This is a genomic window from Erythrobacter tepidarius (genome assembly GCF_002155695.1).
GTDB lineage: Bacteria > Pseudomonadota > Alphaproteobacteria > Sphingomonadales > Sphingomonadaceae > Erythrobacter > Erythrobacter tepidarius.
In genome coordinates, this window is record NZ_MUYJ01000013.1 from 1 (window position 1) to 57671 (window position 57671).

Here is a 57671-nt window from a genome sequence, read left to right on the forward strand (position 1 = left end):
CGCATCGTGAGCGGCATTATCTTCGTGATCAGGAATGGCCTGCGCTGGCGCGATGCGCCTCCCGCCTATGGCCCGCACAAGACGATCTACAACCGGTTCATCCGCTGGAGCCGCCTGGGCGTGTTCAACCGTATCTTCGCCGAGCTCGCCGCCAAGGGCGGCAAGCCCGACCAACTGATGATCGATGCTACCCATCTCAAGGCGCACCGGACGGCGGGGAGCCTGCTAAAAAAGGGGCTCTACCCCGACGTATCGGGCGCACCAAAGGTGGCTTGAACTCCAAGCTTCACGCTGTCTGCGATGGCAGGGGCCGCCCGTTGATCATGCTGCTCAGCGAAGGGCAGATGAGCGACTACAAAGGGGTGGCCCTGATGATCGATGCCTTCCCAGGAGCCAAGGCGTTGCTCGCTGACCGGGGCTATGATGCCGCCTGGTTCCGCCATGCCTTGGCCGAGCGCGGCATCACCGCCTGCAACCCATCAAAGGCAAACCGCAAGGCGCCCATCCCACACGACGCCGCCCTCTACCGCCAGCGCCACAGGATCGAGAACATGTTCGGCAAGCCCAAGGACTGGCGACCGATCCACACCCGTTATGACCGCTGCGCACACACCTTCATGTCCGCCATCTGTATCGCTGCAACCGTCATCTTCTGGCTACCGCAATGAGTCCTGAGCCTGGATTTGCTAATGCCCAAACGCAAAAAAGCCCCGGTTTCCCGGGGCTTTGTCGTTAATCTGACTGACAGAAAATTACCGACCACCGAACAGGTGCGAGAACCACGCCCACATACTTGCCTCCTGCTAGTTATGATGCACCGGCAGGGTTCTTAACACAAAATTAACCTTAATCAACCGTTAATTACGTTTCTTCCGCCGCCCATCATGGCAAGCAGTTGGGGCATGGAGATGGCCTGCGCGAACAGATAGCCCTGCGCCTGATCGCAGCCCATCGCGCGCAGGGCGTCAGCAACGGCCTGCGTTTCGACCCCTTCCGCGACAACAACCTTGCCGAGCGAATGCGCAATCTCGATCGTCGCGCGAACCACCGCCCTGCTCTCTTCCGAGCTGTCCATATGCTGGACGAACTTCTTGTCGATCTTGAGTTCGGAACTCGGAAGCTTCTCGATATATTCGAGATTCGATTGTCCCGTCCCGAAGTCGTCGATCGACAGGCCGATGCCCCGCGCCTTAAGCGCGGCAATCTGCGGCGCGATCAGTTTGTCCTCGAGCTTGGCGGTCTCGGTCAGTTCGAGCGTCAGGTTTTCCGCCGGGAAGCCGATGCGCCCCAGCATCGTCATCATGTCGAACAGGAGATTGGTGTCGCTCAGGCTCTTGGCCGACATGTTGACTGCCAGCTTGAAGCCCGGATCGAGCGCAATCGCCTTACGCCCATCGCGCAGCGCGGCCTCCATCACGATCAGGGTCAATTCGTTGATCCGGTCGATCGCTTCGGCGGCGAGCACCAGTTCCTGCGGATTGATCGCAACACGCCCGTCCGGCTTCCAGCGGATCAGCGTCTCGGCCCCGACAATGCGGCCTGTCGCCAGTTCGATCTTGGGCTGGTAGGCGACCCCGACATTGCGCTCGCGCAGGCCCTGCTCGAGCGCGCGGATGAGCTCTAGCCGGTGGTTGCGCGCCTCGACATAGGCGGCATCGTTGATGATGAAACGCACCCCGCGGCTCGCCGCCTCGTCGGCGGCCTGCATCGCCTTCTTGATCCGCTGGCCAAGCGGCAGGGCGTAGTTGGTATCAATTCCGATCGCTGGCGCGCTGCTGGCTGATTGCCAGTCATGGCTGATCGCGGTCTTGAGCATGAGCGCCAGGCCATCGGCGTGGCGTTCCAGGCTGACTGCGTCCATCCGCGGGGCGAGCCAGATCAGCGAATCACGCTCGAAGGCGACATCGCCGGCATCGCCCGGCCCCTTGATGTAGCTGATCAGCGTGTTCACGAAATCGCCCAGCTCGCGCGTGCTCCAGTCCTCCGACATCTCGGCGAGATTGGCGATCTTGAGCGCATAGACGTCGAGGTCGCCGCCGACCTTGTCAAGACCAAGCGCGGAGGTGGTCATCGCGTCGACATCGGCGCTGTAATACTTCCGGGCGATACGCTGGAACCCGATGGCCGCGGCCATGACCGCCAGCAGCGCTGACATGATGTCCAAGTTGATGCCGAATTCGTCTCCCAGCAAGGAAATCGCCGGAAGGCCGAGGGTCGCAGCCCAGAGCGGCTTAGCCGAACGCGCACTGCTGATAGCATGCCAGCCGATCGCTACGGCGGCCACAAAAAGCGCGGGAAACCACATCAGATCGATAGGCGTGCCGCGCTTCAGCGTATGAGCGCCGAGAATATGGAAATAGGAGCCCGGAATCCTGCCATAGAACGGCAAAAGAAACACGTCCGGCGATTCCAGGAATGTCTTGCCGATGATAACACTCTTGCCAGAAAGCTCTTTGGAACCGAACCGCCCCTTCAGAATGTCGACATAGCGATAGGTCGGGATCGAGCGCGGATCGAAGGCGTAGTCCGGCCGGTAGCGCAGATGTTCGCCGTGATAGTTGGCGAGCAGTGCCGAGATCGACGGATAGGTTTTCCCGTCAAGCGCCACATCGGTCGGAAATACGACCGAAAGGCCGAAGGGGCCGGAGAAACCCACCATCGAGGCCATTCCGACGCGTTCCCGGAACTCGGGAAGAGGAACAATCTTGGCAACCTTCTGGAACCCGACTTCGTGTTCCGGTGAAACGCCAAGCCATACCTTGCCGCGATATTGATCGAGCGTGCGTGCGAAGGTGGCATCGTCCAGCGGGGTTTCGGGATCGGCGTGAGCGCGGTCAAACACGATCTTGTCAACCCCTGCGTCTGCCAGACGCCGGATCAGTTCGCTGTCGTCGGTGCGCGTGGGCATCTGCTTGCCGAGTTCGTTGAGCGTCGCATCGTCAATCGCGATCATGACGATGTCCTGCGGCGCGGGACGGGAGCGCAGCTGGGCGCGGACGGCACGGAAGCCGTCCTCAAGCGGCAAGGGCAGATCGATCGCGGCCGAAACCAGACCGAACAGGATCGCAAAAATCGCCACCTTCACACGCTTGCGGCGCAACAGGTTCTGGCCTGATTTGAGCGACCTTTCATCACCCTCTGGCTCATTGATACCCCACCGGCCACGATTGCGGTGCAGCAGTGCAGACAGAGAAAGCAGTCCAGCAATCATCGCGCGGGGCAGGTCCGTTCATGAGACACCGGACTTGCCCTAGGACGGAATGGTTAATTCATCGCCAACAATGGGCCGCGCACCGCTCTGCGCGAGGTGATGCCGACATCACAGCATCGCAATCGCCGGATCGAGCGGCGGATCGACCACCTGTCGCGACAGCAGCCCGAGCGCGATTGTGAGGCTGCCCAGACCGAGCGAAAGGTGCCAGCGCAGACGCAGGAAATCGGGGCTGGCAAAACCGAGCGCACGGTCGACCATCGGCGACAAGGCGATCAACGCGCCGAGATAGAGCAGCGCCGGCCCCGGCCATTCCCAGCCGAAGGTCCACGGCAGGAAGAGCGCGAGAGCGATCAGGCTCGGCAAGACGGCAAGCAGATAGGCCCCCGCGCCCGTCCGGCCCGACTGCACCGCCTGACCCCACCACACCCCGCCAAGGAAGCTGAAAATCGCCGCGGCATAGGCAAAGCTTCCGCCAAGCGCCGCATAGCGCCATTCGTGGCCGGCCAACACCATGACAAGGCAGAGGAGCTGCGGGGCGAGACCGGCATAGCCCAGAAGGCGGGCGGTCGTGTCAAGCGGGGCGGCGGCGGGGGGAGGTTTCGCGTCCATGGCGCCACAAAGCCTGCGCGCCCGCGCGGTTCCCGACCGCTTGCAGTGGCGCAGGCTTTGCGCCACTTGAGGGCCATGGAACTGTTCGATCTCACTGGCACCACGGCGATTATCACCGGCGGCAATGGCGGGTTGGGCCTCGCCATGGCGCGCGGGCTGGCCAAGGCCGGAGCCAACGTTGCCATTCTCGCGCGCAATCCCGACAAGAACGCCGCCGCCGTCGAAGAGCTGCGCGCCCTTGGCAAGGGCGACGCGCTCGCGCTCACCTGCGACGTGGCTGACGAGGCGGACATCGCCACAGCCCTGGAGCAGACCCTTGGGGCCTTCGGTCGCGTCGATGTCTGTTTTGCCAATGCTGGAATTGCCGGGGCCGGCACGGCGATCCCGGACATCACCGCGGACGGCTGGGACCGCACAATGGCAGTCAACACCCGCGGCGCGGCGCTGCTTTACAAGCATGTCTCCCGCCACATGATCGCGCGCGCCAAGGAGGGGGATCCCGGCGGCAAGCTGATCGCGACTTCGTCGGGCCAGTCGATCATGGGGGTGAATCGCTCGTCCGACTACGCCGCCTCCAAGGCCGCATTGAACGGCCTCACCCGCGCCGCCGCCTTCGAGCTGGCGCGCTACGGCATCACCGCCAACGCCTTGCTTTTCGGCTATTACGAAACCGACATCACCGCCAGGGCCGATCCCAAGTTCGCCGAATGGATGAGCCGCCGCATCCCGCTGCGCCGTCCGGGCGATCATGCGGGGCTGGAAGGTCTGGCGGTGTTCTTCGCCTCACCCCATTCGGACTACATCACCGGGCAATGCCTGCCGGTGGATGGAGGCCTGTGCATCAGCTGATTGCCGCTGGCGCGCGCCATCTCGACCGGAACGCCCGGCAGCGCAAGCCGTTGCCCAGTGAAAGATCTCTCATAGCTGGAAACCCCCTCCCCGTGGCCGACGACGACATTCCCGACTTTGCCGACCTGCCCGAAGACCGCGCCCGCCAGCGCCCCGTACCGGCTGGGCGGATGGCGCGCTTCGGCACCTTCGGCAAGCTGGTTGGCGGGGTTGCCGGCGGGATGGTGGCCGAGGGCGCGCGGCGGCTGGCGAGCGGCGAGAACATCTCGGCGCGCGATCTGATCCTCACCCCGGGCAATGTCCAGCGCCTGACCAACCGCCTCAGCCACTTGCGCGGCGCAGCGATGAAGATGGGGCAGATGATCAGCCTCGATGCGGGCGACTTCCTCCCGCCCGAGCTGTCGAAGATCCTCGCCACCCTGCGCGATCAGGCCCATTTCATGCCGACCCGCCAGCTCGATCAGGTGCTGCGAAGCGAATGGGGCCCCGACTGGCGCAGGCATTTCCGCTGGTTCAACCCTCGGCCCATCGCCGCCGCCAGCATCGGTCAGGTGCACAAGGCGCTGACCCGCGACGGCGAGGAACTGGCGATCAAGGTGCAGTATCCGGGCGTCGCCAAGTCGATCGACAGCGATGTCGACAATGTGATGACCCTGCTCAAGCTCGCCGGCTTCGCTCCGCCAGAGCTGGAGATGGACAAGCTGATGGCCGCGGCCAAGCAGCAGCTTCACGAGGAGGCCGATTACCAGCGCGAGGGAGCGCAGATGGCGCTCTATCGCGAGCAGCTGGCGGATACCCCCGGCTTTGTCGTCCCGCGCCTGCACGAAGGCCTGACCCGCGGCTCGATCCTCGCGATGAGCTTCGAGGACGGCGTTTCGATCGAGGAGCTCGGCGGCGAACCGCCCGAGCGGCGTGACCAGGTCTTCGCCCGGCTCGTCCGCCTAGTAGCGCGCGAGCTGTTCGATTTCGGGGTGATGCAGACCGATCCCAACTTCGCCAATTTCCGCTACCGGCGCGAGACAGGCGAGATCGTGCTGCTCGATTTCGGCGCCTGCCGTCCGGTTGATCCGATGGTGGCCAATGGCTATCGCAAGATGCTCGAGGCAGGCCTGCGCGGCAATGCCGAGCAGGTGCTGGCCGCCACCATCGAGGCGGGGTTCATGATGCCGATCGTCGCCGAAAAGTACCCCGAGCGGGTGAACCGGATGATCGATATCGTCATCAACGAGATGCGCAGGGATGCGCCCTTCGACTTCGGTAACCGCGCCTTCATCCCGCTGCTGCGCGACGAGGGCTTTGCCATTGCGCAGGACAAGGACACCTGGGCCTTCCCGCCGATCGAGACGCTGTTCGTGCAGCGCAAGGTGTCCGGCACCGCCCTGCTCGGCGCGCGATTGAAGGCCAAGGTCAATGTCCGCCGGATCACCGAGGAGGTGCTGGCGAGCACGCAGCCGATGCCGATCGGCTAGACATTGGCCCGGCGCTCTTTGCGCCGGCCACGCCGCGACATGGCTCGCCAGCAGCAAGAGCGTCATCGCGTGCCTTTCGCGCGCCAATTCGTGAAGTTGGCGCGGGTGGACGTGCCTTGCTGTCCGCCTGCAAACCGCACCACTGACCCGGTTTTGCCCCGCTGCCGGACAGGAATGTTCGAAAAAGCGCAATCTTTTTAGCCTGTCGATTTGTGCTATAGCGCGCCACGATGCATGGGGTGGGTCATCATGAATTGCGGGTGCTGTTCGTGTGTCTCGGCAATATCTGCCGGTCACCGATGGCCGAAGGCGCGTTTCGTGCGGCAGCGATCCGCGCCGGGCTGGAATGCGACATGGATTCGGCCGGAACGGCGAGCTATCACATCGGCCAGCCGCCCGATCCACGGGCCATTGCCACGGCCCGCGCCAATGGCGTTGAGATCGGCAATCTGATTGCGCGCCAAATCACGCGCGAGGATTTCTACCGCTTCACGCACATCATCGCGATGGACGAGGCCAATTTGGCCGGCATCCGCGCCCAGTCGCCGCGTGATGCCACGGCCTGCGTCGCGCTGCTGATGGATGCGCTCGAAGACAGCCGCGGCAAGCCGGTGATCGACCCCTATTACGGGGATGAAGCGCTGTTCGCCCGCGTATGGAGCGAGATCGCCGCGGCGACCGAAGCTCTGGCCAAGCGCTTCGCGCTCGAAGGTGTGGGCCTTCGCCTCTAGCCTCCGCGGAGCAGCTGGACACCCCAGTCGCGTTCAAACAGATAGAGCAGCAGCCGCGCCGCCTCACCTCTCGGGCTTGTCAGGCCCCCGTCGCGCTCCATCAGTAGCCGCGCATCGGCATGGGCGGCAGGCAGCAGGCGCTGCACCTGATCGAGGCTGGCGATTCGGAACGCCGTCTCGCCCGATTGCCGCGTGCCAAGCAGCTCGCCCCCACCGCGCAGGGCGAGATCCTCCTCGGCGATGCGGAAGCCGTCCTGCGTCTCGCGCATCAGCGCGAGCCGCTTGCGGCCCGTCTCCGACAGCTCCTTGCCGCGCAGCAGCAGGCAGACCGATTTCTCCGCGCCCCGCCCCACCCGGCCGCGCAACTGGTGCAATTGGGCCAGACCGAAGCGCTCGGCCTGCTCGATCACCATCAGCGTCGCGGCGGGGACATCGACGCCGACCTCGATCACCGTGGTCGCCACCAGCAGCTTCGCCTGCCCGCTGGCGAAGCGCTCCATGTTGGCGTCCTTGATCTCGGGGCGCAGCTGGCCATGAACCAGCACCACCGCCTGACCGAAGCGATCCTTCAGCGCGGCATAGCGCGCTTCGGCGGCGGCGATGTCAGCCGCCTCGCTGTCGTGCACCATCGGGCAGACCCAATAGGCCTGTTGCCCGCGCGCAAGATGCCGCGCGAGGCCTTCGACGACCTCCTCAATCCGCTCCTCCGCGATCACGCGGGTGACGATTGGCTGGCGCCCGGGCGGCAGCTCGTCGAGTTGGCTCACATCCATCTCGCCATATTGCGCCAGCGTGAGCGAACGCGGGATCGGGGTCGCGGTCATTGCCAGCGTATGCGGCGCGCGGCGGCCCTTGCCTGCCAGTGCCAGCCGCTGCGCCACCCCGAAGCGGTGCTGCTCGTCGATCACCACAAGGCCGAGATCGCGATAGGCCACCGCCTCCTGAAACAGCGAATGGGTCCCCACGACAATGTCGATCGAGCCATCGATCAGCCCCATCAGGATCGATTCGCGCTCACGTCCCTTGGCCCGCCCGGTCAGCAGCGCGACTTCGGCCCCTGTCGGCGCGGCCAGCTTGCGCAGGTTTTCGAAATGCTGGCGCGAGAGGATCTCGGTGGGGGCCAGCAGCGCCGCCTGCTTGCCCGCCTCGACCGCGATCAGCATCGCGTGCAGCGCCACGACGGTCTTGCCCGCGCCGACATCGCCTTGCAGCAGCCGCAGCATCGGCGCTTCCTGGGCCATGTCGCCCTCGATCTCGGCGATGGCGCGCTTTTGGGCAGCGGTAAGCGCGAAGGGCAGTTGCAACCTGGCCCGCAGGCTCCCATCGCCGACTAGCGACTGACCGCGCCGCCGCCGGCCCTCGGCCTTGACCAGCAGCAGCGCCAGGCTATTCGCCAACAGCTCATCATAAGCCAGGCGGTCGCGCGCCTGCTGGTCGCTGCGCTCGTGCGCCAGCCGCAGGGCATCCCGCCACGCCGGCCAGCCGGATCGCGCCAGCTGCCCCGGCTCGATCCATTCCGGCAGCTCGGGCAGGCGGGCGAGCGCCTGCCGGACGAATTCTGCGATCCGCGGCTGGGTGAGCCCTTCCGACAGGCCATAGACCGGCTCCGACAAGCGGCCCATGTGGGCCGCACTTTCAATCTCGATATGGTCGGGATGGACGATCTGGAGCATATCGCCATAGCGATCGAGCCGCCCGGCGATCCAGCGCCTTTCGCCCACGGGAAGCAGCTTTCTGGCGGTATAAGCCGCCTTGCCGAACCACGTCAGCGCACAGATATTGCCCGCCTGGTCCTGGGCCAGCACGCGGTACGGGCCACGGCTGCCCGCGCGCGGGCTGCGGTGCTCGATCGGGGTGAGCGCGACGATCACCTGCTCGCCTTCATTGCCATCGCCGAGATCGGCAATCGCGCGGCGGCTGACGAAGCGTTCAGGCAGGTGATAGGCCAGATCCTTGACCCGCGCGAGGCCGAGCCGTTCAAGCGGCTTCAGCAGCTTCGGCCCGACGCCTTCGAGCGTCTGGACTTCGGCGAACAGCGGGTTGAGAGCCTCGGGGCGCATGGTTGCATTCGCTATCATTCGCTTTGCCTGATTGCGAGTTGAAGCGATTGGAAGCTGTGGCTAGGTGGGCGACATGACCGAAGCCTCCTTGACCGGCCGCTCTTTTCAGCACCGTCTTGCCCGCGCGAGGTTCCGCGCGTGGCACCGCGGGACGCGCGAGGCCGATTACATGATCGGCGGCTTTTTCGATCGTTACCATGTCGGCTGGGGCGATGCCGAGCTGGACTGGTTCGAAGCCCTGCTCGATGAGGATGACGTCGACGTGATGGCTTGGGCGCTGGGCACGCAACCGCCGCCCGCGCATCTGGCCGGTGATCTGCTGATGCTGATGCAGAAGCTCGATTACGTCGACATTCCGCGCTAGGGGCACAGCCAGGCGGGAACGCTTGGCGCCCGCGCTGCTTGTTGAGAACCCATGCCCGATCTTTTCCGCATCCTCTCGGCGCGTGAGCCGCTGAACTTGTCCTCCCTTCCGCGCGGCAGCCTGGCCCTGGTGCTGGCCGATCTCGCGCGGGCAGCGCAGCAGGTGAAGGACGGGCAGCGCGCGGTGTTCATCGCTCCGGACGAAGCGGCGATGCGCGCCGCAGCCGACGCCGCGCGCTTCTTCGCGCCCGAAGTCGAGGTGCTCACCTTTCCCGCTTGGGACTGCCTGCCCTATGACCGGGCCAGCCCCGCACTTGCGATCAGCGCAGAAAGGCTGGCGACCCTCCACCGTCTTCAACGTCAGACGGCATCGGCGCAGCTGCTCATCACCACCGTCGGAGCCGCGCTCCAGCGCGTGCTCACCCCCTTTCGCGTGCGCGCCTGCGTGCGCGAGCTGCGCGTGGGCAGTACCATCAGCCACGACAGCCTCGCCGCGCTCCTGACCCGCCAGGGCTACAGCCGCACCGATACCGTGATCGACCACGGCGAATTCGCCGTACGCGGTTCGATCGTCGATATCTTCCCCTCCAGCCTCGATACCGGGCTCAGGCTCGACTTCTTCGGAGACGAACTGGAGAGCCTGCGCCTGTTTGATCCCGCCACCCAGCTGACCATCGAGCGGGTGGATTCCCACCTCCTCCTGCCTGCCTCCGAAGCGCTGGTGGACGAAGACAGCATCAAGCGCTTCCGCTCGCGCTACCGCGAGCTGTTCGGCGCCCATGCCACGCAGGACCCGCTTTACGAAGCGGTGTCGGACGGGCGGCGGCTCGCAGGGATGGAGCACTGGCTGCCGCTGTTCGAGGACCGCCTCGCCACGCTGTTCGACCATTTCGGCAAGGGCGATGTGGTGGTGATCGACCAGAGCGCGATCGGCGCAGCCGATGAGCGGCTGAAGGATATCGCCGATTACCACGAGCAGCGCGGGAAGATCGCGGACGAAAGGAAGGGCTCCTACCGCCCGCTTGCGCCGGACGCGCTTTATCTCTCCCGCGCCGAGTTCGAAGCCGCGCTCGCTGCCCTGCCCGCCCACCGCGCCTCCGGTTTTGCGGCCGAGGCGGGCAATCTTACAGTCGATTTCGGCTTCCGCTCGGCGCGCGATTTTGCCCCCGAACGCGCGCGCGCAGAGAATGTCTACGAGGCCGCCGCGGCGCATCTCAAGGCGGTTGCCAAGTCGGGGCGAAAGCCGCTGCTGGCCGCCTACTCGGTCGGCAGCGCCCGGCGCATCGCCGCGATCCTCGACGAGGCCGGCGCACCCACGGCGCTCGCCGAAAGCTGGCAACAGGGCCTCGGGCTTGCCGCCAAGGGCAAGACCGCGGTGCTCGTCCTGCCGCTCGAAACCGGCTTTGCCAGCAACAGTCTGGAACTGCTCACCGAGGCCGACGTGCTCGGCGATCGGCTCGTCCGACGCAAGAAGAAACGGCGGGATTCCGATGCTTTCCTTGCCGAACTTCAGGCTCTGTCGAGCGGCGATCTGGTGGTCCATATCGAACACGGGATCGGTCGCTACCTCGGCCTCGAACCCATTCCGGTCGGCAAGAGCCAGCATGATTGCGTCGCGCTCGAATATGCCGGCGGCGACAAGTTGTTCATTCCGGTCGAGAACATCGACGTCCTGACCCGCTACGGCTCCTCGGAGCACGCGGTTCCGCTCGACAAGCTCGGGGGCGAGGCATGGCAACGCCGCCGTGCGAGGCTCAAGGAGCGCATCACCGCCATCGCCGGCGAGCTGATGCAGGTCGCCGCAGCCCGCGCGCTGCGGCAGGCCCCGGTGCTTGCGGCCGATCCCGCCACGCTCGGCCAGTTCACCGACCGTTTCCCCTGGGCCGAGACCGAGGATCAGGAACGCGCCATCGCCGACGTGCTTGCCGACCTCGAAAGCGGCCGGCCGATGGACCGCCTCGTGTGCGGCGATGTCGGCTTCGGCAAGACCGAGGTCGCCCTGCGCGCTGCTTTCGTCGCCGCGATGAACGGTCAGCAGGTCGCGGTGGTTGCCCCCACCACCCTGCTCGCGCGCCAGCACTACCAGAACTTTGCCGAACGCTTCGCCGGCTTCCCCCTGAAGGTCGGCCGCCTTTCCCGCCTCGTTTCGGCAAAGGAGGCCGCCGAAACCCGCCAGGGGCTGGAAAACGGCCAGATCGACCTAGTTGTCGGCACCCATGCGATCCTGTCCAAGAGCACGAAGTTCAGGAACCTCGGCCTCGTGATCATCGACGAGGAACAGCGCTTCGGCGTCACCCACAAGGAAAAGCTCAAGCAGTTGCGGGCCGACGTTCACGTCCTCACCCTCACCGCGACGCCGATCCCGCGCACGCTCCAGATGGCAATGAGCGGCCTGCGCGAGCTCTCCACCATCCAGACCCCGCCGGTCGATCGCCTTGCCGTGCGCACTTACGTGATGGAGTGGGACGACATGGTGATCCGCGAGGCCCTGCTGCGCGAGCATCACCGCGGCGGGCAGAGCTTCATCGTCGTCCCGCGCATTTCCGACATGACCGAAATCGAGGAATGGTTGCGCGAGCACGTCCCCGAAGTGAAGTCCGTCTCGGCGCATGGGCAGATGAGCGCTGGCGAGGTCGAGGAGCGGATGGGCGCCTTCTACGACCGCAAGTATGACGTCCTGCTCTCGACCACGATCGTCGAAAGCGGTTTGGACATCCCGAGCGCCAACACCATCATCATTCACCGTGCCGACCGCTTCGGTCTCGCCCAGCTCTACCAGCTGCGCGGACGGGTCGGACGGGCCAAGCTGCGCGCCTATGCCTATCTCACCCACGAGGCGGGCGTGGCGCTCTCGGAAGTGGCGCAAAAGCGGCTCAAGGTGCTCGGCGACCTTGACAGTCTCGGAGCGGGCTTCCAGCTGGCAAGCCACGATCTCGACATTCGCGGCGCGGGCAATCTGCTCGGCGATGAGCAGTCGGGCCATATCCGCGAGGTCGGCTTCGAACTCTATCAGGCGATGCTGGAGGAGGCGATCCTCGCCGCCAAGGCGGGCGAGATGGGCCTCGAACGTCCGCGCGACAAGCTTACCCCGCAGATCACCGTCGATGCCCCGATCATGATTCCCGAGGACTACGTCCCCGATCTGGCGGTGCGCATGGGCCTCTACCGTCGCCTCAACCAGGCCGAGGGGCAGCACGAGATCGAAAGCCTCGCCGCGGAGATGATCGACCGCTTCGGCGAGCTGCCGCAGCCGACCAAGAACCTCATCCGCCTGATCGAGATCAAGCATCAGGCGATTGCCGCCAACATCGCCAAGATCGATGTCGGCGCGCGCGGGACGCTGGTGACCTTCCATCAGGACGATTTCCCCGATCCGGCGGGCCTGATCGCCTATGTTGCGCGGCTCAATGAAGGCGGCAAGGACACCGCCCGCTTGCGCCCCGATATGAAGCTGGTGATCAACCGCGCCTGGGGCGATCCGCTGAGCCGCCTCAACGGGCTATTCCAGCTGACCAAGGGGCTTTCGGGCATCGTGAAGAAGGCCGCCAAGGCCAAACGGGCCGCGTAATTTCATGTCAAAGTTGACAAAGGTGACATGGTGTCACCTTTGCGATCTTCGGCTTTGGCCCGTAATTCCAATACCCTGTATCGACGATCCGGGCCGGACGGACAGATTTTCCGGTGCGCGAACAAGCCTGCGGCTGATGGCGGGCGCGTATGACAATGCGAAAGAGCCGGCGGGGCTGGGTTCTAGCGGGCTCGCCGCGGGTAGGAAATCCCTGCTCCGCACCGGTGTCTTTGCCCGCCTCTCGATCAGGATCGCCTGCCCGCCTTGGAATGTAACCCAAATGCCACATTTGCAGCGAGAATCGCTGCTTTGCGGCAATAATATTCTGCATGGCGGGACCCGGCGGCAATTTTCAGGCGTTTCCAAGTCTCTCCACCAAGGAGGAAACACCCCATGTCCATTCGCTCGATGATCACCGCCTCCAGCGGGCTTGCGGCTCTCGCGCTCGCTTGCGCCGCGCACAGCGCCCTTGCCCAATGAAGAAGCATGGCCGGCGCTTCCGAGGGCACCGCGCCCGATCAGGTGCTGGTGCTGGTCAATGGCAAGCGGCGACATTCCGCGGCGCTGCTCAACCTCAAAGGCTCGGTCGGGCGCGGCTCGACCGGGGTGGACATGAACACCATCCCGCCGCTGGCGATCGAGCGCATCGAAGTGCTGCGCGACGGCGCGGCTTCGCAATACGGCTCCGACGCGATTGCGGGCGTGATCAACATCCAGCTCAAGAAGCGCGAAGGGGGCCGCGCGCAGGTGACCTACGGCAAGTGCATCATCACGATGGAAGACGTCGCCCAGGTCGACACCGTCTTGCCCACCACCGGCGCGAACGATGATCCGGTGATCACCTTCACCGGGCGCGATCGCCGCCGCCGCGACGGCGACACCATCACCCTCGCCGCCAATTTCGGCATTCCGGTAGGGGGGAAGGCCTATGTCAACATCACTTCCGAGTACAAGGACCGCGATCCCACCAACCGTTCCGGCCCCGATATCCGGCGCCAGTATGCCGGCGTTGGCGACCCGCGCGAGACCACTGTCAACCGCTACAGCCACCGTTTCGGCGACGGCAAGTCGGAAGATGTCAACCTTTTCGTCAACACCGGGGTTGAGGTCGGCGCGTCGCTGCGGGCCAACCGCTTCGGCTCGGTGTTCCTGCCGATCGGTTCGAACAATGACATCACCATTCCCAAGGGTGCGGCCCCGGGCGACGTGACGCTGTCGCCCAAGTGGGTGGTCGATCTCGAAGCGCGTTTCAACCCGGCCGAGATGGTGCAGGTGGCCGTGGGGGCGAACAACCTGTTCGACGAATGTCCCGATCGCCTGCCTTTTGGTGTGGTCAACGGGTTCAACTTCGGCCTGAACCAGAGCTTCCTGCCCTATTCCTCGCAGTCGCCCTTCGGCTTCAGCGGGCGGTTCCTCTACGGGCGCGTCAGCGTGGAGTTCTAGAGGCCTGCATCAGGCTGCGGGAGGGGCGTCTTGAGGGGCGCTCCTCCCCGGCTCTCGCTCTCGGTTACCCGTGCCCCATGCCGCGCGCGGTGCGCGCCAGGGCCACCACTGCGGCGCCGGGCATCGGGCGGGCGCGCAGGAAGCCCTGCCAGTAATCGCAGCCTTCCGCAGTAATCGCGGCGCGCTGGATTTCGGATTCGATCCCCTCGGCATAGATCGCCAGGCCCAGCGCCTTGCCCAGCGCGACGATCGCCCGCAGCACTGCCAGCGCGGTGGCATCGGCAGGCACGCCCTCGACCATCATCTTGTCCAGCTTGAGCGCATCGAGCGGCAATTCGCGCAGGTAGCGGAAATTGCAGAACCCCGCGCCGAAATCGTCCAAGGCAGTGCGGAACCCGAGGCCGCGCAGCGCCTTCAAGGCGCGCCCCGCCTGCGACAGGTTGCGCAGCAAGAGATCCTCGGTGATCTCCAGCATCAGCCGGTGCGGGGCAATGCCCGAATCCAGAATCAGCTTCGCAAAGTCCGCGGCAAAGCGCGGATCGCCCAGCTCCTCGGGGGTGATGTTCAGCGACAGGGTGAGATTGTGCGGCCAGGTGCCCGCATCCTCCAGCGCACGGGCGACCACGTGGCGTGAGAGCGGCGCGACCAGCGCGGCACGCTCGGCAATCGCGAAAAGATCGCGCGCGCCGATCTCGCCAAGGGTCGGATGCCGCCAGCGCGCCAGCGCCTCGGCCCCCGTCACCGCGCCCGAGACGCAGGCGAATTGCGGCTGGAACAGCACCTCGATCTCGCGCCGGTCGAGCGCGCGCAGCAGATCGGCTTCGAGCATGCCGGGAGGCACGCCGGGCAGGCTGCCGCGTGCAGCCCCTCGCAGCGATGTCCGGCCCTGTTCCATCCGCGCCCTTTCCTGCTTCACCCTTAGCTGCCGAATCTGCGGCTGCCTTCCATCAATTGCAATCTGCGCCGATCTGGCACATCAGGGCGATCCGCCAGTACTGCGCCGGGGATAAGGGGTTCAACCTGTGGCGAGCGACACGCTTGGGGGAATGATGACGAGCAACGGAACGCCATTCCAGCGCCTCGCGCTGCTCGCCTCGGAAACGCCGCGCGCGCAGGAGGCACACGCGGCGCTGCTGGCCCAGGGCGAATGGGTGCCCGTGGCCGAAGCCGATGCGGTGGTGGTGCTGGGCGGTGACGGCTTCATGCTCCAGACGCTCCACGCCATGATCGATACCGGTCGGGTGATACCGGCCTACGGCATGAACCTGGGCACCGTCGGCTTTCTGATGAACCGCTACGACAGGCGTGCCGCCATCGCGGCGCGGGTGGCCAAGGCGCGGCGCTGGACAATTGCGCCGCTGCGGGTCGAGGCGGTGACACAGAATGGCGAAACCCACGAATTCTGCGCGATCAACGAGATCTCGCTGCTGCGCGAAACCCGCCAGACCGCCAAGATCGAAGTCACCGTGGGCGACCGCGTGCGGATCAGCGAGCTGGTGTGCGATGGGGTTCTGGTGGCGACGCCTGCCGGTTCGACCGCCTACAACCTTTCAGCCAACGGCCCGATCCTGCCGCTGGATTCGAAGATGCTCGCGCTCACCCCGATCAGCCCCTTCCGCCCGCGGCGCTGGCGCGGGGCAATCCTGCCCGACCGCATGAGGATCGTGCTGCGCGTGCTCGATCCGGCCAAGCGCCCTGTCGCCGCCGTGGCCGACCAGAAGGAGCTGCGCGACATCGCCGAAGTGCGGCTGGAGATCGCGCAGGACATGCAGCTCACCTTGCTGTTCGACAAGGGCCAGAGCCTCGAAGAGCGGATCGTGGCCGAGCAGTTCGTGACAGGGTGATTTTCGCCCCTGCGATGGCCGCGCCACACTTGCTTCGCGAGACATCGAATGTTGCGCAAACCCCCTTGCAATCCCCCGCCCTGCCCCATATAGGCGCGCCTCTGCCAGCGGACTTGTCTGCCGGTTGCTCCCCGATAGCTCAGCGGTAGAGCATTCGACTGTTAATCGAATGGCCGTAGGTTCGAATCCTACTCGGGGAGCCATTTTCCTTCCAGCGACGGCGTAACGAAGGGGCCTAGGCCCCCATCAGCAGACGCACGCCCACCACCAGCACCAGCAGCGCGGTCAGCGAGCGGATCCAGTGGGGCGGCAGCAGGCGTACGGACAGCAGGCTGCCGATCTGGCCGCCGATCGCCACGGCGACCAGCAGCGGCAGGCCCGCCTCGATCGCCGCGCCCAGCAGGGCGGGATCGTTCTTGCGCAGCTGTCCAGCAAGGCCGAACAGCGAGTTGACGAGAATGAACAGGCTCGCGCTCGCGGCGATCCCGCGCGGCTCGTGCCAACGCGCCAGATGCAACAGCGGCGCGAGGAAAATCCCCCCGCCGATCCCCACGAGGCCCGCGAAGTAACCCAGCGGCGCGGCAGCGAGCGGCATCCAGCGGGCAAAGCGCGTGGGCGTGTCGGCGGCCTGCTCGCGCACCGGGATCAGCATGGTCAGGCTGGTCAGCACCAGACTGGCCCCTAGCAGCATCAGGAAGGTCGCCTCCTTGATCGGTGTCAGCCCACCGGCAAAGCTCGCCGGAGCGCCAAGCATCACGATCACCAGCGCCTTGCGCCATGGGGTCAAGCCCGCGCGGGCAAAGCGGATGGTCCCGCCGGTCACCACCACGATATTGCAGGCAAGGCTCACCAGCGGCAGGAGGCGATAATCGAGCTTGGAGAGCGCCAGCAGCGCCGAATAGGTCGAACCTCCGCCGAAACCGACGCTGGCATAGAGCAATGCGGTGACGAAAAATCCCGCGGCAAGGACACCGATCAGCGACATCCTTGCGCCCTATCGCCGATTTTCCGCCGGTGCTAGGCAGGGTGCGAGGGGGTGCGCGTGGAACTCAGCATCGAATTGCCCGAAGCTATCCGCCGGGCCGGCCCTGCCGAGGCGCGGCGGATCGGGGAGATCACCGCCGAAGCATTTCGCGAAGATCCGTTCAGTCTTTGGCTGTTCCGCAATTTCGCCGGCATTCGGGCGCTGTTTCTGTTGCAGGCCAAGCATATCTATGTCCCGCGCGGGTTTTGCTACACCGCAGGCGATGACGGCGCATGCATGTGGATGATGCCCGGCGGTGACAATGCCTTGCGGAGCGGTGATTACCTGCGCTTTGCCGCCCACACCCTGCTGGCATCGGGGCCGGGTGCGATCGTCAGGGCGATGAAAACCGGGCAGGCGATGGAGGCCCGCCATCCGGCTTTCCCCCATGCCTACCTGTTCAGCATCGGCGTACGCCCCCGCGCCCGCCACACCGGCCTCGGACGAAGGCTGATCGCTCCGGTGCTCGATGCCTGCGACCGCACGGGCACCCCTGCCTATCTCGAAAACTCGAACCGCGCCAATGCCGGGTTTTACGCCAGTTGCGGGTTCGAGATGCTGGGCGAGCCGATCCATCCGATGCCGGATAGCCCGCCCTTGCAACCGATGATCCGCGAGCCGCGCTGAGAATCAGACAATCGCGCGGGCCGACAATGCCCCATGGCAGTGCTTGTATTTCTTGCCGCTCCCACAAGGGCATAGCGCGTTGCGGCTAAGCCCGAGATGGGCATAGGGATCGCCCTGCGCATCCGCTCCGCCAGGCCCGACTTCCGCCGCCGGCGAGCCGGCAAGCGCGCCGAAAAGTTCGGGCCTTAGCTCCGATCCGTCGCCATCGGCCGAATCGTCCAGCCCGGTCAGCGGGTCGATATGGCCGGTGAGGAAATCGGGCAGTTCGGGGAGCGCCTGCGGCTGCGGCGGCTCGATCCTCAGCTCCGCGCGGAAGAGGATCTTGGTGACTTCCTCGCGCAGGTTGTCGAGCATCGTCTCGAACAGGCCGAAGGCTTCCTGCTTGTATTCGTTGATCGGCTGCTTTTGCGCAATCGAACGCATCCAGATCACCTGGCGTAGCGCATCGAGCGTGGCGAGGTGTTCCTTCCAGTGGTGATCGAGTTGGCGCAGCAGCACGTCCTTCTCGACAATCCGCCAGATCGCCGGATCGGAGCGGGCGATCTTTTCTTCCATCATCTTGTCGGTCAGGGTGCGCAGGCGTTCCTCGAGAAGTTCGGGCTCGACCGCGTCTTCCGCCAGCCATTCGTCGAAGGGCGCTTCGATGCCGAAGATTGCCTCGACCTTGGCCTTGAGGCCGGCAATGTCCCACTGTTCGGGGTAGGAGCCAGGTGGACAGGCGGTTCCGACCATGGTGTTGATGGTGTCGTGGCGCATGTCGATAACGACATCGTCGACCGCCTCGCTGTCCATGATCTCGGCGCGCTGCTCATAGACCACCTTGCGCTGGTCGTTCATCACGTCGTCGTATTGCACCACCTGCTTGCGCATCTCGTAGTTGCGCGCCTCGACCTTCTTCTGCGCGGTCTCAATCGCTTTGGAGAGCCACTTGGATGCGATCGCCTCGCCATCGGCGAGGTTGGAATTCATCATCTTGGCGAACAGCGTGTCGGGGCCGAAGATGCGGAGCAGATCGTCTTCGAGGCACAGGTAAAAGCGTGACAGGCCAGGGTCGCCCTGACGACCCGAGCGGCCGCGCAGCTGGTTGTCGATGCGGCGGCTTTCATGGCGTTCGGTGCCGAGAACGAACAGGCCGCCGGCGGCTTTCACGCGCTCTTTCTCCTCGGCGACTTCGGCGCGGATGCGGGCGATGGCGGCATCGCGCTCGGGCCCTTCGGGCATATCGCGCAGCTCGTCGTTGATGCGGAACTCGGCATTGCCGCCGAGCTGGATATCCGTCCCGCGCCCGGCCATGTTGGTGGCGATGGTGACCGCGCCGAAACGGCCAGCCTGGGCCACGATATGGGCTTCCTGCTCGTGGAAGCGGGCGTTGAGCACCGAATGCTTGACCCCTTCCTTTTCGAGATACCGGCTGAGCAGTTCGGACTTCTCGATCGACACCGTGCCGACCAGCACCGGCTGGCCGATTTCCTGCTTTTCCTTGATCGCCTTGGCAATGGCCTGGAACTTGTCGGCGGTGTTCTTGTAGAACACGTCTTCCTCGTCGATCCGCGCCACCGGCAGGTTGGTGGGGATTTCGACCACGCCGACCTTGTAGATGTCCCAGAATTCCGCCGCTTCGGTGGCGGCGGTGCCGGTCATGCCGGAAAGCTTGGGATACATCCGGAAATAGTTCTGGAAGGTGATCGAGGCCATGGTCTGGTTTTCCGGCTCGATCTTGACCCCTTCCTTGGCCTCGACCGCCTGGTGAAGGCCGTTCGACCAGCGCCGCCCCTCCATCATGCGGCCGGTGAACTCGTCGATGATGACGATCTTGCCGTCCTTGACGATGTAGTCGGTGTCGCGCTTGCGCGCGAAATTGGCGATCAGCGCCTGATCGAGGTGGTGGACGACCTGGGTGTTCTCGACGTCGTAGAGATTGCTGGTGGCAAGCAGGCCCCTTTCGAGCAGGATTTTCTCGACTTCCTCCAGCCCCTCTTCGGTCAGCTGGACGCGGCGCACCTTCTCGTCGATGTCGAGCCATTCCTTCGGGATCTCGCGCGCAACGGCGTCGAGCGCGATGTAAAGATCGGATTTGTCCTCGGTGGGACCAGAGATGATCAGCGGGGTACGGGCCTCGTCGATCAGAATCGAGTCGACTTCATCGACGATCGCGAAATTGAACGGGCGCTGCACCATCTGGCTGCGCTCGTGCTTCATGTTGTCGCGCAGATAGTCAAAACCGAACTCATTGTTGGTGCCGTAGGTGATATCGGCGTGATAGGCGTCGCGCTTGGCCTCCTCTGGCATGCCGGGCACGACCACCCCGACGGTGAGGCCAAGCCAGTTGTAGAGCCGTCCCATCTCGGTCGCGTCGCGGCGGGCAAGGTAATCGTTGACCGTCACGACGTGGACGCCCTTGCCTTCGATCGCGTTGAGATAGACCGCCAGCGTCGCCATCAGGGTCTTGCCCTCGCCGGTGCGCATCTCGGCGATCTCGCCGCGGTGGAGAACGATGCCGCCGATCAACTGGACATCGAAGTGTCGCATCCCGAACACGCGCACCGAAGCCTCGCGCACGGTGGCGAAGGCTTCGGGCAGGATGTCGTCGAGCGTCGCGCCGTTATCCACCAGCGCGCGCAACTTGGCAGTCTGGGCCTTGAGTTCATCGTCGGAAAGCCCCTGCATCTGGGGTTCCAGGGCATTGATCTGGGCGACGATCTTGCGCAGCGACTTGATGTAGCGGTCGTTCGAGGAACCGAACAACGACTTGATGAGCGAATTGAACATTGGTGCAAATTGCCTTTGAAAAGGTGTGGCCCTTGAGCGGGCGGGCACGAATCCGTGCGGGAGAAGCGCAAGCGGCAGGAAGCGGCGCGGCGGCAGCGGGATATGAGCAAACGCGCGCCTATTCGTAGGCGCGTTCGATCCCCATCAACACCGGCAGGCGCAGCCATGCAGGCGGTGCCGGGCGGCTTTCGGGCGCAGCAAGGGCGCGGGTCGCCTGCAGGGTGCATGGTGCCGGTTGCCCGCTGACGCTCTCACTGCCCGATGCCTCATCGTCGGTGGCGGCGGCAATGCTGGCATTGCAGGCCAGCGCCTCGGCCAGCGACGAACCCAGAGACGCTTGCGCCGGGCTGGCAACCGCGACAAGGCCGGTAAGCAGAGCCAGAAGGGCGAAGAAATGCCGGGTCATGGTGCACGCTAGATAGGCAAATAAGCGAGGCTCGTCCACCAGCTTTGCCGATTTACTGTGACCGGGCGCGTGCCTAGAGGGCTTTGCCATGCAGATCGACCGCTCGCCCCTTGCCCGCCCCTTCCCCCAACTGCCCGCGATTGCCGGGGTCAGCCTGCGTGTCGCGCGGGCAGGTTACAAGGATTGGGATCGCGCCGACTTGACCTATGTGCAGCTGGCCGAAGGCACCAGCGTGGCGGGTGTCTTCACCAAGAGCGCCTGCGCCTCGTCCGAGGTGGAACTGGGCCGCGCCAACATCGCGCAGGGCGCTGCGCGTGCATTGATTGTCAATGCCGGCAATTCCAACGCCTTTACCGGCTGGCGCGGGCGCGAGGCGGTCGAGGCGATCATGCATCAGGTTGCTGCGGCACTGGATTGCCCGCCGGAACAGGTGTTCGTCTCCTCGACCGGCGTGATCGGCGTGCCGCTGCCCAAGGACAAGGCGCGCGCCGGGATCGCCGCGGCGCTGGTGGCCGAGCCGTGTGGCTGGGAAGATGCGGCACAGGCGATCGGCACGACCGACACCTTCGCCAAGGGCGCAGGCGCAAGCGCGATGGTGGGCGAAGCGCGCATCGAAATCGCGGGGATCATCAAGGGCTCCGGCATGATCGCACCCGACATGGCAACCATGCTCGGATACATCTTCACCGATGCCGATGTCGCACCCGCCTTCCTTCAGGAAACGCTCGATCGCGCCAATGCCGCGACCTTCAGCTGCATCACGGTCGATGGAGACACTTCGACGAGCGACACGGTGATGGTCTTCGCCACGGGCAAGGCCGGCAATCGGCGGATCACCGGCTGGGACAGCCCCGGAGCGGATGCCTTTGCCGCCGCGCTCGCGGACGTGTGCCGCCAGCTCGCGCAGCTCGTCGTGCGCGATGGCGAAGGCGCGCGCAAGTTCGTCACCATCCGCGTCTCCGGCGCGGTCAGCGATGACAGCGCGCGCCGCGTGGGCCTGGCCATCGCCAACTCGCCGCTGGTCAAGACCGCGATCGCGGGCGAGGATGCCAATTGGGGCCGCGTCGTCATGGCGGTGGGCAAAGCGGGCGAACCGGCCGACCGCGACCGGCTTTCGATCGCTTTCGGCGGCATCTGGGCTGCCCGTCAGGGCTTGCCGGTCGAAGACTATGACGAGGCGCCCGTGGCCGCGCACCTCAAGGGTGAGGAGATCGACATCGCGGTCGATCTCGGCCTCGGTGAGGGCCGGGCGACCGTTTGGACCTGCGATCTCACCCACGGCTACATCGCGATCAACGCGGATTACCGCTCGTGAGCGCGCTCGATGACGAGATCCGCGATCTGATGCGCTTCGCCGCGCAGCGCGCCATGCTGCCGCGTTTCCGCGCCTTGGCCGCGCATGAAGTCGCACTGAAGGGAAAGGATGATCCGGTCACCATCGTCGACCGCGAGGTCGAAAGCTTCCTTACCGAGGCCCTGACCAGACTGGCGCCGGGCGTTGCCGTGGTGGGCGAGGAAGCCGCGCATGCCGACCCGGCGGTGCTCGAGCACCTCTCGCGCCAGTGCTGGATCATCGATCCGCTCGACGGCACGGCGAATTTCGCCGAAGGCAGGGAGCCGTTCGGCATCATCGTTGCGCTCGCCGATGCGGGCGAGACGGTCGCAGGCTGGATATACGATCCGGTAAAAGACCGCTTCTGCCATGCTCGGCGCGGCGCAGGGGCCTTCGTCAACGGCGAGAAGATCGCGTCGCGCACCACCGGCCAGCAGCCGCCCGTCACCGCCGTGAGCCGCATCTTCCTCACCCCCGAACAGTGCCGACAAGTCGATGCAAGGCTCGCCCCGCACTATAGGCTGGTCGACATCCCGCGCTGCGCTGCCGAGCAATATCCCCGCCTTGCGCTGGGCGAAAACGACATCTCCAGCTTTCAGCGCACGCTCGCCTGGGATCATGCGGCCGGGGTGCTGTGGCTCAACGAAGCCGGCGGCAAGGCTGCGCGGCTCGATGGCAGCCCCTACCGGGTGGACGAGCAGGACAAGCCCGGCCTCGTGGGGGCCTCCAGCCCGAGGATCTGGGACGAATTTGTCCGCCGCGTGCTCGCCTAGGCGATCACAATTCGCTTTCAAGCCATGCCTTGAGCTGGCCCTTGGGCGCCGCACCAAGCCTCTGCGCAACCGGCTTGCCATTCTTGTAGAGCACCATGAGCGGAATCGACTGGACGCCGATCTGCGCGGGCGTGTCGGTGTTTTCCATGATGTCCATCTTGGCGATCACCACCTTGCCGGCCAGCTCGTCGCTGATTTCCTCAAGCGCGGGCGCGATCATCTTGCATGGGCCGCACCAGTCGGCCCAAAAATCGACCAGCACGGGCGTTTCGCTATCGAGCACGTCGCGCTGGAAGCTCGCATCGGTGACTTTGACGGTGGCCATTTCGCTATCTCCTTATGCGTGCCAGCATAGGAGCGGGCCGCGGTGCATTGCAATCTAGTGAGGGCGGGTTTTCACGCAATATCCGGCAGGGGCAAGGTTTGCTGCGGGATATGCAAGGCCTGCTTGTGGCCGGCCAGCGCCTGCGGATCGCATTCGAACAGCACCGGCACATGGGTGTAGAGCACGCCTGCGCGAACCTCGCGGCCCGGATAGATGGCTTCGAGCGCCGCGACATAGGCTGCCATCTGCCGGAGCGTGGCGCGCGGAATATCGGCGGGGCTGGCGGGTGGACGGCGGGTGGTCTTGAAATCGACCACGGTGATCGCGTGCTCCTCGATCAGCAGCCGGTCGGCGGTGCCGGAGACGACCACGCCATCGACAATCGCGGCGAGCGGCACTTCGGCCAGCGCTGCGCCGGAAAAGATCGCGGCAAAGACGGGATGATCGAGCACACCGAGCGCAGCGCCGAGTATTTCGGCCCGCGCGGCCGCGGGCAGATCGCCGGCCTGCCGTTCGAGCCAGCGGTGCGCGGCCTTCTCGCGTTCCTGCGCAGGCACATCGGGCAGACGCTCGAGCAGTTTGTGGATCAGGCTGCCGCGTCGCGCGGCATCGCGGGCGGCCTCGACCGGCAGCGGCGGCTCGGCACCCCCCTCCTCGCCCGCAGCCGAGGGGACGAGCGGACGGGGCGGGCGCGGTTCGAGGCCAACCGGGGTCGTCATCCAGTTCGGCAGATCGGGTAGGGTCTCGCCTGCATCGGCGCTGTCATCGGCCTCCAGCGGCGCGGCCCTCTGGCCCCATTCCTTGCGCCAGCCCCACACGGGATCAGCTAGCGCCTCACCCTCGAACAGCGGGGCGAGCCGGGCATACCAACTGTCATCGTGCGGCGCGCCGGCCTTGGCCTCGATCTTGTTCAGCGACCCGCCGATGAACAGCGCTTCCTCGGCGCGGGTCAGCGCAACATAGAGCAGCCGCCAATGTTCCTGCTGCGCCGAGCGTCTGGCGGCTTCTTCCGCGGCGCTGACCCGCCCTGCCTTCTCCTGCTTGGCGAGCGGCGGCACCGGCACCTTGCGCTTGCGATCCGAACCCAGCCCGAAGGGATCATCCTCGAGCGCGATATCGCCCGGTTCGCCAGGCGCGCCAGTGGCATCGGCAAGGATCACGATCGGCGCCTGAAGCCCCTTGGAGCCATGCACCGTCATCACCCGCACCTGCCCGCTTGCGCTGTCCGGATCGCGCTTCAGATCGCCCGTCCCCGCGTCGAACCAGGTCAAAAACCCGGACAGGCTCGGCCAATGCTCGGCCTCGTAGGCGAAGGCGGCGTTGATCAGTTCGTCGAGCGGATCATTGGCCTCGCTCCCCAGCCGCTCGACCAGCCGGGCGCGCCCCTGCCAGGGACCGTTCAGCAGCCAGGATATGAGCGCCTGCGGGGTGAGGAAATCGGCCCGGCGCAGCAAATCGCGCAGCTTCTGCGCGGTTTCGGCAACCAGGGGCGGTGCATCCTCGCGCTTGAGGTGATCCCACAAGCGCTGCTCCGCATCGCGCGGCACGTGCTGGAGGATGTCATCCTGGCTCCACCCGATCAGCGGGGAGGCGAGCAGGTTCGCAAGACTGAGGTCGTCCTGGGGCTGCGCGGCAAAGCGCAGGCCCGCCAGGACGTCTTTCACCGCCAGCGGCGCGCCCAGCCGCAGCCGGTCGATCCCCGCCACGGGAACGCCGCGCGCGTGGAGCTTGCTGACGATCTGCGCGGCCAGTTCCTTGCGCTGGCGCACGAGCACCATGATATCGCCCGCCCGCGCATGGCGGCGCGCGCCCTTCGCCAGCACGAAAGGCTCGCTGCCGCTGAGCCAGCGCTCCACCTGCTCGGCGATCTTGTCGGCGAGCAGGGTATCGTTGCGCGGCACCCAGTCGCGCTCGCTCCCGGGATCCTCATCTTCCTCTTCATGTCCCGCGCCGGGCGAGACGAACACCGGCGGCCACAACGTGACCAACCCAGGACGCTCGGTGCCGACATGCTGTGCCGGGGCCTTGTCCAGCCCGAAGGCGTCAAAGCCGAGCCGCTCGATCATGCGGTTGACGAAGCCGAGCACGATATCTGCCGTGCGGTAGGACTTGCCGAGATCGAGATCCCGCCAGTCCGGCTCGCGGCGGTTGGTGCGGCTGGCGCGAATGCCCTGCCGCGCCGCCGTGATGCGGGCGTGGATGCGCTCCTTGGCCCGGGCGAAGTTTTCCGGACTGGTCCCCTGAAAGCCGAAGATCGCCTGCTTGTAATCGCCCACGGTGAAGATCGTGCGCAGCTTGTCGCCGCGGGCGCTTTCGCCGGTGAAGAAGTCGTCGATCAGCGCCTCGACGATGTCCCACTGGCTCCGGTTGGTGTCCTGCGCTTCATCGATCAGGATGTGATCGAAGCGCCGATCGAGCTTGTAGCGGATCCAGTCGGCAGCCTCGGACCGGCCGAGCAGCAGCGCCGCCTTGCGGATCAGATCGGCGAAATCCAGCCAGCCATCCCGCGCCTTGCGCGCTTCCCAGCGCACGGCGAAGGCCCGCCCGATTTCGAGCGCGCTGGTGACGATCTCGGCGCAGGCAAGCAGCGCGCGGCGTTCCTCGACCAGCCGCACAGCCCCCGCGATTTCCTCCTGCCGCACGGGCAGCTGCGAATCGATCTTGGCTGCTCCCTCCATCTTGCGCGGATCGCCGTCCTTCTTGAGCAAGGTGGTATAGAAGCCCGCCATGGCCTCGGCACGGGCCGGCCCGTTGAGCACGAGCCATCGCCGGATGAAGGCGGCGGCCTCCTGCCCGGTCTTGGCTTTCCAGCCATCGAGCGCGGGCAGCATCGCTTCGAGCTGGTGATCGGGAAAGACAGCAGGATCAAGCGGCGCGTTCGCCCAGGCCTCGTCGGCATCGGCTGGCATGTCCAGCAGCTGGCGCACCCGCGCGGCCATGGGCGATTGCCAGGCGTCCGGCCCCTCCCACAGCTCCTGTGCCGCGACCGCCCGCATCAGCCAATCATGCAGGGCACCGGGATCCCTGCGGGTGGTGAACTGGGTCAGGCCATCGAGGATGCGCCGGTCGTTGGTCGCCTCCGCCTCCTCGACCATCTCGGTCAGAACCTCGCGCGCCAACAGGTCACGGCTGCGATCATCCAGCACCCGCGTCCCCGGCGCGAGGCCCGCCTCCTCGGGAAAATTACCGATCAGATATTGCGCGAAGGCATGGATCGTATCGATCCTCAGGCCCCCGCCGGGACAATCGAGGACGCTGGCAAACAGGCTGCGCGCGCGGTCGCGGGTCGCATCGTCCTGCGGGGCCCCAAGATAGCCAAGTTCCCTGAATAAGACGGTTTCCGGCAGCCGCACCCAGCGGGCCAGCACCGCGTTGATGCGGTTCGCCATCTCCGCGGCGCCAGCCTTGGTGAAGGTAAGGCACAGGATCTGCGAAGGCTCGACATCGGGGCGCAGCAGCAAGCGCAGCACACGCGCGGAGAGCACCTGCGTCTTGCCCGTCCCGGCCGAGGCGGACAGCCAGACATTCGCTTCGGGCTCGGCGGCGGCAAGCTGGTTGTCCTCGAGCGGGAAGACAAGGCCGCGGCCTGACATGGCCCCCGCGCTCATGCCTCGCGCTCCTCGGCGGTCAGGCGCACCAGCCATTCTTCCAGCCGCATCAGTTGGTCATATTCGTTATACCCCTCGTAATCGGGGTTTTCGCGTGCACGGAAGGGTTTGCGGCCCTTGATGTAGTCTCGGATCGCCTCGCCGAGCCTGGCCTCGTGGAAGGGCAGATACTGGTCCGGGTCGAGCCCGGTCTTGGCCTTGCCCTCCTTCATCGGCGTCTCATGATAGCCGAAGCCGCCTTCCTTCTTCGCCTTGCCCAGCGACCAATATTCGAACCGCGTCGGCGTGCCGGTGACGATCTGCCCGGTCTTCTGATCGGCAAAGCGCCCGTCGCGCGCGATCAGGCCGAGCAGGCCGAGTTGCAAGGCATAGCCGGTCATCACCTGTTTCTTCTTCGGCGGCGCGCCGGTCTTGTAATCGACGATCGCCAATGACCCGTCGGCGAGCCGGTCGATCCGGTCGGCCCGGCCCTTGACCGTCACCCCGTCGACCACCATCGCACCCGAAATTTCCGAGGCAAGCACCGTGCGCCCTTCGGTCTCGGCGGCGCGCACCCATTCCTCGAACCGGCTCAGCGCTGCGATCAGGCGCGGCTGCCACAGCGCGCGGAACAACGGGTGGACGCGCGCGGCGGCAAAGCCTTCTTCGGCAAAGCGGCCGATGGCAAGGCCGGGATCGCCCGCACGCGCCTTGTGCCACTTATCGAGAATGTCATGCACCAGCGTGCCACGCAGCGCCGGATCGCTGAAGGGATCGGCGCTGAGCGGGTCGAGCCGTTTCAGATCGAGGATCGCCAAGGCGTAGAACTGGTAGGGATCGCCCAGCAGCCGATCGAGCGCGGTGACCTTGATCGGCACGCGGCGCTTGTCCGGCGCGGGATCGGGCGCCGGGCGGGGATAGGGTGCGGCGGCCGGACGTTGCCGGTCGAGATGCGGGAGCAGCGCGGGGATGCGGATTTCGCGGTGCTCCTGCGCCAGATCCGCTCCCAGAAGCGCCTCGACCCGCAGCAGGAACCGTGAAGGCAGGGTTGGCCCCTCGGCATCGCGCAGCGAGCGGGTGAGCACCACCTCGGGCGCGCCCATGCAGCCAGCAAGGTCATGCGCGGCAAGGCCGATGCGCAACTCTGCCCCCGGCACGCCGAGGGCGCGCAGGATGGCAGGCGCAAGCAGCGCGTCGGCACCGGGCGGCTGCGGCCAGCTACCCTCGTTAAGCCCCCCGCAGATCACCAGATCGGCGCGCGCCATGCGCGCTTCGAGCAGGCCATAGATTGCGACGCGCGGGTGCCCGCCATAGCCGGGGCGCACTGCGACCGCGTCCATGCAATCGCGCAAGGCCCCGGCCAGGTCGGCGGTCTCGATCATGGTGCCGAGCAATTCTGCCTGGGCCCGCAGCTGCTCGATCATGGTGCCGAGCGCCCGCCCGTCCTCGCGCTCCCACAGGGCCGTGCGCGCAAAGGCCTCGCCGGCCTGGGTCAGCCGTTCGAGCGCCTCGGCGAGCGGGATGACGCGGGGCCAGTCACCAAGCGGCGCGACCAGGGCTTCGGCCCCGTCCCACCACGCTTCGACCTTGGCCTTGCGCGCCGCCGCGCGCAGCGGTTCGAGTCCCGGTGCCGGTGCCGGGCCACGCAATTCGCGGTCGAAGGCGCGCAAGCCCGTGAGCCATGCGCGACGTGTCTGAGCGTCCCAACCACACACGAGCGGATGGGCGAAAGCAGCGACAAGATTGGCGGGATCGAGGCCATTGCTCGCCAGTTCGGCGAGCAGCCCGAACAGCCTGCCCGCCGGCGTGAGCGCCAGTGGGCGTCCGGCGGAATCGTCGGCCGTGATGTTCCAGCGTTCAAGATGCTGCACCACCCGCCGCGCCAGACCGCGATTGGCGGTGACGACGGCGACGCGCTTCTCCGGCGTTTCCAACGCCTCGCGCACCAGCAGGGCAATCGCCTGGGCTTCTTCCTCGATCGTTACGCTGGTAAGCAGCCGCACGCCTGCCAGTCGGCGCTTGTCGGGATCGAGGGTGCTCCATGATCGGCTCGCCTGCGGAGGCAGGAACAGCGAGGAAATCGCGCGGCTGCGCGCCGGTTCGGCTGCGCTCATCCCGCGGCGATGCCAGGGCCGCACCTCGGCGCGGTTGACGCCCATCCGGTTGAGCAGCAGCTTCAGATGATATTGCGGATGGGTGAGCGCGTCCTGCGCGCCGAACGTCGGGCCGCCCGGTTCGGACGCAACACCGGCCAGCCCGAGTTCGGCCCACGCCGCATCATCCATCGCAAGGTCGAGATCGGGCAGGATCACCGCGCCCTGCGGCAGCCCGGCAATCACCCGCAGCAGCCGCGCCAGCGCCGGGGCGGCGCTGGTGACCCCGGCCGCAACAATCGGATGCGGCGGCGGCGCCTCCTTCCAGCGCTTTGCGGCGGCGGCGAACAGCAGGTTGCGCCGGGTCGCGGCATCGACCTCGCCGCGACGGTCCAATTCCGTCTGCCAGCGGGCGGTGACGCGGCCGAACAGGTGGATCGAGCGCTGCCAGTGCCCGGCCAGATCGCCGAGCTGGTCGAACACCGCATCGGCCAGCAGGTCTTCGGGCCGCTTCTCCTCGACCAGCAGCCGATCGATCGTGCGCGCCATCTCGCGCGCCAGGTTGAGCCGCGCGCGACCGGGCAGCGGCTCCATCCCCAGCGCTTCGCGCTCCTGTGCAATCAGACGATCGAGCGTCAGCCAGCGCGCCACCGGATCGCAGGCCGGGGGGATGTCCGCTGCCCCCAAGGGATCGAGCGCCGCCCCCAGTCTCTCGTCGAGATCGAGATCGCCGACCGCAACCATGCGCGGCATCAGCAGGCCGCCCTCACCATTGGCGCCGGCATGGCGGATGAAGGCTTCGGTGAAGGTGCGCGCGGCGCGGCTCGAGGGAACCAGCAGCGTCAGGCGGGCAAGGCCGAAGCCCTTTTCGCGGTAGCGCGGAACGATCCCCGCGACGAGCGCATCGGCAAAGCCGCGATGCGCGGCAATCGCATAGACCAGCGGGCCGGCTTGGCGCGGTTCAGCCACCCGTCAGCGCCTCCTCGGTCGGGCGGATCGCCTGCGGCGTGCCCACTTCGAACCACAGCCCACCGAACGAGAGGCCATAGAGCCGTCCCTCGGCAATCGCCCGGTTCCACAGGATATTGGTCGAAAAGGGGCCTTCGGGCGCGTCGCGCAGCAGGCGGTGGCTGACCAGCTGGATGCCGGTGTAGATGAACGGCGCGATCCGCCCGTCGCGACGGCGCGACAGACGCCCGAGCGGATCCATGTGGAAATCGCCCGGCCCGTTGAAATTGGCGGCTCGCGTGTGCGGCACCACCAGCAAGAGGGCGTCCATCTGCGCCGGATCCCAGCGCCGCGACAGTTCGGCAAAGGCGCTGTTCGGCCCGTCGAGCCAGATGTTGTCGGCATTCAGCGCAAAAAAGGGATCGGGCAGCAGCGGCAGCGCCTTGATCATCCCGCCGCCGGTCTCAAGCAGCATGGCGCGCTCGTCCGAGATGGTCACTTGCGGCGCCTTGCGCGCGATCACATGGGCCTCGAGCGCATCGGCCAGATAGTGGACATTGATCACCGCCTTCGCCACGCCCGCGTCGGCCAGGCGGTCGAGCGCGTGGTCTATCAGCGGCTTGCCCGCCACGCGCACCAACGGCTTGGGCTGGGTCGCGGTCAGCGGCCGCATCCGCTTGCCAAGCCCTGCGGCGAGCACCATCGCGGTGTCCGAGACGAGAGGGGGCTTCCTGATCATGCCGAAAAGGCTCCGCGGGCGAACCGCAAGGTGTCGGGGATGTTGTGATCGAACCAGTGCGACACCGGCGCCAGCGCCGGATGCGCCAGATCGCGTTCGAGCGCGTCCCAGACCCGCGGGATCATCGAGAGATATTTGGGCTTGCCGTCGCGCGCGTTGAGGCGGGTGAAGATGCCGACGATCTTGGCATTGCGCTGCGCTCCGAGCCGGGCGTAATCGGCGAGAAATTCCTCGTCCGCGACCCCGGCATGGTGCGCGTAATGGAGCAGCATCGCGGTTTCGAGATCTGCCGACACATCGCGCCGCGCATCCTGCAACAGCGAGACGAGATCATAGGCCGGATGGCCCACCAGCGCGTCCTGGAAATCAATCAGCCCCTGCGGTGCGCGCGGGCTTGCACCGAGCAGCATGATGTTTTCGGCATGATAGTCGCGCAGCACGGTGACGCCGGGATTCTGGCGGGCGAGCACGGGCGCAAGCACTTCCTCCCAAGCCGCCGCGTAGCCTGCTGTGTCAACCTCCAGCCCCTGTGCCGGGCAATACCATTCGGTAAAGAGCGCCGCCTCGCGGGCATAGACGGCCATATCATAGGGCGCGAAAGGGCCGGGTGCCAAGCGGTGGAGCATCACCAGCGCCTCGACCGCAGCCTCATAGGCCTCGCGCTCGTCGGCCGGGTTGCAATCGAGCCAGTCGCGCATCCGGTCATTGCCGAAATCCTCGGTCAGCACCCAGCCCGCCCTCGGCTCGGCGGCAAGGATTTCGGGCGCGCGCATGCCGTTGTCATGCAACCAGCGCGCCACTTTGAGGAAGGGCGCAGGATCCTCGTGCGGCGGAGGCGCATACATCAGCATCGCCGATTCGCCGCCGCGCACCAGTCGGAAATAGCGCCGGAACGAGGCATCGCCGGGCAGCGGCTGCACCTCGGCATCGGCCCAGCCGGCGGTGGCGATGAATGCGGCAAGTCCTTCGGGAAGCTGGTTCATGGCATCCGCCCTAACCAATCCGCGCCCCCGCGGGCAATCGCAATCCGCCCGCCTTCCCCGCTTTCTCCGGCCGGCAAAAGCGTGATTGTCAGGCACCCCGGCTCGCGACCGAAGCCCCCGGCGTGATCAGGCCATTCGGCCAGCAGCACCGCGCCCTCGCGGTAGTCGTCCAGCCCGATTTCGGCCAGTTCGGCAGGGTCTTCGAGCCGGTAGAAATCGGCGTGCACCACCGGCAGCCGCAGCGGCGGGGCGGCATAGGTTTCGATGATGGTGAAGGTCGGCGACGGCACTTCGCCCGCGTGGCCGAGCGCGGCGAGGATCGCGCGGGCGAGCGTGGTCTTGCCTGCGCCCAGCCCACCTTCGAGCGCCACCACATCGCCCGCCTGCAAGCGCGCGGCGATCCGCGCGCCATAGCGCCGCATCGCCGCAAGATCAGGCAAGGCCTCCCTGGTCCCGTTCACGGCAGACGGATCGTGACAGTGGTGCCCGCACCCTTGCGGCTGGCGATTTCGAGCGTGCCGTCATGGGCCTCGATCAGCTGGCGGGCGAGCGGGATGCCAAGCCCGATGCGGCGTTCGGGCGTGCCGTCTTTGCCGGGCGCGAGGCCGCCCAGCGCGCGGGCGAGTTCCTGCGCGGTCATCCCCCGGCCATTATCGGCGATGCTGATTTCCATCGCGAAATCAGCACTTTCGGGAGCTTTCCTGATCTCGATCACGATCCGCCCACCATCGGGCGTGCCGGCGATCGCATTGTCGATGAGCTTGCCCAGCGCCCGGCCCAGCTGGCGCGGATCGGCTTGAATCACCCGCCCGCGCCGGCCCTTGAGATCGAGGCTCAGCCCCGCAGCGATGATCGCCGCCTCGCGCTCGCGCACCAGCCTGGTCAGGAATTCGAGCAGATCGAGCCGTTCCTTGCGGATCGGCAGCAGCCCCGCCTCGCTCTGCGACAGATCGAGCACGTTCTCGACCTGCTCGGTGAGGCGTTCGACCGCGGCGAGGATCGCATCGACATATTCACCCGCTTGCTGAGGGTCTCTGGCGGCACCGGCCTTGAGCAATTCGGCATAGCCGCCAATGGTGGTCAGCGGCGTGCGGAATTCGTAGCTCATGTTGGCGAGGAATCTCGCTTTTACCGCGTTCGCCTCGTCGAGCGCCTCGGCCCGCTCACGCAGGGCCTGCTCGGCCTTCTGCGAGGCGGTGATATCGAGCACGGTCAAAAGCCCGTTGCCGTCAGGCAGCGGCACCCCGGCGAAGCGGAGGGTGCGACCGTCGGCAAGCTCCACCTGCCCGCCTTTCTCGCGCCGGTCGAGCGTCGCCGCGCGCACCACCGCGCCGATCAGCGCCGCCTCCTCGGGACGCACCAGATTGCGTCCGATCGCGGCGAGCAGTTCATCGGCACTGGGATGCGCGTCGAGCAGATCGGGAGTGAGGCCCCAGGTGCCCGCGAAGCTGCGGTTCCACAACTGCACCGAACCGTCGGGCGCGAAGATCGCAAGCGCCTCGAACAGGCTGTCGAGCGTCGCGGTGCGGGTGCGCAGCAAGGTGTCACGCACGGCGGAGAGCGCGAGCTGTTCGGTGCGATCCTCGGCAATCAGCACCAGCCCGCCATCGGGCAACGGCTGAGCGACGATGCGCAGATGGGTGCCGCCGGGCAGTGGCCAGGCCTCTTCCAAAGTGGTGCGCGACTCGAACCAGCCCCCCCGCTCGCGGCGCCATTCGGGGAAGTCGCGCACTTCGGGCGTGCGTCCCCGCTCGCGCGCCTCGGCGAGGAAACGTTCGAACGGGGTGCGCGCCTCGATCGCCTCCTCGGTCAGGCTGAAAAGGCGGCGGAAAGGTTGGTTGGCGAAGGTCAGCCGCTCGTCGGCATCGAACTGCGCCACGCCGACCGAGAGCTGATCGAGCAAGGTGCGCTGGGCCTCACGGAAGGCGCGGAATTCGCGCGCGACTTGCTGCTGCTCCTCGATGTCGATGGCATAGCCCGCCACACCTTCTTGGCCGAGCGGCAGTTCCGAAACGCGCAGGGTCCGCCGCTCGCCGTGGATGGTCGCCGCGACCGAGCGTTCCGACTTGTCCTGACGGCGCAGCGTCTCGCGCGCGATCTCGGCCGGCGAACGTCCGTGCTCGGGTTCGAGCAATTCGATCTGCCCCTGCACCACTTCGGCCGCGCTGGTCGCGCCGACAGCATCGACATAGGCCTGGTTGACGAGCTGGAGCGTAAGATCCGCACCGCGAAACCACATCGGCATCGGCGCGGCCTCGATCAGACCGACGAGCGCGGCGAAATCGCCCGTCGCCCGCGCGGCCGCCGCGCGCAGGCGCACCATTTCGGCATGGCTTTCGGTGAAGTCGAACACCCACACCAGCGCCGCACCGCCGGGCGAAACCCGGGGATCGGCGAGCGTGCCGTAAAGCGCCAGGCTGCGCTGCGAGCCGGGCGGATTGAGCGCCATGCGAAACGGTGCGGCGCTCTTCTGGGTGGTCTGCACCTTGGCAGAGAGCTGGTCGAGCTGTTCCCGGGTCAGACCGCCGCCCGTGGCACTTGCCAGCTCGCTGAGGTATTTGGGCATCGCCGGCAGGCCAAGCAGCCGCGCCAGCTTGTCCGGTCCTTCGATCCGCCCATCGACCCGCACCAGCATGGGCACTGCCGGGGCAACATCGAGCAAGGTCGACACGCGCTTGAGGCTGGTCTTGAGCGCACGCGCCCGCTTTATCGAGCGGCTTGCGCGGAGCATGAACACGCTCGCGCCCACCGCCCATGCGGCGAGCAGGAGCGCGATCAGCACCAGCGAAAGCGGTGAAGTGTCCATCGCTTAACCGCTATGCGCCTCCTCGTCGCAGTGCAACGGGGTTCCACCCCCTCGCCCCCAACACCATGAAAGATTGCCGGAGCGGGGGATGGACGAGCCTCAGTAGCGATAGTGATCGGGCTTGAACGGCCCGTTCTGGGGCACGCCGATGTAGCTTGCCTGCTTCGGCGTAAGCCGGGTCAGCTTCACACCAAGCTTGTCCAGATGCAGCGCGGCGACCTTCTCGTCGAGGTGCTTGGGCAGGACGTAGACATCGTTCTCGTATTCGTCGGACTTGGTGAACAGCTCGATCTGAGCGAGCGTCTGGTTGGTGAAGCTCGCGCTCATCACGAAGCTCGGATGGCCGGTGGCGCAACCCAGATTGACCAGTCGGCCCTTGGCGAGAACGATGATCGACTTGCCGTCGGGGAAGGTGACGAGATCGGTGCCTTCCTTGATTTGCTTCCACTCGTAGTTGGAAAGCGCGGAAATCTGGATCTCGCTGTCGAAGTGACCGATGTTGCAGACAATCGCCATCGGCTTCATCTGCATCATGTGCTCGGCCGTGATCACGTCCTCGTTGCCGGTGGCGGTGACGAAGATGTCGGCGCGCTTGACGGCCTCTTCCATGGTGACCACCTCGAAGCCGTCCATCGCCGCCTGAAGCGCGCAGATCGGATCGATTTCGGTCACCATCACGCGCGCCCCGCCATCACGCAAGCTGGCTGCCGAACCCTTGCCAACGTCGCCATAACCGGCAACGCAGGCAACCTTGCCGGCCAGCATCACGTCGGTTGCCCGGCGGATCGCGTCGACCAGCGATTCCTTGCAGCCATAAAGGTTGTCGAACTTCGACTTGGTGACCGAATCGTTCACGTTGATCGCCGGGAAGGGCAACTTGCCCTGCTTGGCGATCTGATAGAGCCGCATCACGCCGGTGGTGGTCTCCTCCGAAACGCCCTTGATGTTCTTGACGGTCTTGGTGAGGTAACCCGGCTTGGCCGCGACAAAGGCTTTCAGCGCGCGCTGGAATTCGATTTCCTCGGCATTGCCCGGTGCCGGCAGTTCCTCGCCCGCTTCGATGCGCGCGCCCCACAGCGCGAACATGGTGGCATCCCCGCCATCATCGAGGATCATATTGGCCGTGAGCTCGGGATCGGCCTCGCTCGACCAGTCGAAGATGCGGCCCACGTAATCCCAGTATTCGCCCAGGGTTTCCCCCTTGACTGCGAAGACCGAAATGCCGCGCGCGGCGATCGCGGCGGCGGCGTGATCCTGGGTCGAGAAGATGTTGCAGGTCGCCCAACGCACTTGCGCCCCTAGCGCCACCAGGGTCTCGATCAGCACCGCGGTCTGGATCGTCATGTGGAGCGAGCCTGTGATGCGCGCACCCTTGAGCGGCTGCGCGGCGCCGAATTCCTCGCGCAGCGCCATCAGGCCGGGCATTTCGGTTTCGGCGATGCGGATCTCGTCGCGGCCAAATTCGGCGAGCGTGATGTCCTTGATGACATATTCGTGGGTCGGGGCGGCGGCGAGCGTGGCCATGTTTTTTCTCCTGCGCGAAGATGCGCGTATCGGGGCGGATTTTCTCGTCCGATGCCCCTAGCCGGATGACCGGCGGGAAGCAAATATAAACTTATCTTTATATGTCTATTTGTTGCTCGCGCGGTGGCGGTCGTTATAGGAGAAGGCGGATTTCCCCCTGTCAGGAAGGACGACGAACATGGCGATTTCCGTTGGCGACAAGCTCCCCGATGTCACGCTGGTCAAGGCCACTGCCGAAGGTCCACAGGCCGTCAAGACCTCCGAATATTTTGCCGGCAAGAAGGTGGCGCTGTTCTCGGTGCCGGGCGCCTTCACGCCGACCTGCTCGGCCAAGCACCTGCCGGGCTTCGTTGAAAAGGCTGCCGATCTCAAGGCCAAGGGCATCGACGAAATCGTCGGCACAGCCGTCAACGATGCCTTCGTGATGGGCGCGTGGAACAAGGCCGCAGGCAGCGACGACATCACCATGCTGGCCGACGGAAATGCCGAATTCGTCGAGGCTTTGGGTCTTACGATGGACGCTTCGGGTTTCGGCATGGGCAAGCGCGGGCAGCGCTTTTCGATGGTGATCAACGACGGCGTGGTCGAACAGCTCAACGTCGAAGAGCCGGGCGATTTCAAGGTTTCGAGCGCGGATCACATGCTCGGGCAGCTCTGAGACACTAGCAGCCGACAAAAAGCAAAGGGGCGCTTTCCACGTCGCAAAGCGCCCCTTTCTTGTCCGGTGGCGGCAGCATTCAGGTCAGCGGCGGTGCGCCAAAGGCAACCCACAGCGCCAGCGCGGCCGCAACCGCCACGGCGAGCACAGCGCGCCGCCACGGCAAGGGGCCGATTCCGGTGACACCCGGCATCGGCGGACGATTGCCTCCCACCATCGGACTGAGCAGATCATTGCCCTGCACCGCGTACCAGGTGATTGCCGCCAGGTGCAGCACGATCAACCCGAGCAGCACATTGAAGAAAGCCTCGTGAAGGTCGGTGATGGTATCGGCCAGCGTCACTCCCACCAGCGGATTGAGCGGCCCGGTCATCCCGTCAAAAGGATCACCGGCAAACAGCCCCAGGCCGACCTGCAACAGCATCGCCCCGATCAGCGCCAGCGTGCTCCACCCGCCGAGCGGCGAATGGCCAATGGCCGGGCCGGCACTGCGATCGCCACGCAGATAGGCCAGCACCGCGCCCGGGCCCTTGACGAACTGGCTGAACCGCGCGGTCTCCGGCCCAATGAAGCCCCACACCACCCGGAAGGCGAGAATGCCGAGCAGCACCAACCCGATCCGCCGGTGCAGCGCCCACTTATCGTTTTCCGCCGTCCACCACATCATCGCGATGAGCAGCGGAAAACTCCAGTGGGCCAGCCTGAGCAGCCCGTCCCACACCCTCACATCGGGCGCGGTGGCAGGACGCGGGGCAGCAGCCTCGCTCATCTTCGCCTATTTCTTGTCATCAAGCCGGAACTTGTCGTGGCAGCCCTTGCACGCGCCACCCATCGCCATCGCCTGCGCGCCCACGGCAGCCTTGTCGCCACCCTTGGCCAACTCGGCGAGCTTGGCGCTCTCATCGATCAGCTTCTGGCCGGCGGCCTTGAATTCCTCGGGCTTTTCCCAGATCGCCGGGAGCGCCTCGGTCTTCACGCCATCAGCCGTGCTGGTGCCAACCGGGAAGTGGCCGGCGATCTTCTGCGCGCGGGCGTTGATATCGGTCGCCTTGGTGGCGATCAGCGCGAAATCGGGCGCGTCTTTCTCCAGCTGGCCGCGGATTGCCTTGAAAGCATCGCCGATCGCCTCGAAATTCGCCTCGCGCTGCTTGAGCACGGCAGCCACATCGACCGGCCCACCTTCAGCCGAGGCCGCATCGGCCGAAGCGGTTTCGACGGGCTTTTCGGCCGGAGTCTCACCCGAACAGGACGCGAGCGCGGCCGCAAGGACAAGGCGGGAGGTATTGGTGCGAAGCATATGTGCGGTGCTCCTTGATTTGGCGATCGGATCGGTTCCGTAAACGAAGCTATGCTGCATCCGGGCACTTGCAAACCCCAAAAGCACACAAAGAAAGGGGGCGCTTCCGAAGTGGGAGCGCCCCCGATCCGCGCGGACCTGCCAGCGCGGTCAGCCGCCGCGGCTCTTGTCGCTGCTCTCGATCTCGGCGAGAAGGGCAGCCCGGTCACGCTCGACCAGCGCAAGCAGCGCGGTGCGGAAGCTGTCCTTGCGGGCATCTACCAGCTTCTCGATCGCCTTGGCATTGGTTTCGCACCAGCCCTGACGCGAGCCGCTGGCCACATCCTCATTCGTCAGCACGCGGCGCGACTGGAGCGCCTTGCCGACCTGAGCGACGCGCTCGACCGTGAGCGAGGCGGTCCAGCGGCAGGCGAGCGTGCTCGGACGGCCAGCCACGCCGGCTGCGCCGACCTGGGTGGTCTCGATCGACACCACGCCCTTGTAATCGGCCGCAATCGGCCCGCTCGCGTGATCGATCACGACTTCATGTTCGAGTGCGAGCGCCGGCGAAGCCAGAGCGCACGCCGCCAGCGCACCCGCGCAAGCAAGCTTTTTCATTATCAATCTCCTGCCTTATCCCGGCCGTCGGATGCGGCCGTTTGAAAGCCAAGGATAACAGCCACGAGGGGCGATCCCAAGCGCGAATTGTGTCCATTTACCGCAGGCAAGAAACGCAATGCTCTGAAAACTGCACGATGTGCAGGCAAGCGAATCAATAGCCCATCAGGCTCATCACTTCCTTGCGGCTGCGGTCATCGTCCATGAAACAACCGAGAATCCGGCTGGTGACCATTTCCACGCCGTGGGTCTTGACGCCGCGCCCCGTCATGCAGCCGTGCTGCGCCTGGATCACCACGGCGACGCCATGTGGTTCAAGATTATCCCAGATGCACTGCGCGACCTCGGCCGTCAGGCGCTCCTGAATTTGCAGGCGATGGGCAAAGCCGTGCAGCACCCGGGCCAGCTTGGAAATGCCGACGACCTTCTTGTTGGGCAGATAGGCGATCGAGGCCTTGCCGATGATCGGCGCCATGTGGTGTTCGCAATGCGACTGGAAGGGGATGTCCTTGAGCAGCACGATCTCGTCATAGCCGCCCACTTCCTCGAATTGGCGGGTAAGGTGGATCGCCGGATCCTCGCGATAGCCCACGCAATATTCGAGCCACGCGCGTCCGACCCGCTTGGGCGTGTCGCGCAAGCCTTCGCGTGACGGATCATCACCCGCCCATTCGATCAGCGTGCGGATCGCATCCTGAACATGCGGCGGCACATCGGGCTTGCCGAGCGGATTGTCCGGATCGAACTCGTCATCATGCGCGCAAACGTAATTCATTCTGTCTGGTCTTTCTCATCCTATCGGCATGAAGCCCGATCAGCTCCAAGCCACGCCAGCCGTCGATCCGGCAACTTCTCAACCGTCAAAAGCGCCTGATGTTCCGCAGGCTTTGCCAGACGATGCGCCGATTGCGCCGGCGCTGCCAAGCTGCATATTACGCCATTTATGCCAGTATAGGCACAGTGCATCCCTTTCGCGCCGGAAAAAAGGACACGCCCCTTGCCCAGCCCGAGCGCCGCCGAGTTCGAACAGCAGGCGCGCAAGGTATTGCGCGGCTTGCCGCAGCCATTCCGAGACCATCTCAAGGATGTGGTGCTGCAAGTCGCGGAGTTCGCCAGCGCCGAACAGCTCGCCTCTGTCGGTATGGAGGATCCCTACGAACTGACCGGCTTGTATGAAGGCATCGCCCTGCCCGAGCAATCGCAATGGGATCACGAGCGCATGCCGCCGATCATCAGTCTGTTCCGCCAGCCGCTGCTGGCCGAGATGGCGGAGACCGGCGTGGGCTTTGCCGAGCTGGTGCGGCACGTGGTGATCCACGAGGCCGGGCATCACTTCGGCCTTTCCGACGAAGACATGGACGCGCTCGAGAGGAGCGTGGAGGACTAGCGCTGCACCCGGCCTGCGGGGAATCGGTGCCATAGGCACCGCAAGGGCGAACGCCTGCCCGCCCGTCAGGCCGCCCTCCCGGAGGCTATCGGGAAGCGATTTGCCGGGAGGGAGAACGACTCCAGAACCAACAAGGCCCGCCGCCTCTTGCGCGGTAGCGGGCCTTGTTGGCGCACCCGAAAGGATTGCCTCGCTCACTGCGTTCGCTCGTCGTCTTCGGCGGCGTTGCCGCCTCCGACTCCGAACGGGTCCAAATCTTCCTGAGTAGAACCAAAAAGCCCGCCCCTCTGGCGAGGAGCGGGCTTTTTGGCGCACCCGAAAGGATTCGAACCTCTGACCCCCAGATTCGTAGTCTGGTGCTCTATCCAGCTGAGCTACGGGTGCGCTCTGGAGCGGCGCACTTAGGGGGGCCGGCCATGCTTGGCAAGGGGCTTTTGCGGCAAATTAGCGATTTTGGAACAGCCGCGCGGCCAGCATCACATCGAGCGGCGGCATCTCCAGCGCCAGCACCTCGGGCGGCGTGAACCAGCCAATCGCCCCGCCTTCCAGCGCCGCCGGTTCGCCGTGCCAGCCGCCGACGATGTAAAGCAGAATGACAATCTGCCGCCCCGCCTCCGGCATCCGGCTTTCCGCAAAGCCAACCGGTGTCAGCGTGGCCGGATCGCAGCGGATACCAAGCTCCTCCTGGAGCTCGCGGATCAGACATTGGGAAGGAATTTCATCGGGTTCCACCTTGCCGCCGGGGAACTCCCAGAGGCCCGCGTGGGGCTTGCCCGGCGGGCGCTGATGCATCAGCCACCGCCCGTCACCGCGCTGCAAGGCCCCGGCCACAACCGCGATCCAGCCCGAGGCCGCGTCGGAATTTTTTCCATCGCTCGTCTGCACGATAATCTTTTCTTAACCCGCCGGCCCGATTCTCGACCCTGTCAGGACGCAATTAGACAGGTGCTCCCAAGATGTTGAAAGCCTTTCTCAGGACCATGAAGGACGACACGTCTGGCGCCACCGCCGTCGAATACGGCCTGATCGTTGCTCTCATCGTGCTCGCCATGCTGGTTTCGATGCAGCTCGTTGCAAGCGAAACGCTCGAAATGTGGGGCCACGTTGAGGACAAGTCGCTGGAGGCCATGGGTGCCTGACGGAGCCGCAAAACAATCGGCAGTTAGGAATTTCTCAATAGCTTCCACTTAACCAGAGACACACCGGGCCGGGCCAAGCGGAACGGTATGGGTACCGAAGACCGAAACCAGGAGACTACCAATGACCTTCATCAAGAAGCTTTTCCGTGACGAAGCTGGCGCTACCGCCATCGAATACGGCCTGATCGCCGCGCTCATCGCCGTGGCCGCCATCGTCGGCATGCAGGCTCTGGGTGACAGCCTCGACACCACCTTCAACAACGTCAGCGACGAGCTGAACGCCAACAACACCACCCCGAACGCGTAAGCGGTTCAGGGACTGTAAAGGCAGGCGGCGGAGGGAAACCTCCGCCGCTTTTTGTTTGTCGGGTTCGCTGGCGCGAACCGCAGACCCCCCGCCCCGCCTCCCCACCCGGCCACCATAGCCTGATGGTATCATTGGTGGCCGGGTGGGGAGGCGGGGCGGGGGGTCTGCGCCACCGAAGGTGGCACGAAAACAAGAACACGAGGCGGGGTGGGGGGTCTGCATCGCGCGTCAGCGCAATCAAAAAGCTAACGCGCGCGCACCACGATCTTGACTTTCTGGCCCGGCACCAGCGCTTCTCCGGCGCGCATACCGTTGAGCACGAGGAAGCGTTCCTCCTGCGCGCTCGGAAAAGCCATGCGCCGGGCGAGGCTCGCCACGGTGTCGCCGCGCGCCACTGTCACCACCTGGAGCTTCTTCGGCACCACCGCTTCGGCCTCGGCCGGGGTGATGCGGCGCATCGACTGGAACATCGAATTGAAGGTGCCTGCGCGGCCCGCAGGTGCGACCGCGGTGAAGTGATAGGCCCTATCGCGCGCGAATTCATAGGCGAAGACCACCACATCGACCTGCGAATTGCCATTGTTGACCCGCGCCACGCCATAGGCGGCCGGCAGGCCGTTGACCGTGGTGCGCTCCATCTGCGCCGGAGCAAGATTGCGGTTCTGCCCGCCCAGCGCGGCGAACTGCTGGCGGACATAGGTGTCGAGATTGCCGTTATAAGCCGCCAGCGTCATCTGCGCCTGCCCGCCTTGGCCCTGAATGCTCACCGCACGGGTGCCGTTGACCATGAAAAAGCCCTGCGGCGCGGTGAAGGCGAGGCGCAGCTCGGGATGGATGAAGCTGCTGCCTTCGATCACGCCCTGCGCCGGATCGTCGCCATAAAGCAGACCGTCGATCCGGGTGAGAAAGATGTCGCGATTGGTGACACCACCGGTCGCAGTGCCGGCCTTGGCCAGCGCGGTCTGCACCCGGCTGGCGGGATCGGGGTGGGTCGAGGCCCATTCGGGCACGCTGGCATTGCGCCCTGCAAGCCGGGCATCGAGCGCGTTCTGCGCGGCGAGGCTCGCCAGCACGGTCGCCATCGCGCGGCGATCATAGCCTGCACGGCCGAGATACTGGATTCCCAGCTCATCCGCCTGGAGCTCCTGCTTGCGCGAGAAGCGCAAGGTGAGCAGCTGCGAGCCCTCCAGGAAGGTGCGCGACAGGGTGCTGCCGAGCTGCGAATCGCCCAGCAGGATCGACGAGCCGATCGCCCCCAGCACGCCGAGGATCGAATTGCGCTGCGCTGCCTTCTGCCGCCGCTGGCTATGGCGGGCGGCGACATGGCCGACCTCATGGCCCAGCACCGCGGCCAGTTCCGCCTCGTTGTTCATCAAGGTGACCAGCTGGCGGGTGGTGTAGATATAGCCGCCCGGCACCGCGAAGGCATTGTGCACCGGCGAATTGAGCAGGCTGACGGTAAAGGCCTCGCGGGCATTGCCGAGACCCGATTGCACCGCGATGTTCTTGCCCACCTGCTCGACATAGGCGGCGTGGGGGCCCGTCATCGCGCCGCCGAATTCGGCAAGAAACTGGGGATGATACTGCGCCCCCATCTGCGCTTCCTGCGGCGTGATCGCGCTGCCGGGCCGCGGCGTCTGCGCCGCAACCGCGGCTCCCACCGAACCCGCCAGGGCGAGCGCGGCCGCGCCGAGCGCGAACTGCCTGCGTGAAAATCGTGCCATGATCAGTCCCTTGTCCTTCGCCGGCTCCCTTCCGATCTCAACCTATCCGGAAACCCGCTCGCGGCAAGGGTGTGGCAAGCGAAAGATTAACCGCCGATGGCGAGGAAGCGCTCCTCGCGCTGGGCGATCAGCGTGGCGCCGTCCTTGCCGGAAAGGAGATCGATCTCCTCGGTCAGCGCCTGGCCAAGCATCCGCGCGGCTGCCACCGGATCGCGATGGGCCCCGCCAACCGGCTCCTTGACGATGCGGTCAATCACGTTGGCGCGCTTGAGATGCTGGGCGGTGATCTTCATCGCCTGCGCCGCTTCCGGGGCCTTCTCGCTGGTGCGCCACAGAATCGAGGCGCAGCCTTCCGGGCTGATCACCGAATAGACCGCATGCTCGAGCATCAGCACCCGGTTGGCGCTGGCAAGCGCGACCGCGCCGCCCGATCCGCCCTCGCCAACGATCGCGGCGACCATCGGCACCGGCAGGGCAAGGCACGCCTCGGTCGCGCGGGCGATGGCTTCGGCCTGCCCGCGCTCCTCCGCCTCGATTCCGGGGAAAGCCCCCGAGGTGTCAACCAGCGTGACCACCGGCAGGCCGAATCGGCCCGCCAGTTCCATCAGGCGGATCGCCTTGCGATAGCCCTCGGGCTTGCCCATGCCGAAATTGTGGGCGATGCGGCTCTGCGTGTCATGGCCCTTCTCGTGGCCGATCAGCATCACCCGCCGTCCGTTGAGCATGGCGAATCCGCCCATGATCGCCGGATCATCGGCATAGAGCCGGTCTCCGCCCAAGGGCATGAAATCGCTGAAGGCATGGGCGACATAGTCGCGGAAATGGGGCCGCTGCGGATGGCGCGCGACCTGGGTCTTCTGCCACGGGGTGAGCGAGGCATAGGTGCTGGCGAGCAGTTCGGTGCTCTTGGCCTCTAGCCGGGCAATTTCTTGCGCCACATCCACATCATGCAGCGCGTTGACGCTGCGCAACTGGGCGATGCGATCTTCCAGCTGGGCGACCGGCTTCTCGAAATCGAGATAGGAAATCATGGCGCGGCGCTAGTCCGATGTCGCCCTAGTTGCAAGCGGGTGGCGGGAATTGACCAGCGCCACCAGCCGCGCGGCATCGACATGGGTGTAGATCTGCGTGGTGGAAATATCGGCATGGCCGAGCAGCGTCTGGAGCACGCGCAGATCTGCTCCGCCCTCGAGCAGATGGGTGGCAAAGGCATGGCGCAGCACGTGCGGGCTGATGCGCGCGGGATCAAGCCCGGCGCGGACCGCCAGCGCCTTCAAGAGCTGGAACAGCCGCACGCGGGTGAGATGCGGCACCTTGCCTTTCGAGGGAAACAGGTAACGCGAGGCCGGCGCGCCCGGACGCACGGCCAGCCAGCGTGACAAGGCCGCCAGCGCACGCGCACCGACCGGCACCAGCCGGGTCGTTCCACCCTTGCCGGCGATGGTGAGGAAGGGCGCATCGCGCGGCACCGCGACGAGTGGCAGGCCCACCAGTTCCGAGGCGCGCAGGCCCGAACCGTAGAGCAGCTCGATCAGCGCGAGCGTGCGCACCGCCTGCGGCTCCTCGCCCGCCGCTTCCAGCTCGGCGCGGGCGAACAGCGCCGCGATGTCGGCATGTCCGAGCACCTTGGGCAGCGGGCGGCGGGCGCGCGGCGCAGGCAGCGCGCCCGAGGGATCGTCGGCGCGCCAGCCCTCGTCGATTGCAAAGCCGAAAAACTGCCTGATCGCCGAGGCCTTGCGGGCCACGCTGGCCGGCGCGAGCGCGCCCCACGCTTGCGCGAGGCGGGCAACGGCATCGCGGTCTGCCGCGGCAAGATCGCCGATCGCCTCCTCGGCCTGCGCGAGATCGCGCCGATAGGCGGCAAGCGTGTTCGCGGACGCGCCGCGCTCGGCAGCGAGCATGGCGAGGAACGCCTCGGTCGCCGCCGACATTACCCGCGCGCGACCGCCTCGGCGGCGATCATCCGGGCCTCGGCCTCAAGCCCCACACGGTTCAGCGCGGCGATGATGTGGTAGAGATGGAGCGGGGTCATTTGCTGCCAGCTCGTCCCCTGCATCCCCAGCCCCGCCAGCAGCACCACGAGTGTCGGATTGTTGACCGCCGCAGCGCGCGCGATTGCGCGGGTCCAGCGGGTCTGGCGCGCTAGATCGAAGCCGATGTCGCCCGCCAGGGCAGCGGCATCGGCCTCATCGAGACGGCCGAGGCCAGCCAGCCCGGCGACGAGGAAGGCCGACTTGCGGCTCCCGGCGCTGTCATCATCGCCAATAAAGCTTTCGACCGCGCCCTGCCCCACGCCATTGCTGCGCGGCGCCGAGAGCACGATCAGCGCCCAGCCGAGCGAACCTTCGTCCACCACGTCGCGCCAGGCCAGGGCATCGCGATCGAGTCCGGCGGCGAGCATCGAGGCAATCAGCGCCCCGGCGGCATCGGCCTGGGCGGTGTCGGCCGGAATGCGGGCGGCGGCATAGGCGGTCAGCACCCGCGCGCCATAGCCATCACCCCCGCCGATGGCATTGCCCGCCTCCCACAGCCGCTGCATCGCCGCGATGCGCACCGCGGGATCGCTTGCGACATAGGCCTCGCGCAGGGCGACGGCATGGCTGCGCGCCTCGCTATTGCTCACGGTGTCGGTATAGACGGCACTGTACAGGTCGATCAGTGCCTGCGCGGACAGGATCCCTTCGCGCGCGGCGCGAGAGGCAAAGGCGATGCGCTGTTCGGCAGGCAGCATCGGCAACATCGCGCCGGACCGCGCATAATAGCCGGCATCGGCGCCGCCGAGCGCAGCTTCCATCAGGTTCTCGGGCACCGGCTCGCCCAAGGCGGCGGCCAGACTGAAGCGCCATGGGGTGAGCCGTTCGACCGGCTCCCACTCGATCTGCACCGCGCGCTGGCCCCGCCCGGCCGCCCCGGCGAAGCGGCGCGCCAGGAGCACGTCGATACGCGGTGCAATCCCGCGGAACAGCGCGCGGTCCAGCTGCGAGGCGGCGAGCGCGCTTTCGCCCGCATAGGCATTGCAGATCGCCTGCAACAGCTGCCACTCGCCGTCATCGCGCGCCGAGCCTTGCAAGCGAACCGCGGGACAGGCGCCGGTGACGTCGCCCAAGCCGAGATAGGCGGTCAGCGCCTCGGCGGTGAGGGGGGGCGACCAGCTGGCGGTATCGACATCCTGCACCACCGCGCGCGCCACGGCGAATTCGCCGATCCGGTTGAGCACGCCGACGCGCAGGGCCGCGAATTCGACCGGGTCCATCCCGAGCGGGGCGGCAAGGCGGCTGGCCAAGGCGCGGCGAAGCAAGATGTGTCCCCAGCGCGAAACCATGGGTCCGCGCGTGCCATTGAGCACGGCGCGCACCAGCTTGTCGGACTGATTGGCAAGCGTCCTCGGCGGCAGCCCGCCTTCGTCGACCGCCATCACCCCGATCCTCGTCAGCGCGCGGCGGGCGCCGGGGGGGATGTCGAACTTCGGCTTTAACCCGAGCAACTGGTCGAGCTCCTCGGTCGACATGTTCTCCAGCTCCTCGAGGCTCGGGAGGCGAGCGAGCTCATCGCGGGTGATCGCGGGCAGCGCCGGGACATCGACAGGCACTCCGGCCGCCGTGCCGGGCAGGACAGTGCCGGGGGCCGGGATCGTCTCGGCCGTGCCGGGGCGCGGCTGCGGGGACGGCGCACCGCCCGGCGCGGGCGCAGGACGCGGCGCAGGCGTGGCGGCCGGGGTTGGCGTGGGAGCCGGGGCGGGATCATCGAACCCGGGCGGCAGGATCGATTCGGGCTTGCCCTGGGCACTCGCGAGACCAGCCAGACCCGCCCCGCCCAGCGCGCCCGCAAGGCCAAGCGCCAGCACGCTCGCGGCAAGCCTGGCGCGCGCGGGCGTCATTGCGCGGCTCCTGGCAGGACGATCTCCTGCGCGATCGGGCGGATCTCTTCCTCGCCGCCATCGAACCAGGCCAGCGCCGCCAGCACCAGCGCGATCATCGCGCCGATTGCCGCCCGCCGTCCCGGCAGGCGCACGGACCGCGCCGGTTCGCGCGCGAGAATCTGCCGGGCCGGCGAGGGACGGGATAGGTTTGCCATATTGCACGCGCCCTAGCCCATCTATAGGCCATGCGGCAATGTCCGCCGAACCTGCATCACCCGATCCGGCACCCGCCGATCTGGCCGGCATCGCCGCGCGCATCACCCGTCCGGTGGTGCTGGTGGGGCTGATGGGCGTGGGCAAATCAACCGTCGGTCGCAAGCTCGCCAGCCTGCTGCGGCGCGACTTCGTCGATGCCGACGAGGCCATCGTCGAAGCCGCACAGCTTTCCATTCCCGAGATCTTCGAACAGTTCGGCGAGCACTATTTCCGCGATGGCGAAAGGCGGGTGATCGCGCGGTTGATCGAGGAAGGCCACGGGGTGATCGCCACCGGCGGCGGGGCCTTCGTCGATCCTTCGACCCGCGCGCTGATTCTGGAGCGGACGATCGCGGTGTGGATCGATGCCGATATCGACACGCTGGTGGAGCGTACCGCGCGGCGCAACACGCGGCCCTTGTTGAGCAACGGCAACCCGCGCGAAATCCTCACCCGGCTGGCCGCCGAACGTGCACCCTTCTATGCGCAAGCTCCTATCCGCGTGGTCAGCGAGAACGGCCCCCATGCCGAAACCGCGCGTGCCATCATCGAGGCGATTGACCAATGGCTGTAATTCCCGTTGCGCTGGCCGGGCGCGCTTACGAAGTGGTGATCGAGGAGGGGCTGCTCGCCCGCCTTGCCGAGGCGGCTGCGCCGTTCCTCAAGAGATATGGCCCGCAGCGCCCGGTGCCCTTCGTCGCCGATACCAATACGCACCGCCTGTTCGCGGGCGGGATCGACGCCCATCTGGCAGACCATGGCCTCGCCGCCGAATGGTTCGTGGTCGAACCGGGCGAGGATGCCAAGAGCTGGGACGTTCTGGAGCGCCTGTGCGACTGGCTGCTGAGGCTTGGCGTGACCCGCAAGGACCATGTCATCGCACTTGGTGGCGGCGTGGTGGGCGATCTTGTGGGCTTTGCCTGCGCCGTGGTGAAGCGCGGGGTAGGCTTCGTGCAGGTGCCGACCACCTTGCTGGCGCAAGTCGACAGTTCGGTCGGCGGCAAGACCGCGATCAACACACGCGCGGGCAAGAACCTGATCGGCGCCTTCCACCAACCCTCGCTGGTGGTGATTGATCCGCTCGTGCTGAAAACCCTGCCGGATCGCGAGATGCGCGCAGGCTATGCCGAGGTGCTCAAATACGGGCTGCTTGGCGATGCCGCGTTCTTCGCCTGGCTCGAAGCCAACGGCACGCAGGTGCTCGCGCGCGCGCCCGCCGCGCTCGAACACGCGATCGCCACCAGCATCGCGATGAAGGCGCGGATCGTCGCCGAGGACGAGCGCGAGACGCTTGACCGCCGCGCGCTGCTCAATCTCGGTCACACTTTCGGCCATGCGCTGGAGGCCGAGACGGGTTTCTCCGACCGGCTGCTGCATGGCGAGGCGGTGGCGCTGGGCATGGCGCTGGCGGCGCGCTATTCGGCACGGCGCGCAGAGATTACCCTTGCCGATGCCGAACGGGTGACCGCCGCGATCGCCGCCGCCGGCCTGCCCGTCAGCCTCGCCGCGCTCGGCCTTGCCTGCGACGGGGCGGCTCTCGTCGCGCACATGCGCCACGACAAGAAGGCCGAAGGCACCACCCTGCCCTTCTTGTTGCTGCGCGCCCTGGGCGAAGCTTACGTGGCGCGCGATGTGGACCTTGCCGACATTGCTTGCTTTCTCGACGCGGAGATGGCTGGATGAGCCGCTTCATCGATCTTTCGATCCCGATCACCAATGACGTGATCTCCGATCCCGAGGTAATGCGCCCCAAGGTCACCTACATGACCCACGATTCGACCTGGGAACAGATCGCGATGTTCTTCCCCGGGCTCACCCGCGCGGATCTGCCCGACGGCGAAGGCTGGGCGGTGGAATTTGTCGAACTTTCCACCCACAACGGCACCCACATGGACGCGCCGTGGCATTACCATTCGACCACGCACTCGGGTGCCAGCCCTGCCCCCAGCATCGACGAGGCCCCGCTCGACCGCTTCTTCCGCCCCGGTGTGAAGCTCGATTTCTCGGGCCTGCCCCACGGCCATGTGGTGAGCGCGGCCGAGGTGCAGGCGGAACTGGCACGGATCGGTCACGATCTGCAACCGCTCGACATCGTGCTGGTGCAGTCGGGCGCGGTCTATGGCACCGAGGGCTTCACCGATCAGGGCGTGGGCCTCGGCGCCGAGGCGACGCTGTGGCTGACCGAGCAGGGCATAGAAGTGGTCGGCACCGACGCCTGGAGCTGGGACGCGCCTTTCAGCCATACCGCGAAGCGCTGGGCGGAAAGCCGCGATCCTTCGATCATTTGGGAAGGCCACAAGGCCGGGCGGATCCGGCCTTACTATCAGATCGAAAAGCTCACCAACCTCGCCGCGCTCCCGCCGCACGGCTTCATGGTGAGCTGCTTTCCGGTCAAGATCGAACGCGCCAGCGCCGGCTGGATCCGCGCCGTGGCGATCATCTCGGACTAGGCGACCGGACGGCTCGGCAGCTTGGCGACGTTGTCGCCGGCCTCACTCTGCCGTGCAGCCTTTATCGCGGCTTCTTCTTCCAGCATCTTGTCATGCTCGGCAAACAGCCGTTCGATCTCGGCACGCCGTTCGAGCAGCATGTAGGCGATGCCCGGCGCAAGGCTCTCGCCCTCGCCGATCTGGCCGAGCAGGCCCGCCAGATCGCTCACGGTCGCATCGCGCGCGGTTTTGAAGAAATTGCCCTTCCGGTCAAAAAAACCAGTCCCCGTATGTGCCACGATCAAATCCTCCCACCGAGATTCAATCCGCGCCGCGCGGGAGATGCCGCGAATCAGCACAAGGATTGTCATCGGCAAGCAGGGCGTTAGCCAAGTTTTTCCGGCGATCTGGCGCGAAATATCAACCGTTTGACATCATTATACAAAAGCTGCGACATATTGTTACGCGTCAATGCAGCGAGATTTCCGCTTGACGCAAAACTTCCGAGCGCGAACCGCGCGCAGGGCTCGCGCCGGCAGAGGCTGAAACCAACGCTTTGGATGAAGGAAGCCGCGCCCTATTCCAGCTCCAGAATGATCGCATCGACCGCGAGGCTCTCGCCCTCGGCGGCGTTGATCTTGGCGATGACGCCTTCCTTTTCGGCGCGCAGGATGTTCTCCATCTTCATCGCCTCGACCGTGGCGAGCGGCTGGCCCGGCTGCACCTTTTCGCCTTCGGCGACATGGAGCTTCACCAGCATTCCCGGCATCGGGCAGATCAACAGGCGCGACAGATCCGGCGGCAGCTTTTCCAGCATGAGGCTCTCATGCCGCGCCAGGCGTAGCGGCAGCGCCAGTGCGGTGTGGCCTGCGCCGCGCGTCGTCACCTTCCACTGGTTGCCGATGCGTTCGACGATCAGGCCGAGCCGGTACTGCGGCCCATCCCCGATCTTGCCGGTCGCCTCAGCCTGCACCATGCCGGGGCGCCAGGTGCAGGTGCCTTCGACCCGCACGCCATCGACCATCGCATGGCCTTCGCCAAGGATGACTTCAAAGCGTTGGTCGCCAAGCTTGACCATCCATTCCGCGGTCACCGGTAGCGGCCCGTCGAGCTGACCGGTGATCTGCCGCGCGCGCGATTGCAGGGTGAATTCATTGCCCGCGCACACCGCAGCCAGAATGCGCTTCACATCCTCGCTCGTGGCCGCGCCGTGGAAGCCATCGGGATATTCCTCGGCGATGAACCCGGTGGTCAGCTCGCCCGAGCGGAAGCGCGGGTGCTGCATGATCGCGCTGAGAAAATCGACATTGTGCCCCAGCCCCTTGATGCGGAAGCGGTCGAGCGCCTCGATCTGCAAATCCGCCGCTTCGTCGCGGGTGGGAGCCCAAGTGATCAGCTTGGCAATCATCGGGTCGTAGAAGCGCGAAACTTCGCCGCCTTCGTAGACCCCGTCATCGACCCGCACCGAGCCCTTCCCGCGCGCCACGCCGCGCCGCGGCTTGCCGGCGACGGTCTCGTCCTCGTGCCACCCGGCGACCGGCGGTTGGTAATGCACCAACCGCCCGGTGGAGGGTAGGAAGCCGCGATAGGGGTCTTCGGCATAGACGCGATTTTCGATCGCCCAGCCGTCGATGCCGATATCCTCCTGGGTGAAGGCGAGCCTTTCGCCCGCCGCCACCCGGATCATCTGCTCGACCAGATCGATGCCGGTAATCGCTTCGGTGACGGGATGTTCGACCTGAAGCCGGGTGTTCATTTCGAGGAAGTAGAAGCTCTCTCCCGTCGGGTCCGCGCCCGACACGATCAGCTCGACCGTGCCTGCCGAATAATATCCCACGGCGCGCGCCAAGGCGACGCACTGCTCGCCCATGGCCTTGCGCATCTTGGGGGTGACGAAGGGCGACGGCGCTTCTTCGACCACCTTCTGGTGGCGGCGCTGGATCGAACATTCGCGCTCGTTCAGATAGAGGATGTTGCCGTGCTGGTCGCCGAGGATCTGGATCTCGATGTGGCGCGGATTGAGGATGAATTTTTCAATAAAGACGCGGTCATCGCCGAAGGAGTTCAGCCCCTCGCGCTTCACGCTTTCAAAGCCCTCGCGCACGTCAGCCTCGTTGTAGGCGAGGCGCATCCCCTTGCCCCCGCCGCCTGCCGAAGCCTTCATCATCACCGGATAGCCGATCTCGTTGGCGATGCGCACCGCGTGTTCGGTATCCTCGATCTCGCCGACGAAACCGGGGACGACATTGACCCCCGCTTCCTTGGCAAGCTTCTTGGATTCGATCTTGTCGCCCATCGCCGCAATCGCACCCACCGGCGGGCCGATGAAGGCGATGTTCTCCTTGGCGAGCGCCTCGGCGAAGGCGGTGCGTTCCGAGAGGAAGCCGTAACCCGGATGCACCGCTTCTGCCCCGGTCTGCTTGCAGGCGGCGATGATCTTTTCGGCGACGAGGTAGCTTTCGGCGGCGGGCGAAGGCCCGATATGCACCGCCTCGTCCGCCATCGCCACGAAGGGCGCGCGCGCGTCGGCATCGGAATAGACCGCGACAGTCTTGATCCCCATCTTGCGTGCAGTGGTGATGACCCGGCAGGCGATCTCGCCGCGGTTGGCAATCAGGATTTTCGAGAACAAGGGTTAGGGCCTCTCTCCAAAGGGGTGCCGTTACGGCCAGCGGCTATGCCGAGGGATGGGCCGCCAAGCAAGCTAGCGGATTTGCGCCTCAACCCGGCACCTCGACCAGCTCCTTGAGTTCCGCCGTGCGCAGGCGGGTGAGGCGCGTCTTGCAGGTGGCGACCAGCAGCGGTTCAAGGCTGCCCATGCGCGCGGCATAGCCATCCACCCGGCAATGCGCGTCGCGATAGCGCAGCCAGCCGCGTTGGCCTTCGATCAGGCTCTTGAAGAAACCGGGCCGCTTGTCGGAAGAACCGATTTCGGCCCATTCGGCATCGCGCTTCTTCATCACCGCTGCGGTGAGCGTCCACTGGGCGTTGAGCGCGGCATCGGCGGCCTCGTATTCCTGGCTGGCGCACCAGTTCATCTCCTGCTGAACCTGCGGATCGGCGCAGTTCCATTCGGGCACCGGTGGCTGCGTGGCCGCGGCGAGCAGGGGGAGAATCAGAGGGGCGATCATGCAGCGTTCCTTTCAGCAAAGGCGATCAGGCTGTCGGCATAGGCCGGTGCGCCCCGGCGGTCACCCTCGCCATCCAGCAGATTCTGCACCGCGCGTCCGAGCATGGCAATATTGGCGCGAGACAGGCGGCCGAGCGGCTCGACGTAGATGCCGATCGTGAACAGGATTGCGCCCGTCTGCGGCAGGCGCCTCAGCGTCTGGCGTTCGGAGCGCACGAACAGGGTTTCGCCGGCATTGTCGGGCGTGACATGGGCGAAGGCTTCCTGCGGGGGCCGGTCGGGGAGCCAGCGGCGCTCTCCGGTGGCAGCGATGAACCAGTTGCAGCGGCCATAGATGGGGCCGGGACGCAGGGTCTCCATGAAGCGGTCGACCCCGGTGGCGAGCTGTTCCTCATAGCCTGCAATCGGGGCATGGAGCGCGCGCAAGGGCAGGCCGATTTTCTCAGCCGGGCGCCAGTCGGAGGGCCAGGCGACCGCCGCACCGATGAGGCGGTAGACATCCTCGCCTTCGCGCTTGGTCAGCAGGCACAGGTCTTCGTGGACCGCGAGCGCGGCTTGCGCGAGCGCGCCCTCCACCCCCAGCAGCGCGGCCAGCTCGCGCCCCGGCGCATCGACCTCGGGGGTAAGCTGCACGCCCTCGGGCCACGCGGCAAACCCTGCCGCCCGCGCTGCCAGATCGGGCGAAGGCTGGAGCCAGTCGCGCTCCTCGAGCTTGACCAGACCCATCCGCAGCTGCCCGCCACCGCGGGCCTTGGGGAGCAGGGTATCGACGCAAAAGCCCAGACTCACGCTATCCCCCTCGCTGCTCGCAGCGCAGGGTGAAGCCATAGTCCGCGAGATAATCGGCCCCGGTCGGCAGCAGGTATTGCAGCGCCTCGGGCAGCAGGCCGTGAAGCGCGGTGGCGTGGAGCAGTTCCTTGCGACGGTCGGAAAAGCAATAGGCCTGCCCCTTGGGCAGCATTTCCAGCAGCCGCATCATCCCCGCCTCGGTCGCCCCGCCCTCGTCGGCGAGGCTGAGGTAGATCGGCGGGCGGTTGGCTGTGCCCAGCGGCTTGCGGCTGAGCGCCGCGAAATCCCATTGGAGGCTGGGCGATATCGCGGCGTAGCCGCTGAACAGGCCGGGCGCCTCGGTCCATGTCTCGACCACAAAGTGCCCCGCCGCGCTCTCCCCGATCAGAAAGGCACGGCCATCATGGCGATAGCGCGCCTCGATCATGGGCTTGACGGTGTCTGCGATCCACGCACGGAAGGTTGCGCTCTCGCCTGCGGTCGGCCAGCGGGCCTGTTCGGCAGCATCACCCGTGGGCGCGAGCAGCTCGCGCTGGCGGTTCTTCGTCTCGATCCCGACGATGATCGCATCCGCACTACGGCCCCAGATGGTATTCCAGCGCTGGAGGCCCGCGCCCATCAACAGGTCCTGCGTCAGCCCGCCATCGAGCAGATAGACCACCGGCCAGCGCTTGTCAGGCTCCTCGGCATAACCGAGGGGCAGGACAATGTTGACCTCGCGCCGCACATCGAGCGCCTCCAGCGTCACCGTCTCGCCGATGATGAGCGGCTGTGGCTGCGGCGCGGGCTGCGCGCCGGCAAGCGCCACTGCCGCGAGCAGGGCGATCATTCAGCGGGCACCGCGCTCTTGCAGGCGCGCGCGGGTTCCTCGCCCTTCAGCGCGGTGAGGCCGAGCTTGGCGAACAGCGCGCCGTCCTTGTCGTCACCCGCGTTGGGGGCGGTGAGCAACTTGTCGCCGGTGAAGATCGAATTCGCGCCTGCAAGGAAGCACAGCGCCTGGGTCGCCTCGGACATGGACTCGCGCCCGGCCGAGAGCCGCACCATCGAGAGCGGCATGGTTATGCGCGCGACCGCGACGGTGCGGACGAACTCGATATCGTCGATCTTGGCGAGCGGGGTGTCGGCCAGCATATTGCCCAGCACCGTGCCCTTGACGGGCACCAGCGCATTCACCGGCACGCTTTCGGGATGCTGCGGCAGCGTGGCGAGGGTGTGGATGAACCCCACCCGGTCCTCGCGCGTCTCGCCCATGCCGACGATCCCGCCCGAGCAGACATTGATCCCCGCCTTGCGGACGTACTCGAGCGTATCGAGCCGGCATTGGAAATCGCGGGTGGAGATGATGCGCTCGTAATATTCGGGGCTGCTGTCGATATTGTGGTTGTAGTAATCGAGGCCGGCTTCGGCGAGCATTGCGGCCTGATGCGGTTCGAGCATCCCCAGCGTCATGCAGGTTTCAAGGCCCATCGCCCGCACGCCCTTCACGATCTCCACGATCGCGGGCATGTCGCGGTCCTTCGGATTGCGCCACGCCGCACCCATGCAGAAGCGCTGGCTGCCCGCATCCTTCGCCTCAGCCGCCTTCTGGAGCACCGCCTGCACGTCCATCAGCTTGGTCGCCTTGACGCCCGAATCCGCGTGGACCGACTGCGAGCAATAGCCGCAATCCTCCGGACACCCGCCGGTCTTGATCGAGAGCAGCGTGCACAGCTGGACCTCGGTCGCGGGGTGGTGCGCGCGGTGGACGCTGGCGGCCTGAAACAGCAGCTCGGTGAACGGGAGGTCGAAAAGGGCCGCGATCTCGGCGCGGGTCCAGTCGGTGCGGGGGTGAGTCAAACCTTCAAACTCCATGCGGGTTAAGCCAGTCGAAGCCCTGCCTTTCAACTTCATGCCGCCGATAAGGGGAAAAGCAGCCGTTGGGCAACGCCCAGCTTCGCTTCCGACAAGCTCAGGGCGAAGGGGTTAGGCGCAATTCTACTCCGCCGCCTCGTCCAGCCCCTCGCCCAGCGGCGGCATGTTGTGGCCGAGCAGCACGAGGATATCCGCCGCGCACTCCACCACGTTCGAGCCGGGGCCGTAAATGCCCTGCACCCCCGCCTCGCGCAGGAAGTCGTAGTCCTGCGGGGGGATCACGCCGCCTGCCGTCACCTTGATGTCGCCGCGCCCGGCCTCGCGCAGGAGGCGGATCAGTTCGGGGATCAGCGTCTTGTGGCCTGCCGCGAGGCTGGAGGCGCCGACCACATCGACATCGTGTTCGAGCGCCATCGCCGCGCTTTCTGCAGGGGTCTGGAACAGCGGGCCGGAGATCACCTCGAAGCCCATGTCGCTGAAGGCCGAGGCGATCACATTCGCCCCGCGATCATGGCCGTCTTGGCCCATCTTGGCGATCATGATGCGCGGCTTGCGGCCGAGGCGGCGGCCCACGGCCTCCACGCCGTCCACCACCTGCGCCCAGCGGCGGTCGGTTGCATAGGCGCTCTTGTAGACGCCCGTGACCGGTGCGGGACGCGCATCGTGGCGGCCGAAGACCTCTTCCATCGCCGAGGAAATCTCGCCGAGGGTGGCATCGTGGCGCGCGGCTTCCACCGCGAGCGCGAGCAGGTTCGCCCCCGACTTGCAGCCCTCGGTCAGCGCCGCCAGAGCCGCCCGGCAGGCGGCTTCGTCGCGCGCTTCGCGCACCTTGGCAATGCGGGCGATCTGCCCGGCGCGGACCTTCTGGTTGTCGACCTCGAGCGTCTCGAGCGCGTCTTCCCGTTCCTTGCGATACTTGTTGACGCCGACGATCACCGTCTCGCCCTTGTCGACCTTGGTCTGCTTTTCCGCCGCCGCGCGCTCGATTGCGGCCTTGGGCGCACCGGTCGCGACGAAGGCAGTCATGCCGCCGGCCGCATCCACCTCCTCGATCAGCTTCCACGCCTCCTCGACGAGGGTCTGGGTGAGCGCCTCGACATAGTGCGAGCCGCCGAGCGGATCGACGACGTTGCAGATCCCGCTTTCCTCCTGAAGCACCAGCTGGGTGTTGCGGGCGATGCGGGCGGAGAAATCGGTCGGCAGCGCGATGGCTTCATCGAGCGCATTGGTATGGAGCGACTGGGTGCCGCCGAGCACGGCCGCGAGCGCCTCCACCGTGGTGCGGATGACGTTGTTGTAGGGGTCCTGTTCCTGCAAGCTCACACCGCTCGTCTGGCAGTGGGTGCGCAGCATCTTCGAGCGTTCGTCCTTCGCGCCGAGCCCGTCCATCACCCGCCACCACAAGGTGCGCGCGGCGCGCAGCTTGGCGATCTCCATGAAGAAGTTCATGCCGATGCCGAAAAAGAAGCTCAGCCGCCCGGCGAAGGCGTCGATATCGAGGCCCGCGGCCATAGCGCGCTTCACATATTCCTTGCCGTCGGCAATGGTGAAGGCAAGCTCCTGCACCGCGGTGGCGCCGGCCTCGTGCATGTGGTAGCCCGAGATCGAAATGCTGTTGAACTTGGGCATGTTAGCCGAGGTGTAGGCGATGATGTCCGAGATGATCCGCATGCTCGGCTCGGGCGGGTAGATATAGGTGTTGCGGACCATGAACTCCTTGAGGATGTCGTTCTGGATCGTGCCGTCGAGCTTCTCCTGGCTCACCCCCTGACGCTCGGCCGCAACGATGAAGAAGGCCAGCACCGGGATCACCGCGCCGTTCATCGTCATCGAGACGGACATGGAATCGAGCGGAATCTGGTCGAACAGGATCTCCATGTCCGCGACCGTGTCGATCGCCACCCCCGCCTTGCCGACATCGCCAACCACGCGCGGGTGATCGGAATCATAGCCACGGTGGGTGGCAAGATCGAAGGCCACCGAAAGCCCTTTCTGCCCCATCGCCAAATTGCGGCGGTAGAAGGCGTTCGATTCCTCTGCCGTGGAGAAGCCCGCATATTGGCGGATGGTCCAAGGCCTCCCCGCATACATGCTTGCCCTCACCCCGCGGGTGAAAGGCGCAAAACCTGGCAGGCCGGGGTCAAACCCTTCGTGATCTTCCG

Annotated in this window: 49 protein-coding genes, 2 tRNA genes and 1 pseudogene (1 of these 52 running past the window's edge); 19 read left to right on the forward strand and 33 right to left on the reverse strand. The window is 66.1% G+C overall.

Going from position 1 to position 57671, the window contains the following annotated elements; all coding sequences use genetic code 11:
• Positions 1-668 (forward strand): annotated as a pseudogene (locus BZF61_RS15915) (IS5 family transposase); the annotation flags it as partial.
• Between the two features lie 182 nt (positions 669-850).
• On the opposite strand, the gene BZF61_RS12665 reads toward BZF61_RS15915, so the two are convergent.
• Positions 851-3100 (reverse strand): EAL domain-containing protein, encoded by a 2250-nt coding sequence (locus BZF61_RS12665; protein WP_158094102.1) that lies wholly within the window; start codon positions 3098-3100, stop codon positions 851-853.
• A 219-nt stretch (positions 3101-3319) separates the two neighbouring features.
• Positions 3320-3823 carry a DUF3429 domain-containing protein gene (locus tag BZF61_RS12670; RefSeq protein ID WP_086619749.1) on the reverse strand — a complete coding sequence of 168 codons (504 nt, stop codon included), beginning with the start codon at positions 3821-3823 and terminating at the stop codon, positions 3320-3322.
• Positions 3824-3898: 75 nt separating this feature from the next.
• On the opposite strand from BZF61_RS12670, the gene BZF61_RS12675 reads away from it, so the two are divergent.
• The 3 genes from BZF61_RS12675 (at position 3899) to BZF61_RS12685 (ending at position 6872) form a co-directional block, all read left to right on the forward strand.
• A complete protein-coding gene (locus tag BZF61_RS12675; RefSeq protein ID WP_086619751.1) occupies positions 3899-4672 on the forward strand; it encodes an SDR family NAD(P)-dependent oxidoreductase in 774 nt (257 codons plus the stop codon).
• Between the two features lie 170 nt (positions 4673-4842).
• Entirely contained in the window at positions 4843-6141 is a 1299-nt protein-coding gene (locus BZF61_RS12680; protein ID WP_425429631.1) for an ABC1 kinase family protein, read from the forward strand.
• A 239-nt stretch (positions 6142-6380) separates the two neighbouring features.
• Positions 6381-6872 carry a low molecular weight protein-tyrosine-phosphatase gene (locus tag BZF61_RS12685; RefSeq protein WP_245804632.1) on the forward strand — a complete coding sequence of 164 codons (492 nt, stop codon included), beginning with the start codon at positions 6381-6383 and terminating at the stop codon, positions 6870-6872.
• Here the strand turns inward: BZF61_RS12685 and recG are convergent.
• Positions 6869-8932: an ATP-dependent DNA helicase RecG gene (gene recG / locus BZF61_RS12690; RefSeq protein ID WP_086619754.1), complete on the reverse strand. Its 2064-nt coding sequence runs from the start codon at positions 8930-8932 to the stop codon at positions 6869-6871. The genes BZF61_RS12685 and recG overlap by 4 nt on opposite strands.
• 73 nt (positions 8933-9005) lie before the next feature.
• Here recG and BZF61_RS12695 point away from each other — a divergent pair, with 73 nt between their 5' ends.
• From BZF61_RS12695 to BZF61_RS16095, 3 genes are all read left to right on the forward strand, one after another.
• Positions 9006-9296 (forward strand): FAD assembly factor SdhE, encoded by a 291-nt coding sequence (locus BZF61_RS12695; protein ID WP_211276781.1) that lies wholly within the window; start codon positions 9006-9008, stop codon positions 9294-9296.
• A 51-nt stretch (positions 9297-9347) separates the two neighbouring features.
• Positions 9348-12863, forward strand: coding sequence for a transcription-repair coupling factor (gene mfd, locus BZF61_RS12700; RefSeq protein WP_086619756.1), 3516 nt, complete (start codon positions 9348-9350; stop codon positions 12861-12863).
• 486 nt (positions 12864-13349) lie between these two features.
• The gene (locus BZF61_RS16095; protein WP_086619757.1) at positions 13350-14306 is read left to right on the forward strand and encodes a TonB-dependent receptor plug domain-containing protein; all 957 of its coding nucleotides are present in this window, start codon (positions 13350-13352) and stop codon (positions 14304-14306) included.
• Between the two features lie 64 nt (positions 14307-14370).
• Here the strand turns inward: BZF61_RS16095 and BZF61_RS12710 are convergent, their stop codons facing one another.
• Positions 14371-15222, reverse strand: a complete 852-nt coding sequence (locus BZF61_RS12710) for an EAL domain-containing protein (protein WP_245804633.1) — start codon at positions 15220-15222, stop codon at positions 14371-14373.
• A gap of 133 nt (positions 15223-15355) precedes the next feature.
• On the opposite strand from BZF61_RS12710, the gene BZF61_RS12715 reads away from it, so the two are divergent.
• Both BZF61_RS12715 and BZF61_RS12720 read left to right on the forward strand, forming a co-directional pair.
• Positions 15356-16150, forward strand: coding sequence for an NAD kinase (locus BZF61_RS12715; RefSeq protein WP_086619854.1), 795 nt, complete (start codon positions 15356-15358; stop codon positions 16148-16150).
• Positions 16151-16278: 128 nt separating this feature from the next.
• Positions 16279-16353 (forward strand) — tRNA-Asn (locus tag BZF61_RS12720).
• A 32-nt stretch (positions 16354-16385) separates the two neighbouring features.
• Here the strand turns inward: BZF61_RS12720 and BZF61_RS12725 are convergent.
• Positions 16386-17135 carry a sulfite exporter TauE/SafE family protein gene (locus BZF61_RS12725; RefSeq protein ID WP_086619759.1) on the reverse strand — a complete coding sequence of 250 codons (750 nt, stop codon included), beginning with the start codon at positions 17133-17135 and terminating at the stop codon, positions 16386-16388.
• A gap of 57 nt (positions 17136-17192) precedes the next feature.
• Here BZF61_RS12725 and BZF61_RS12730 point away from each other — a divergent pair, with 57 nt between their 5' ends.
• Positions 17193-17801, forward strand: a complete 609-nt coding sequence (locus BZF61_RS12730; RefSeq protein WP_086619760.1) for a GNAT family N-acetyltransferase — start codon at positions 17193-17195, stop codon at positions 17799-17801.
• Positions 17802-17804: 3 nt separating this feature from the next.
• Here BZF61_RS12730 and secA read toward each other — a convergent pair whose 3' ends face one another.
• Together secA and BZF61_RS12740 are read right to left on the reverse strand one after the other, a co-directional pair.
• Positions 17805-20570, reverse strand: coding sequence for a preprotein translocase subunit SecA (secA, locus tag BZF61_RS12735; protein WP_086619762.1), 2766 nt, complete (start codon positions 20568-20570; stop codon positions 17805-17807).
• A gap of 118 nt (positions 20571-20688) precedes the next feature.
• Positions 20689-20976: a hypothetical protein gene (locus tag BZF61_RS12740; RefSeq protein WP_086619764.1), complete on the reverse strand. Its 288-nt coding sequence runs from the start codon at positions 20974-20976 to the stop codon at positions 20689-20691.
• An 88-nt stretch (positions 20977-21064) separates the two neighbouring features.
• On the opposite strand from BZF61_RS12740, the gene argJ reads away from it, so the two are divergent.
• Positions 21065-22291, forward strand: a complete 1227-nt coding sequence (argJ, locus tag BZF61_RS12745) for a bifunctional glutamate N-acetyltransferase/amino-acid acetyltransferase ArgJ (protein ID WP_086619765.1) — start codon at positions 21065-21067, stop codon at positions 22289-22291.
• Positions 22288-23082: an inositol monophosphatase family protein gene (locus tag BZF61_RS12750; RefSeq protein ID WP_245804634.1), complete on the forward strand. Its 795-nt coding sequence runs from the start codon at positions 22288-22290 to the stop codon at positions 23080-23082. Before argJ ends, BZF61_RS12750 begins: the two co-directional genes overlap by 4 nt.
• A gap of 4 nt (positions 23083-23086) precedes the next feature.
• Here the strand turns inward: BZF61_RS12750 and trxA are convergent, their stop codons facing one another.
• From trxA to ahcY, 8 genes are all read right to left on the reverse strand, one after another.
• On the reverse strand, positions 23087-23407 hold the full coding sequence (gene trxA / locus BZF61_RS12755; RefSeq protein WP_086619767.1) for a thioredoxin: 321 nt from the start codon (positions 23405-23407) through the stop codon (positions 23087-23089).
• A gap of 71 nt (positions 23408-23478) precedes the next feature.
• The gene (gene addA, locus BZF61_RS12760; protein WP_086619856.1) at positions 23479-27000 is read right to left on the reverse strand and encodes a double-strand break repair helicase AddA; all 3522 of its coding nucleotides are present in this window, start codon (positions 26998-27000) and stop codon (positions 23479-23481) included.
• Positions 27001-27011: 11 nt separating this feature from the next.
• On the reverse strand, positions 27012-30056 hold the full coding sequence (gene addB, locus BZF61_RS12765; protein ID WP_086619768.1) for a double-strand break repair protein AddB: 3045 nt from the start codon (positions 30054-30056) through the stop codon (positions 27012-27014).
• Complete coding sequence (locus BZF61_RS12770) at positions 30049-30774, reverse strand: nucleotidyltransferase family protein (RefSeq protein ID WP_211276782.1); 726 nt, start codon at positions 30772-30774, stop codon at positions 30049-30051. The genes addB and BZF61_RS12770 overlap by 8 nt, the downstream gene beginning before the upstream one ends.
• Positions 30771-31757, reverse strand: a complete 987-nt coding sequence (locus BZF61_RS12775; RefSeq protein WP_086619770.1) for an aminoglycoside phosphotransferase family protein — start codon at positions 31755-31757, stop codon at positions 30771-30773. The genes BZF61_RS12770 and BZF61_RS12775 overlap by 4 nt, the downstream gene beginning before the upstream one ends.
• Complete coding sequence (gene tsaE / locus BZF61_RS12780; protein WP_086619772.1) at positions 31754-32218, reverse strand: tRNA (adenosine(37)-N6)-threonylcarbamoyltransferase complex ATPase subunit type 1 TsaE; 465 nt, start codon at positions 32216-32218, stop codon at positions 31754-31756. Before tsaE ends, BZF61_RS12775 begins: the two co-directional genes overlap by 4 nt.
• Entirely contained in the window at positions 32215-34563 is a 2349-nt protein-coding gene (locus tag BZF61_RS12785) for a PAS domain-containing sensor histidine kinase (RefSeq protein ID WP_086619773.1), read from the reverse strand. The genes tsaE and BZF61_RS12785 overlap by 4 nt, the downstream gene beginning before the upstream one ends.
• A 99-nt stretch (positions 34564-34662) precedes the next feature.
• Positions 34663-36087, reverse strand: a complete 1425-nt coding sequence (gene ahcY, locus BZF61_RS12790) for an adenosylhomocysteinase (protein ID WP_086619775.1) — start codon at positions 36085-36087, stop codon at positions 34663-34665.
• Positions 36088-36265: 178 nt separating this feature from the next.
• On the opposite strand from ahcY, the gene BZF61_RS12795 reads away from it, so the two are divergent.
• Positions 36266-36745 carry a peroxiredoxin gene (locus BZF61_RS12795; protein ID WP_086619776.1) on the forward strand — a complete coding sequence of 160 codons (480 nt, stop codon included), beginning with the start codon at positions 36266-36268 and terminating at the stop codon, positions 36743-36745.
• A gap of 79 nt (positions 36746-36824) precedes the next feature.
• On the opposite strand, the gene BZF61_RS12800 is transcribed toward BZF61_RS12795, so the two are convergent.
• The 4 genes from BZF61_RS12800 to folE form a co-directional block, all read right to left on the reverse strand.
• On the reverse strand, positions 36825-37514 hold the full coding sequence (locus BZF61_RS12800; RefSeq protein WP_086619778.1) for a cytochrome b/b6 domain-containing protein: 690 nt from the start codon (positions 37512-37514) through the stop codon (positions 36825-36827).
• A 6-nt stretch (positions 37515-37520) separates the two neighbouring features.
• The gene (locus BZF61_RS12805; protein ID WP_158094103.1) at positions 37521-38042 is read right to left on the reverse strand and encodes a c-type cytochrome; all 522 of its coding nucleotides are present in this window, start codon (positions 38040-38042) and stop codon (positions 37521-37523) included.
• A 150-nt stretch (positions 38043-38192) separates the two neighbouring features.
• Complete coding sequence (locus BZF61_RS12810; protein WP_086619781.1) at positions 38193-38639, reverse strand: hypothetical protein; 447 nt, start codon at positions 38637-38639, stop codon at positions 38193-38195.
• Positions 38640-38793: 154 nt separating this feature from the next.
• The gene (folE, locus tag BZF61_RS12815) at positions 38794-39414 is read right to left on the reverse strand and encodes a GTP cyclohydrolase I FolE (RefSeq protein WP_086619783.1); all 621 of its coding nucleotides are present in this window, start codon (positions 39412-39414) and stop codon (positions 38794-38796) included.
• Positions 39415-39636: 222 nt separating this feature from the next.
• Between folE and BZF61_RS12820 the strand changes: the two genes are divergently transcribed.
• Positions 39637-40026, forward strand: a complete 390-nt coding sequence (locus BZF61_RS12820; RefSeq protein ID WP_086619785.1) for a metallopeptidase family protein — start codon at positions 39637-39639, stop codon at positions 40024-40026.
• 307 nt (positions 40027-40333) lie between these two features.
• On the opposite strand, the gene BZF61_RS12825 is transcribed toward BZF61_RS12820, so the two are convergent.
• Positions 40334-40410 (reverse strand) — tRNA-Arg (locus BZF61_RS12825).
• 60 nt (positions 40411-40470) lie between these two features.
• Entirely contained in the window at positions 40471-40911 is a 441-nt protein-coding gene (locus BZF61_RS12830; RefSeq protein WP_245804636.1) for a (deoxy)nucleoside triphosphate pyrophosphohydrolase, read from the reverse strand.
• A 71-nt stretch (positions 40912-40982) separates the two neighbouring features.
• Here BZF61_RS12830 and BZF61_RS12835 point away from each other — a divergent pair, with 71 nt between their 5' ends.
• Together BZF61_RS12835 and BZF61_RS12840 are read left to right on the forward strand one after the other, a co-directional pair.
• Positions 40983-41165, forward strand: a complete 183-nt coding sequence (locus BZF61_RS12835; protein WP_086619786.1) for a Flp family type IVb pilin — start codon at positions 40983-40985, stop codon at positions 41163-41165.
• A 121-nt stretch (positions 41166-41286) separates the two neighbouring features.
• Positions 41287-41472, forward strand: a complete 186-nt coding sequence (locus BZF61_RS12840; RefSeq protein WP_086619788.1) for a Flp family type IVb pilin — start codon at positions 41287-41289, stop codon at positions 41470-41472.
• Between the two features lie 245 nt (positions 41473-41717).
• Here BZF61_RS12840 and BZF61_RS12845 read toward each other — a convergent pair whose 3' ends face one another.
• From BZF61_RS12845 to BZF61_RS12865, 5 genes are all read right to left on the reverse strand, one after another.
• The gene (locus BZF61_RS12845; protein ID WP_086619789.1) at positions 41718-43196 is read right to left on the reverse strand and encodes a M48 family metalloprotease; all 1479 of its coding nucleotides are present in this window, start codon (positions 43194-43196) and stop codon (positions 41718-41720) included.
• Positions 43197-43282: 86 nt separating this feature from the next.
• Positions 43283-44227, reverse strand: coding sequence for an acetyl-CoA carboxylase carboxyltransferase subunit alpha (locus BZF61_RS12850; RefSeq protein ID WP_086619791.1), 945 nt, complete (start codon positions 44225-44227; stop codon positions 43283-43285).
• A gap of 9 nt (positions 44228-44236) precedes the next feature.
• A complete protein-coding gene (locus tag BZF61_RS12855) occupies positions 44237-45127 on the reverse strand; it encodes a tyrosine recombinase (RefSeq protein WP_086619792.1) in 891 nt (296 codons plus the stop codon).
• The gene (locus BZF61_RS12860; RefSeq protein ID WP_086619793.1) at positions 45127-47073 is read right to left on the reverse strand and encodes a hypothetical protein; all 1947 of its coding nucleotides are present in this window, start codon (positions 47071-47073) and stop codon (positions 45127-45129) included. Before BZF61_RS12860 ends, BZF61_RS12855 begins: the two co-directional genes overlap by 1 nt.
• Complete coding sequence (locus BZF61_RS12865) at positions 47070-47270, reverse strand: hypothetical protein (protein WP_086619794.1); 201 nt, start codon at positions 47268-47270, stop codon at positions 47070-47072. Before BZF61_RS12865 ends, BZF61_RS12860 begins: the two co-directional genes overlap by 4 nt.
• 38 nt (positions 47271-47308) lie before the next feature.
• Here BZF61_RS12865 and BZF61_RS12870 point away from each other — a divergent pair, with 38 nt between their 5' ends.
• Genes BZF61_RS12870 through BZF61_RS12880 form a run of 3 tightly spaced genes read left to right on the forward strand, consistent with a single transcriptional unit; the run spans position 47309 to position 49760 of the window.
• A complete protein-coding gene (locus BZF61_RS12870; protein ID WP_086619795.1) occupies positions 47309-47884 on the forward strand; it encodes a shikimate kinase in 576 nt (191 codons plus the stop codon).
• Positions 47875-48993 carry a 3-dehydroquinate synthase gene (gene aroB / locus BZF61_RS12875; protein WP_086619796.1) on the forward strand — a complete coding sequence of 373 codons (1119 nt, stop codon included), beginning with the start codon at positions 47875-47877 and terminating at the stop codon, positions 48991-48993. The genes BZF61_RS12870 and aroB overlap by 10 nt, the downstream gene beginning before the upstream one ends.
• On the forward strand, positions 48990-49760 hold the full coding sequence (locus tag BZF61_RS12880) for a cyclase family protein (RefSeq protein WP_086619797.1): 771 nt from the start codon (positions 48990-48992) through the stop codon (positions 49758-49760). The genes aroB and BZF61_RS12880 overlap by 4 nt, the downstream gene beginning before the upstream one ends.
• Here BZF61_RS12880 and BZF61_RS12885 read toward each other — a convergent pair.
• The 7 genes from BZF61_RS12885 to scpA form a co-directional block, all read right to left on the reverse strand.
• On the reverse strand, positions 49757-50038 hold the full coding sequence (locus BZF61_RS12885) for a hypothetical protein (protein WP_169711967.1): 282 nt from the start codon (positions 50036-50038) through the stop codon (positions 49757-49759). The two genes, BZF61_RS12880 and BZF61_RS12885, sit on opposite strands and share 4 nt — an antisense overlap.
• Positions 50039-50316: 278 nt before the next feature.
• Complete coding sequence (locus BZF61_RS12890) at positions 50317-52371, reverse strand: acetyl-CoA carboxylase biotin carboxylase subunit (protein ID WP_086619798.1); 2055 nt, start codon at positions 52369-52371, stop codon at positions 50317-50319.
• 88 nt (positions 52372-52459) lie between these two features.
• On the reverse strand, positions 52460-52870 hold the full coding sequence (locus BZF61_RS12895) for a lysozyme inhibitor LprI family protein (protein WP_086619799.1): 411 nt from the start codon (positions 52868-52870) through the stop codon (positions 52460-52462).
• Positions 52867-53658, reverse strand: a complete 792-nt coding sequence (locus BZF61_RS12900; RefSeq protein ID WP_086619800.1) for a heme-dependent oxidative N-demethylase family protein — start codon at positions 53656-53658, stop codon at positions 52867-52869. Before BZF61_RS12900 ends, BZF61_RS12895 begins: the two co-directional genes overlap by 4 nt.
• Position 53659: 1 nt before the next feature.
• Complete coding sequence (locus BZF61_RS12905) at positions 53660-54487, reverse strand: alpha/beta hydrolase (RefSeq protein ID WP_086619801.1); 828 nt, start codon at positions 54485-54487, stop codon at positions 53660-53662.
• Positions 54484-55509, reverse strand: a complete 1026-nt coding sequence (bioB, locus tag BZF61_RS12910; protein ID WP_086619802.1) for a biotin synthase BioB — start codon at positions 55507-55509, stop codon at positions 54484-54486. Before bioB ends, BZF61_RS12905 begins: the two co-directional genes overlap by 4 nt.
• A gap of 123 nt (positions 55510-55632) precedes the next feature.
• Positions 55633-57671, reverse strand: partial view of a methylmalonyl-CoA mutase gene (gene scpA, locus BZF61_RS12915; RefSeq protein WP_086619803.1) — the 3' portion only. The gene runs 115 nt beyond the window's last position; 2039 of the gene's 2154 nt are visible here — the last part of the coding sequence; the start codon falls outside the window, past its right edge — the gene reads right to left on this strand; it ends in the stop codon at positions 55633-55635.

Coding starts and splice junctions, on each gene's coding strand:
- addA (WP_086619856.1), bottom strand. CDS start 27,000: ATGTCAGGCCGCGGCCTTGTCTTCCCGCTCGAGGACAACCAGCTTGCC.
- BZF61_RS12870 (WP_086619795.1), top strand. CDS start 47,309: ATGTCCGCCGAACCTGCATCACCCGATCCGGCACCCGCCGATCTGGCC.
- recG (WP_086619754.1), bottom strand. CDS start 8,932: ATGCGCCCCGAGGCTCTCAACCCGCTGTTCGCCGAAGTCCAGACGCTC.
- BZF61_RS12860 (WP_086619793.1), bottom strand. CDS start 47,073: ATGACGCCCGCGCGCGCCAGGCTTGCCGCGAGCGTGCTGGCGCTTGGC.
- BZF61_RS12810 (WP_086619781.1), bottom strand. CDS start 38,639: ATGAAAAAGCTTGCTTGCGCGGGTGCGCTGGCGGCGTGCGCTCTGGCT.
- trxA (WP_086619767.1), bottom strand. CDS start 23,407: ATGGCCACCGTCAAAGTCACCGATGCGAGCTTCCAGCGCGACGTGCTC.
- BZF61_RS12850 (WP_086619791.1), bottom strand. CDS start 44,227: ATGATTTCCTATCTCGATTTCGAGAAGCCGGTCGCCCAGCTGGAAGAT.
- BZF61_RS12680 (WP_425429631.1), top strand. CDS start 4,843: ATGGCGCGCTTCGGCACCTTCGGCAAGCTGGTTGGCGGGGTTGCCGGC.
- BZF61_RS12770 (WP_211276782.1), bottom strand. CDS start 30,774: ATGATCAGGAAGCCCCCTCTCGTCTCGGACACCGCGATGGTGCTCGCC.
- bioB (WP_086619802.1), bottom strand. CDS start 55,509: ATGGAGTTTGAAGGTTTGACTCACCCCCGCACCGACTGGACCCGCGCC.
- BZF61_RS12670 (WP_086619749.1), bottom strand. CDS start 3,823: ATGGACGCGAAACCTCCCCCCGCCGCCGCCCCGCTTGACACGACCGCC.
- BZF61_RS12725 (WP_086619759.1), bottom strand. CDS start 17,135: ATGTCGCTGATCGGTGTCCTTGCCGCGGGATTTTTCGTCACCGCATTG.
- BZF61_RS12785 (WP_086619773.1), bottom strand. CDS start 34,563: ATGGACACTTCACCGCTTTCGCTGGTGCTGATCGCGCTCCTGCTCGCC.
- BZF61_RS12865 (WP_086619794.1), bottom strand. CDS start 47,270: ATGGCAAACCTATCCCGTCCCTCGCCGGCCCGGCAGATTCTCGCGCGC.
- BZF61_RS12800 (WP_086619778.1), bottom strand. CDS start 37,514: ATGAGCGAGGCTGCTGCCCCGCGTCCTGCCACCGCGCCCGATGTGAGG.
- BZF61_RS12695 (WP_211276781.1), top strand. CDS start 9,006: ATGACCGAAGCCTCCTTGACCGGCCGCTCTTTTCAGCACCGTCTTGCC.
- BZF61_RS16095 (WP_086619757.1), top strand. CDS start 13,350: ATGGCCGGCGCTTCCGAGGGCACCGCGCCCGATCAGGTGCTGGTGCTG.
- argJ (WP_086619765.1), top strand. CDS start 21,065: ATGCAGATCGACCGCTCGCCCCTTGCCCGCCCCTTCCCCCAACTGCCC.
- ahcY (WP_086619775.1), bottom strand. CDS start 36,087: ATGGCCACGCTCGCCGCCGCCCCGACCCACGAATATGTCATCAAGGAC.
- BZF61_RS12895 (WP_086619799.1), bottom strand. CDS start 52,870: ATGATCGCCCCTCTGATTCTCCCCCTGCTCGCCGCGGCCACGCAGCCA.
- mfd (WP_086619756.1), top strand. CDS start 9,348: ATGCCCGATCTTTTCCGCATCCTCTCGGCGCGTGAGCCGCTGAACTTG.
- BZF61_RS12775 (WP_086619770.1), bottom strand. CDS start 31,757: ATGAACCAGCTTCCCGAAGGACTTGCCGCATTCATCGCCACCGCCGGC.
- BZF61_RS12740 (WP_086619764.1), bottom strand. CDS start 20,976: ATGACCCGGCATTTCTTCGCCCTTCTGGCTCTGCTTACCGGCCTTGTC.
- folE (WP_086619783.1), bottom strand. CDS start 39,414: ATGAATTACGTTTGCGCGCATGATGACGAGTTCGATCCGGACAATCCG.
- BZF61_RS12855 (WP_086619792.1), bottom strand. CDS start 45,127: ATGTCGGCGGCGACCGAGGCGTTCCTCGCCATGCTCGCTGCCGAGCGC.
- aroB (WP_086619796.1), top strand. CDS start 47,875: ATGGCTGTAATTCCCGTTGCGCTGGCCGGGCGCGCTTACGAAGTGGTG.
- secA (WP_086619762.1), bottom strand. CDS start 20,570: ATGTTCAATTCGCTCATCAAGTCGTTGTTCGGTTCCTCGAACGACCGC.
- BZF61_RS12795 (WP_086619776.1), top strand. CDS start 36,266: ATGGCGATTTCCGTTGGCGACAAGCTCCCCGATGTCACGCTGGTCAAG.
- BZF61_RS12835 (WP_086619786.1), top strand. CDS start 40,983: ATGTTGAAAGCCTTTCTCAGGACCATGAAGGACGACACGTCTGGCGCC.
- BZF61_RS12845 (WP_086619789.1), bottom strand. CDS start 43,196: ATGGCACGATTTTCACGCAGGCAGTTCGCGCTCGGCGCGGCCGCGCTC.
- BZF61_RS12880 (WP_086619797.1), top strand. CDS start 48,990: ATGAGCCGCTTCATCGATCTTTCGATCCCGATCACCAATGACGTGATC.
- BZF61_RS12805 (WP_158094103.1), bottom strand. CDS start 38,042: ATGCTTCGCACCAATACCTCCCGCCTTGTCCTTGCGGCCGCGCTCGCG.
- BZF61_RS12715 (WP_086619854.1), top strand. CDS start 15,356: ATGACGAGCAACGGAACGCCATTCCAGCGCCTCGCGCTGCTCGCCTCG.
- BZF61_RS12905 (WP_086619801.1), bottom strand. CDS start 54,487: ATGATCGCCCTGCTCGCGGCAGTGGCGCTTGCCGGCGCGCAGCCCGCG.
- BZF61_RS12675 (WP_086619751.1), top strand. CDS start 3,899: ATGGAACTGTTCGATCTCACTGGCACCACGGCGATTATCACCGGCGGC.
- BZF61_RS12840 (WP_086619788.1), top strand. CDS start 41,287: ATGACCTTCATCAAGAAGCTTTTCCGTGACGAAGCTGGCGCTACCGCC.